Below are 53650 nucleotides of genomic sequence, written 5' to 3' on the forward strand. Positions count from 1 at the left end.
ACATGGCGGTGATCTTCGCGGACACCCGGACCGCGAAGATCACCGCCAGCGCATCACGCCACGCAGTTGATCAATTACCCAACACTTTCTGAGGCTGCCGGCGAGCTGGATGATGAAGTCCCGCACGGTGTGGGCGGGCACCAGGTCCGGCCTGGCTCCGTTCCCGGCTGCGACGCCGGGCTGGGGCGGCAGCGTGGCGAGGTGTCGGTCGAAGCGGACGGCCACCGCCTCGGGGTCGAGCGCGGGGTGCAGGCCCCAGCCGTCCTTGAGGCGGAGCAGCTCCTCGCGGTCGGGGAAGTGCCCGGTCTCGGGGAGTTCGGCGGTGGTCTGGTCGATGGGCGGCATGCGGAGCGTCCCGTCGGTGCGTGGCTGGGGGTGTGCTGCCACGGTCAGGGGGCGGGTGCGCGGGACGTGGTCGGGGCGCGCCGAGCGGGTGGACTTTCACTCCGCCAGATCAGCGGTTCGGGCATCGGCGCCACACGACGATCGGCGACGGGGGCGACCGCAGGGGCCGCCCGCCCCCGGCCGGCGACTGCGGCCGGGGGCGGGCGGTGGTTCACGGGTTGATCGTCAGTGACCGGTGGCGTCCTTCAGGGCGTCCTTGGCTTTCCGGCCGGCCTGGGCGCTGGCGCCCCTGACCTGGTCCGCCTTGCCCTTGGCGATGAGTCGTTCGTTGCCGACCGTCTTGCCGGTGGCCTCTTCGACCTTGCCCTTGGCTGCGGTTGCGGTGTGCTTGGCCTTCTTTCCGGCGCTCATGGGTGCGTCACTCCTTTCCCGGAGTCGGGATCCACTTCGGCGTGTGCCCTGCCTCGGGGTCTCCATGCCCGTGGCCGGCGGATCGACCGGCCTGGGCCGGGGCGGGGCTCCGGAGGGTCACTCGGGGGCGAGCAGGGGGCCGAGCGGGCCGAGGTCGATGTTGAGGTCGTCCGGGGTGAGGCCGAAGTGCTCGCGCAGCTCGTCGATGCGTTGTTCCAGGGCCATCAGGGTCAGGCCGAGCGACTCGATCCGGTCGTCGTCGAGGTCCCCCTGGTCGATGCGGCGAAGGGCTTGGCGTTCCATGAGCTGGTGGACGAGTTCGACCAGGGCCAGGACCAGGCAGGTGAGGTCCCGCGCAACGGTCTCGGGGTCCAGCGGCACGCGGCGGTTGGTGGCCGGCCGGTCGCTCGTATCCGGCTTCCCGGCGCGGCGGTCGGCGGGAGGCGCTGCGCGTGACGGGGGGTCGGGCGAGTTCACGTCGGCTCTCCGCGGTCGTAGGGGCCCTGGGTGGCGGGTTCGACGGCGGCTCGCACGGAGGCGATCATGGCGCGCAGGCTGATGCGGACCAGGTCGATGTCGGCGATGGACAGCGTGATCTCGCCCGCGATGACCACGCCGCCGGCGAGGAGGCGGTCGAGCAGGTCGACCAGCGCGACGTGCCGCTCGGGGGTGGGGGACGAGAAGTCGGGCCGAGCGTCCGACGGTCGGGGGCTGACGGTCATGGCGGCTCGCCCTCGTGGTGGGAGGTCGTGGTGAAGGAGTAGGGCGGCCAGGGGCCGGTCGTCTCCAGGCGCAGGCCGGGAAATCGGGCGGACAGCGCGCTGACGGCCTCGTGGAAGTCGGTCGTGCGGGTCTGCTCGACGAGGTAGGCGCCGTTGAGGACCATCGGCTCGGCGAGGCCGGCTGCCTGGGGCGACTGGAGCGGGTGGCGCATGGCTTCGACTGCCGCTCCTGCGAGCACGGTGTGGACGTGCACGGCGTCGTCCGAGGCCTGCTGGAGGGCCTGCTCCTGTCGGCGACGGTGGGCCTGGCGGCGCAGGAGGTAGGCCGTGCCCGGGCGGAGCGCCGGATCCTGCTGTGGATCGCCGCCTCCGGCGTCGACACCGGCCGGCGGACCGGTGGACGGACCGGTGGGCGCGAGGTAGGCCTTGACCCCCCATTCGACGCGGCCGGCGGTGCGCCGGAGCGAGGCCAGCAGCTCGTCGCGGTGTTCCACGAGCATGTCGGCGGCCCGCTGGTCGTCGCGGTAGAGCGTGGCGAAGCGCAGGGGCAGTACCGGGGCGGCGCGGGCCAGGGTGTCGACCACGTGGTGGTGCGTGCGAACGGCGTGCTCGAGCCACGCGGGATCCTCCAGACGCGTCTTCAGGACCTCCTCGTCGAAGTCCGTGCGGGGTACCGCGCCCACCAGTGCGGTCAGTCCCGGAGCGGCGATGACGTGCGGTGTTTCACCGGCCACGCCCGTCAGACCGGGCGGAGCGGTCTGGCCGGCGCCGGTGATGGCGTAGAGCCAGGTGTTGGTGGGTGGCTGTGTGCTCATGAGAGTTCGGTCCGGGGGGTGCGCCGGGTGCGGGGAGTCTTGCGGGCGGGCGGGGTGTCGGCGTCCCGGCCGTCCACGGCGTCCTGCGCGTCAGTGGTTCTCGTGGCGGCGGAAGCGCTGTGGGCGGCTTCGATCTGGCCGAGGCGCTCGCGCAGGAGCCGGTTCTCGGCGGCGAGGTCGCGCCGGCCGGAGGAGAGGCTCGGGTCGTGCTCCCACCAGTCGATGCCCATCTCGCGGGCCCGGTCGACGGAGGCGATGAGGAGACGGATCTTGATCGTGAGCAGCTCGATGTCGAGGAGGTTGATCCGGATGTCCCCGGCGATGACGATGCCCTTGTCCAGCACCCGCTCGAGCAGGTCGGCCAGGTTCGCGGACTGCGGAGCCGCGGACGTCCTCGGCAGGTGCGACAACGGACCCGAGCCGCCGTAGCCGCTCAACTCGCTCATGACAGCTCCTCGTTCGCCCGTCCTCGGTGGTACCGGCGGTCCCTGCGGTAGGACACGAGTTCGCCTTCCGGGTCCAGCACGACCTGGTAGACGGCCAGGATGTCGGTCGAGTCGGGAACGCGGCGGGCCTCCAGCACCTCCACCCCCACCTGCCAACCGTCCTCGGTGCGGTCGAGCGACGTGACGCCCTCCGCGGTGCGCCCGGTGAGTTCCCGCACGCAGACGGCCGCTCGCGCGGCGGCGCCGCGCGCGTCGAGCCGCTCCGGCTCCGCTCGGCGACGGGCCGCGGGTGGGTTGCCGGTCCGGCGGGCCGGGGGCGTGCTCCGGCGCCGTGAGGGGGCCGGTCCCTCGCCTTCCTCGGGCCGCGGGTCGTCCGCACCGGTTCGACGGGTGGCGGACGTCGTGCGGCGCCGGGGTGGGGTGGGCGCTTCGCTTGCGTCCTGCGGTTCGGGCGGGCGGCGACGTGTGGTGCGCGGCTGCTGGTCCGGCGGAGGACGGCGGCGCGGGGCCGGAGCCTCCTCCTCCGGGTCGGGCGCGGGCGGTGGACGCCGCCGGGGCCGGGCGGGCTCGGAACGTGCGGCGGCGCGGTGCGGCGCGGGGTCTTCGGTGTCCCGGGGCCGAGCGGCGTGGCGGGGGCGCGGCTCGCGTTCAGGCACGGCGCTACACCTCCGGGCCCCCGGTGTCGCCCTTGGTCTGCCACAGGCGCCGTACGAGTTCCTCCTCCTGCACGGCGGCTTCCTCGTCGCTGATCGCGCCACTCGCGCGAGCGGCTTCCACGTCCGCCAGGCGGGCGCGGATGACCGTGGGGTCGGTCAGCTCCCGGCGGGCCTGCTCGTAGAGCTGTTCCGCCACCCAGACGAACCCTCGGACGGGGGCCAGCGGAAGGGTGAACAGCCCTGTGATCAGTCCCATGACCGGGCTCCTTGCTCCGCGGGTGGGGCCCCGGCCATGGCTTCGGTGGCGAAGTCGTAGGGGGCGAGCGGGCCGAGCAGCCGCACGGTGGTGCGGTCCGCCCAGTCGCGGGCGAGGTCTTCCGCGGCAGCCTCGAACGCGTTCCAACCGGTCTTGGCGACGAGGAAGGAGGCGCTGACGGCCTGGTCGCCGACCGCATCGGCGGCCGACGCGGCGCTGACGGCCACGGCGAGCGGCTTCAGGCGGTCCAGGGCGATCGCGGTGTCGGACTCGCGACGGGTGGCGATCTCGCTCGCGATCATCTCGCCGAGGCGCACCCGCTCGTAGTAGGCCGCTTCCTCGGGGAGGGCGGCGATGTCCTCGCGGAGCCGGGCGATGTCCTCCCGCTCGGTGAGTACCTCCCGCAGGACGCGCTCCTGCCGGTAGGTGGCGCGCAGCGTGAACTGGGCGGTGTCGCGCAGGTCCTCCAGCGCGTTCAGGAACGCTTCCTCGTGGGGGGCGAGCAGTTCGTCGGCCACGGCGTCGGCGTCGCGGACCACCGCGCCGAAGCGCATCGGCAGCACGGCGCCGCGGGCGGCCAGGGTGTCCAGGACGCGGGCGTGACCCCGTAGGTCGGCCGCGGTTCCCAGCGGGCCGTCGGTCGCGACGTCGCTGACCAGAGCCGCAATGCCCCGGTGCCGTACCAGCGTGACCGGCGCGGGCGGGTCGCCGATCCCCTCCAGCCCGGAGGGGTCGGTGCCCGCCGGCACGATCCCGTACACGTAGCAGGCCTGTTGGCGGGTGGGGGTGGGACTGTTCATCACTCGTGCTCCCTACGCTGGGTGCGCGAGCGGGGCCGGGGTCGCTCCCGGGGCTCGGGCTCCTCGTCGTCGTCCCCTCTGACCCGGTCGATCACTTCGTTGACCGTGTCCTTGACGCCCTCGAGCGCGCCTTTCGTCTTGCGCCGGGCGCCGCCCTGGCGCATGTCCTGCATCAGTTCGGGCAGGCCTTCGGACTTGTCCTCCTTCAGGTCCAGGCGGTTGACGGCCTCGGCGAAGCGCAGGTACGTGTCGACGCTGGCGACCACGATGCGTGCGTCGATGGTCAGCAGTTCGATGCCGACCAGGGAGACGCGGATGTAGATGTCGATGACCAGGCCCTTGTCGAGGATCAGGTCGACGACGTCGACCAGACCGCTCGACGAGGGCCGGTCCAGGTAGTGGCTGGGACGCGGGGCGACGGTCATGACGGCTCACCTCGCCCGTGCCGGCGCGCGCCTGCGGGATCGTGGGGCGCTCCGTTCGTCGTCGTCCGAGGGGCGGGGCTCCTCGTCGTACTCGTCCTCGGCGGCGTCGTCTTCGTCGTATGCGTACTCGTCGGCGCCGTAGTCGTCCTCGCCGTAGTCCTCCGGTTCCTCTTCCTCGTCGTACTCCTGCGGTCGGCCCCCGGTCTCGTCCTCGTCCTCGAGCTCCCCCTCGTCCTCGTCCTCGTCCTCGTCCTCGTCCTCGTACTCGTCATCCGGCGGCTCGTCCTCCCAGCCCTCGCCCGCGGCGTCCTCGTCCTCGGGCTCGTCCTCGCCCGCGGCGTCCTCGTCCTCGGGCTCGTCCTCGTCGTACTCCTCGGACTCCTCCTCGTCCTGCGGCTCCTCGCCGTCCTCGCCGTCCGGTTCCTCCTCGTCGTCGGCCCCGGGCTCCTGCTCGTCCCGCTCGTCCTCTTCGTCGTACCCGCCCTCGGCGTCTTCGTCCTCGAGGGCTTCCTCGTGGGAGAGCACGACGTCGCCGTCGCGGATCTCCCCTCGCCAGCCCTCGACCGCGTCCGGGTCGAGGATGGTGCGGGTCATCACGTGGCGACGGAAGTGCTTGAGTTCCAGGCGTGTCCGTCGGCCCTGGGCCCGCCACAGGTTGCCCGCGCGCTCGAACAGGCCCTGCGGGTGGTACTCCAGCACCAGGAGGATCTTGGTCAGGTTGGGCGCCAGTTCGTGGAAGGTCACCGTGCCGTCGGCATAGCCCTTGTCGCCCTTGGACCGCCAGACGATCAACTCGTCCGGCACCTGCTCGATGATCGTCGACTCCCACTTCCGGTGGGAGAGGAAGATCCCGGCCTTCCACGCGACCTTCTCGTCGGACTCCTGCTCCACCTTCTCGAGCCGTTTGGTGAAACGGGGGAAGTCCTGGAATTGGGTCCACTGGTTGTAGGCCACCCGCACCGGGACCCCGACCTCGATCTCCTCGACGATGTTGGTGACCTTGAGCTTGCCGCCCTTGCCGCCCCCCTTGCCACCTCCGCCACCGGTGAGCTTGTTGCCGACGATCTGCTTCAACCCCGCGGCGCCCGCCCCCACCAGCATCCGCATCGGAGACGCCCCGCCGTCTTCGCCGTCACCGTGCCCGCCCCATGGGCTGACGCCGTGCTCCGCGTAGTCGGCGAGCTTCCCGGTGACATCGGCAACCTTGTCGCTCGCCGCCGCCACGGCCCGTTCCCCGGCTGCGGCAGCCAGTTCGCGTGCCTGCTGCATCAGCTTGTCGGTGGGCAGGGCTTCCAGTAGTTCACCCAGTCCCAGCGGGCCCTGGTCCTTGTTGGTCTGCTCGGCCATCGTCGTCATCCCCGCTTGCGCGCCGTCGAGGCGCGGGTGGTCGTGGACTTGCGCGCCGCCGGGGCCTTCTTCGTCGACGCCGCTGTGCTCTTGCGAGCGGAGGTCGAGGAGGCCGCAGCCTTGCGGGGCGCGGTCGAAGCCGTCTTCCTCGTGGCCGTCTTCCTGGTGGCCGCCTTCGGCGCAGCCGTCTTCTTCGCGGCCGTCGTCTTCGCGGCCGTCGTCTTGCGTGGGGCGGCGGCCTTCTTCGCCGGGGCCTTGGACTCCGCGGTCTTGCTCGCCGGCCGCCGCGAGGAGGCCGCGCTCTTGCGCGTCGTGCCGCCGCTACCGGCCGTACGGGAACGCGAGGGGGTGGCCTTCTTCGTGGAGGACGCGGACGCCCGCGGCTTGGACGCCTCCGGGGTCGCGCGGCGCGTGGACGATGCCGTCGAGCGGGACGCGCTCTGCCGGGAGCGGGTAGGCGGCCGCTTCTCCTCGCTGTCGCTCTCCTGGTCCTCCTCCTCTTCGGGCGGCTCCTCCTCCGCTTCCTCACTGCGACCGGCGGTCCCCGCCCGCAGGTCCTCGGTCCGCTGCTGCAACTGGTCGGTCAGCGCGCTGACCCGGTTGCTCGCCGCCGCGATGGCGGCTTTCTTCCCTGCCTTGGCCAGTTCCCCACGGACGTCGCCGGCCAGCTGGCGAAGCTGGGGCGACGATTCCAGCACCTGACCGAGGAGCACCCCGGGGTTGGCGCTCAGACGTTTGCCCGCCGCCATGCCCGCGAGGGCCAGCGCCCATCGGGCCTTGTGCAAGCGCCCGAGGAGGTAGCCCGCGCCCACAGCGACGGCAAGCTTGGCGTTGTTCATGGTCGATATCCCTGGAAGAGTCCCTGAACGGCCCCGGCCCTCTCCCGCAGGAGAGCCGCTCCTCGGCCTCGCCGTGTACCCGGGCATTACCCGGACAAACAACGGAGCGTCACGGAATCCAGTCCACTCCCGGCCGGTTCGTCATCGAACTACCTTGGCCCAGACGAACGTTGGGGTCGCGCGGACCGCCCCTCCCATTCCGTCCGGCAACAGAGGGTCATTGCCCTGTCGCTGCTCGTCCCCTCACCGCCGCACCTGCCGAACGACCCGTCAGGCCCGCCGTTCGGACGTCACGTGGGCATGCGCCATGGAGCGCCGGGGTCGCCCGCCTCGCCGAAGCCGTGCTCCTCAGGCCGGGGACGCCGGCTGTGCGGGCACCCGGGCCGCGCCGTCGGCGGCCGGGTCCGGCTCGGGCCACCCGGAGGCGATCCGCTCCAGGCCGTACCACAGGTCGAGCGCCTGCTTGCGCAGCCCCACTGCGGTGCTGTTGCCCGCCTCGAGTGCGCCGAGGTAGGCGTCTATGCCGGTCACCGCGTGGCGCACCTGCCTGCGCAACGGTTCCACCAGGCCCGCGTCCTTACCGTGTTCGCATGGCGCGGCGATCCGCTCGGCCAGTCGGGACGTGAGTCGCTCCAGTCCTTCCCTGCTGATCGGGTCCACGCGCACCATCTCCAGACGCGGGCTGCCGCACGGATTCGCCTCGGCGGCAATACGGACGGTTGTTCCTCCACTGTTCGCCCGTTTGTCGGTCATGTCAACCATTACGCGAATTGCCTGTCATGTTTCAACGGTCCTGAAACGCAGGTCCTATCGTGGAGACATGGACAGCGGCACGACGATCGAGCGAGGGTGGACGTTCCTGACGAACCACGCCCGTGTCCTCGTCCAGATCGCGCGTGACCCCGGCATCCGCGTGCGGGACATCGCCACCCGCTGCCTGCTCACCGAACGCGCCGTCCAGCGCATCATCACCGACCTCGAACAAGCCGGATACCTCAGTCACGAACGCCGGGGCCGTACCAACCACTACAGCGTCATCGCCGGCAAACACCTGCGTCACCCCGCCGACGCGGGCTCCACCGTCGCCGAACTCCTCGCCGCCCTCCTGCGCCGCCCCGCCGACGGACAACACGGCCCGGCGCCCACCGCTCCGGGATCACCCGGGCACTGACCGTCGGCAGTGGACCGTCCGGGGACACGCCTGCGCGAGCCCTGGCCGGTGCGGGTGGACTGGAGACCGGCGTCACCGCCCGGGCGGTGGACCGGTGGGTGCCGACGGCGTCGCTGCTGCACTCCAACGGGGACCCTGCGGCAGATGCGCTGGACCGACACCCGTGGTCAAAACCCTCTCCCCCAGCTGCTCGGCAGCATGTGAACAGCCGCAGGCGGGTGGCGGCGCTCTCAGCCCCCCTGGCCATCGGTGTCAGCGGGACTCTCGGGCCGGTCACCGCGCTTCCCGGATCCGGCCTCCTCCCCGGGCTCCTCCCCTTCCCGGAAGGAGACGTCCACGCGCTGCTCGGGCCGGCGCTCCTCCTGCCGGGCGACGGAGGACAGCACCTCCTGGTCGGCGTCCGTGAGCGGCGGCTGCAGCAGGCTGCGCGGCCACAGCCGGCGGGCGAGCACGACATTGGTCTCGGCCGCGTACACGGTCACCTGTGCGGCCAGATAGAGCCAGAACAGCAGACCGATCACGGTCGCGAAGAAGCCGTAGACCTGGCCCGCGTGGCGCAGCTGGTGGGCGACCAGCAGGGCGCCGAAGGCCTGGAGGGCGGTGAACAGCGGGCCGGCGATCGCGCAGCCTGGCCACAGCGACCGGGTGGGGACCTCACGCGGGGTCAGGATCCGGAAGCTGGCCAGGCACAGGGCGGTGTTCAGCAGGGCCGAGACGAGCAGGCCCCCGATCCGGGCGGGCACCCCGCCCAGGGTGGTGCCGACCAGCGAGGCGGCGGCGGTGCCCAGCACCAGACCGGCGCCCAGGACCGAGAACAGCAGCAGGCTGCGCGCCAGCCGCGGCCAGTAGCCCGGGCGCTTCACCCCGGGGACGTTCCACACCTCGGCCATCGCGTGCTGGAGCACCTGCGCGACGCCGAGCGCCCCGTACAGCATGCCGAGCGCGCCGATGATCAGGGCCAGGCCGCTGCCCTGCAGTGGGTGCACGTTCTGTCGCAGCTGGTCGCCAATGATCGGGAAGTCGGCGAGCGCGGAGTCCACCACCGAGCGCTGGGCGCCGGGGTGGCCGTGCAGGACGAAGCCCAGGACGGTGCTGAGCAGGAGCAGCAGCGGGATCAGGGCGATGAAGCCGTAGTAGGTGATCAGGGCGGACAGCAGCCCGCCGCGGTCGTCCCCGTACTTGCGTACGACGCCGACCACCACGCTGGGAGCCCGGTGGCGCTGCTGGAAGCCGTCCACGCCCCGCAGGGCCCGTTCGATCGGGTTCACACGCCGCGTCTGCCCCGGACGTGCGTGCCGACACCCGCGGGCGGCACAGGCCGGTCATCGGTCGTTCGCGGGCGACGGGCTGACGAGGTGCGCGCCGCCCGGCGGCGCCGGTCCACCTCGGCCCGGCTGCCGTCGGCGGAGTGTGCGGCACGGCGCGATGCGAACGAGGTCACTCGGTCGCCTTCTGAAGGCCCACCCGGACGAAGTGCAGCAGATCGGCGACCGTGAGGGCGGTCAGCCCGGAGCAGACGAGTCTGGTCGGCTCGGGAGCGAGGACCGCGGCGCCGGTCAGGCCGGTGGCGACCCACAGGCCGGTGCAGAACGGGCAGGTGATCAGTTCTCCGATGGTGCGGCGCATACCCGCCCCGCGGACGTCCTCCGCGAGTTCGCCCGGCCCGCTCTGGCCGCGGAACCTGGTGAACGGGATCCTGATCGGGCTGGTGACCGGATCCTTGGCGACCAGCCGGGAGAGCCGGTGCACGGCCCCTGCCGTCAGCAGCACGTCCCACGGGCCGGGTGCGGGCAGCGGGCGCCCGGTGCGCCGGGCGAAGGCGGCGAGCAGACCGACACCGCCGAGGTACGCGGCCGTGGCGGCGAGGTATCCCGCGATCGGCTGCTCACCGTCCGGCTCGTAGGCACGGCGTTCGTCGCGCAGCGCGGACGCCACGCTCTCACCGGTGGAGGGAGCGGTTCCGGTCATGATCGGCTCCGGGGAAGCAGGAGGGCCCCGGTCACCACCGGTACCACCGCCGACCGCCGCTGCGGTCACCCGCGGTGAACACGAAGCCCAGGAGCCACAGCACCAGGACGGCGAGCGCGATCCACCACAGGGCGTGTACGACGAAGCCCACGCCGCCGAGGATGAGGACGAGCAGCAGGACGAGGACGAGGAGAAGCATGGAGACCGGCCTCCTGTGGGGTGACAGGTGTTCGGCAACGGCGGGTGCCCGCTCCGGACCGGTTCATGCGCGACCAGGGCCGCGGACGTGTTCCGGCGAGCGAGCGGGCGTTGCCGCCGGCTGATCGGGCCCTTCGACTGCCGCGGTCGGCAGCGTCAGACCGGTCGCGGTCTCGTGCGGCGGACGGGGTCCGGGCGTTTTTGCGTCGGACGGTCCCGCGTGAGCCCCGGCCGCAGGACCTGGGCGGCCTCGGCCTGGCGGGCGTCGAGGATGTCCGCCTGCCGCTCGGCGCGCTCCACGAGCCGTCGCAGTCGCGCGGCGAGCAGGTCGTCGGAGGTCGCCGCCCGCAGCGCGTGCCAGAGGGCGAGCTTGCCCTGGACCCCCGCACGCATGGCTTCCAGCTCCAGGAGGTCGCTGAGGGGGGAACGGCGGACCAGCCGTCCGTTGAGCTTCAGCCGACCGGCGGTCTCGGCGGCAGTACCCAGCAGCATCCGGTGCCACCGGGGACGCGCGCCGAGGACCCGGATCAAGTCGACCAGTTCGTCGCGGTCCTCGGTGATCTCCCGGGCCAGGCGCCACAGGTCGGGCGCAGCAGGGCCGGCCGGGTGCAGGCGGGCGATCCGGCGCGCGAGGGCGGCGCCCCCGTACGAGCCGGCGAGGTGGTCGTTGAGGTAGAGCGCGAGGAGGCGCTCGCCGTCGCGGTCCGTCATGGGTGTCACCCTTTCCTGGCGCACTCGCCGCGTGCGGATGGGGCCGGTCAAGTGGGCCGCTCCCCCACCGGCTTGCCGGCCCGGACCGTCTTGACGGTGGGCGGCGCGTCGGCGGGGTCTGATTGCTCCTCGGCCCGGCGCTGCTCGGACGAGTCCTCGGCGCGACCCACGTCGTCGTGGTGCGAGTCGTCGTGGTGCGAGTCGCGGCGCGAGTCGTCGCGGTGTGAGTCGTGGTGCGAGTCGTCGTGGTGCAGGGGGACGCCGCCGGCGCCGCCCTGGGGTGTGTCGTCCATGATTCGCTCCTCAGGCGATGGCTCCGGCCGCGCCGCCGTTTTCGCGCGCGCCCATGGTTGCCCCCTCCGAGATGTGCGCGGTGCCTTTCGGGCGTCTGGGACCAATCCGGCTACCCGGTGCCCGGGCCTCGAAACGGCCGCGGGGTCGTACCGGCCCGGTCGTGCTCCGGATGGATCCGGGGAGTTCGGTCGGCACACACGTTCGACGACCAGCCCTTCCATGACCTGCTCCCCCGTCAGGTGGAGGTCCTCAGCGTTCCGTCAGGGCGCGGCGCCCCGGGGCGCGCTGGGGATGCGCGTTCAGTACGGAAGCTGACGGCCCGAGGGCGTCCGCAGATCGAGCGGCGGTTGCGGACGCTGTGGCGTGGGGCGCTTATTCACCGTGATCGCGGTCATCTCCGTCACCTCCTCGAGCCCGGAGGACCCACCGGGCGTCTGCCCGACCACCGGGGCTTCTACCGGATCCAGCGGTGTCGCCGCCTGGCGGCGCGACGGTCCCTCCGGCACTCCTCGGCTTGTGGCCGCCCTCTCATCGGCCGTCGCTGCCGGTGCGCCGTCCGTCCGCGGCGTGCGCGCTTCGCGTGGGGGAACCGCGCCGCAGGATGTACCGGGGCAGCACCAGCCAGCCGACGGCGAACCAGGCGAGGGCCACCGCGGTCAGGACCCATGCGGTGGCCGAGAGGTCGGTGGCCGTACGGAGCAGGAGGAGCAGGGCGGCGGTGATGGTGAGCGCCAGCAGGACCAGGCCGGCGGCGATGAGGCGGGCGGCGACGTGGATGAGTTCGGGTTTCCTGCCGTGGCCGGCCAGGAAGCGGTGGAAGGCGACGGGGGCGATGAGGGTTCCGGTGGCGAGGGCGCCGAGGAAGACGGTGGCGACGTAGAGGTGCTGGTCGAAGGCGGGCAGAGTGCGGTAGCGGGCGGTGAAGACGACGCTGAGCAGGAAACCGAACAGGATCTGGGCGCCGGTCTGGCAGACGCGGACCTCCTGGAGCATCTCGTTCCACAGCCGGTCCGCGCGTTCCTCCGGGGTTTCGTCGCGGCCGGAGGCCGGATGGCCGGGCTGTGGTGGCATGGGCCGGGCTCCCTGTCGGCTCGCAGGCGTGGGGGCACGTGCCGGGCGCGGGGACGGGCTCCGGCGGGTGCCAGGCTTTCAGCGTGGCCCCGTGCGCGGGCTTCTGCCACCGCGGCACCGCCCTCGGAGGCCGGGGGTGTCGCTGCCCGGTCGCAGGGCGTCGCGCAGGAGGCGGAGGGCGGCGAGGACCGTCGCGTGCTGGATGTCCTCGCGTTCGTCGGTGTGCGGTCGGGGTTCGGCCGTGGTGTCGGTGTGCGGGCCGACGACGGCGATGTGGACGGTGCCGACCGGTTGTCCGTCCTGCGGGGCGGGGCCTGCGACGCCGGTGGTGGCGACGGCGTAGGTGGCGCCGGTGATGGCGCGGATCCCTCGGGCCATCTGGGCGGCGACCTCGGGGTGGACGGCTCCCACCTCGGCGAGCAGCGCGGCGTCGACGTGCAGGAGCGTGGTCTTCATGTCGGTGGCGTAGGCGACGACGCCGCCGAGGAAGGTCTGTCCTGCTCCGGGGGCGTCTGCCAGGGCGGTGGCCAGGCGGCCACCGGTGAGCGATTCGGCGACGGCGGCGGTATGACCGGCGGCCGCCAGTGCCCTCGTGATCTGCCGGGCCAGGATCGCGGTCCGGTCCAGCCCGTTGCGGGCGGGCACCGGTCCGTCGGGTCGGCCGGGGCGCGGTGCCCCGGTGCGTGGTGTCGGGTCGGGGTGGTGCGGCATCGCTCGTCCGGCGGTCAGATCTCGACGGCGACGCGCAGGGTGTCCAGGCCGGGGTCGGCGCTGTCCGGGACGAGCATGCCCGCTTCGACGCCGCTGCGCAGGTAGTCGATGACGTCGATGGTGAGACGCTCGCCGGGCAGGGCGGCGGGGATGCCGGGCGGGTAGGGGGTGAGCATCTCCGCGGCGATCCGGCCGACGGCCTTGTCGACGGGCACCTGCTCCGTGGGGCCGAAGAACGCGTCGCGCGGCAGCAGCACCTGCTCCAGGCGGAGCCGGTGCGGGTCGGGGATGTGGATGCGGGGCGCGGGCCTCAGGTCCTCGGCGATCTCGACGAGTTCGGTGAGGCCGTGGAGGAGGGCGTCGGTGGTGGTGGCGTCGTCGGCGTGGGTGAGCTGGGCGCTGATCCTGCGGTGGTCGCAGACGTGAAGCGTGAGCTGGTGGTGGGAGCGCAGCCAGTCACCGGCCCGGTAGCCGCTGGTGCCCAGGGCCCGGATGTCGATGATGACCTGGAGAGGGTCGAGGTCGAAGGCGCGTCCGGGGGCGCAGAAGTCGTCGCGGCCGTGGACGTGCAAGCCGCCCATCGCGTCGATACGGGCGCGGACCTCGTCGGCGAGGTCGAGCGCGCGGTCGTAGAGGGTGCGGCCGTGCTGGACCATCTGGCGGCGCCAGCCGTCCAGGGCGGCGTGGATGAGGACGGAGGGGCTGGTGGTGCCGAGGAGGTCCTCGCGCTGCTTGAGCACGGCCGGATCGATGCGGTGGCCCTGCAGGTGGAAGACGGAGCTCTGTTCGAGGGCGGAGCCCATCTTGTGGACGGAGGTCACGCACACGTCGGCGCCCGCGTCCATCGCCCAGCGCGGCAGCCTCGGGTGGAAGGGCAGGTGCGCGCCCCACGCCTCGTCGACGATCAACGGCGCGCCGCGCTCGTGACACACGTCGGCAATCGCCTGCAGGTCGGCGCACGTCCCGTACGGGGTCGGGGAGGTGACCAGCGCGCCCCTCGCGTCCGGGTGCCGCTCGAGGGCGGCGCGGAAGGCGTCGGCGGACGGCGGGTGGGCCAGGTGCAGGTCCGGATCCCAGCTGGGTTCGACCCAGACGGGGCGGATGCCGGCGAGGATGAGTCCGGCGACGACGGACTTGTGGGCGTCGCGGCCCACCAGCAGTTCCTCGTGCGGGCCCGCGACGGCGAGCATCGCCGCTTTCACCGACAGGGAGCTGCCGCAGGTGGAGAAGAAGGTGTGGTCGGCGCCGACGGCTTCCGCCATCAGGTCCTGGGCCTGCCGGAGGATGCCGCGTGTGTCCAGGCGGTCGTCCAGACCGCCGGTGGCCAGCACGTCCGCAGCGAAGACGTCGGTCCCGAGGGTTTCGAGGACGCGGGGGTCGGTCCCGCGGCCCTGCTTGTGACCGGGCGGGGTGAAGACGGTCAGCGGGTTGGCGTGGAAGGCCGCAAGGGCTTCGAGCACCGGTGCCTGGGACTGGTCCATGGCCGCGCGTGTGCCCGCGGCTCCCGGCAGAAAACGGCGGCGGGGTCAGGGAACGGGCGGAGCGGCCCACACGGTCTTGCCGCCCGGGTCCGGGGACACACCCCACTCGGCGGTGAGTCTGTCGACGACGTGCATGCCGTGGCCGTTCGGCTGCGGCGGCCGCCACGGGCGCACCACCGGCGGGGCGGTGGCGGTGTCGGTCACTGCAACGGTCAGCACGCCTGCTACGCGTCACCGAAACCGACACCGTCTTCGACATCGCCCCGACCGTACCCACCCCGGCGGTTCCCGAGCGGGACCCCCTGTTCTGACTCCACGGACGGGACCCGACGGCGGCGACGCCCCCCGCACAGCCCCACAGCGGCCCCGGCCCGGGGTCCGCCGGAGTGCCCGGCGGCCACCTGCGCCTCCGCGTTCGTGGTGAACGCGACGAGCTCAGCGCTGCGCCGGTCGGAACAACGTGTCGTCGTGGTCCGGGAAGATGACCGGCATCGCGCGGCGGAACGCGGTGACCTCCGCGCTGTCCTCCAGGCCCCGGCAGAGCGTCTGCGGCCAGTACCAGAAGCCACGGGAGGCGATCAGCCGCTCCAGGTACGCGTCGAACGAGTACCCGGTGTCGTGCAACTCCTCGCCGAAGTAGTGGTAGTGGACGGAGCCGAGAGGGGGGACGAACGCCGTACAGGCTTCGGGGACGAACCTGTCGAAGGGTTTGACAGCGCGGAATTCCTGATCCTCCGTCGAGTGCCAGGTGACGCCCTTCCAGTCGCCGAAGACTTGGCGCAACGGCAGCAGGTCGATGAGGCCCTGGTCCGAGAGGTCGTTGTTCAGGAGGTCGGGAACGGTGTGCCGCCACGTCAGGCGGACCGCGCCGACCTCGCGGTAGAAGGCCTCGACACCGTCCGGCAGACGGCCGCCGGCCAGGCGGGTGGCGAGTTCGATGTCGGCCGGTGGGGTCGGTGGCGCGACGGTGGCTTCCAGGAGCTCCACCCGGGGGTTGCGGTCCAGGTCGGCGATCATCGCGGTCAGCCGGGCACGGGGGTCGATCACGTACGTACGTCTCCTTCGGCTCCTTCAGCGGCGCCATCGGGCGTTGCCGGTCCTACTTCCGATTGTTCTCGATCTCCCACGCGTCGCCGCGCAGCTCGTTGCCGGCGGTGTCGTAGACGGTGTACTCGGCGTGGAGCTTGCCGGCGAGTTTGGCGGCGTAGTTGGTGTCGATGTCGGTGTCCACGTTGGGGTCGCCCGTGGAGAAGTCCTTCGCCGCGGGGTGGGTGCTGTAGTCGGCCTCCACGTAGTACTCGACCACGTTGTTCTTGTTCAGCACCTCGTCCTTGACGTCCTTCTCGACCTTGGAGTGGTGCTGCGAGTTCGCGGACCCGGTGATCGGCGTCATGTTCTTCATGACACCGGGGCCACCGACGTTGTGGTTGAGCAGGTGTCCCTGCACCATGTAGTTCTGGAACCAGGTGCCGGTCGCCCCGGTCTTGGGCCACCAGGACGGCTGCTCCTTGGGCACGGAACCCGTTCCGAGCTGCCCGGGCCAGAGTTCGGCATGCATCGTGGTGCCGACGCCGTCTCCGTTCACCCCGCCGTACGTGACGTACGGCTGGCCGGTGAACGCGCGCTGCACCGGCAACTCCCGTTCAGGGGAGGTGGATTGAACGGCAACCCGTTGGACGGCATCGGGCACGGGCCCGCTCAGCGCCCGGACGGCGTTCGCCTCGGCGGCGCGCTCGAAACGGTCGCCCGGGTCGCTGACGGACAGTCCGTCGCCGTGGTCGGTGCCGGCCACCGGGCCCGACCGCTGCTGGATGACATGGGTCAGCTCGTGGGCCAGCGTGTGCCTGTCGGTGCCGCCGCGGCCGAGCACGACGTGCTCGCCGGAGGTGTAGGCGCGGGCGCTGATCTCGGCCGCCGAGCGGGCCGCGGCGGAGTCGTCGTGGACCCGCACACTGCTGAAGTCGGCGCCCAGCCGGGCCTCCATCTCCGCCCGCACGCCGTCGGCCAGCGGCCGGCCCGGCGACCGCAGCACCTGGTGGACCGTCGAACGCTGCACCGGTGGATCCGACTCCTGCTGCTGCCTGAGCAGTTGGACGACGGCCGCATTGCCTATCGTGCGCTGCAGCGCACTGATCGCGCGGGGATCCGAGGCCGCGAACTGCCGCTGCTGCGCGGCCGGTCGGCCGCGGTCACGGCGCTCGGACTCGCCCCTCGGTTTCCGGTCGTGTACGTGCACATCCACCTCCTGGACGGGCGGTTCAAGCCGCGGTCACGGTGTCTCCTTGCCGGTCTATGCCGGGCTCCGGGGCTCGCACAAGGGCCCCGGGGGCAGTACCGGGGGCAACCTCAGGGGAACCTGGCGGTCTGCTCGGACCTCTACGGCGGCGGCAACCGGCCCGCGCCGACATCGGGCCCGGCCGTCAGCGGCTCCCGGGGGTACCGTGTGATCGAGGCTTGCCGCTCACACTGTCGGTACCTCGTTCGAGCGACGCCGGGTCAGGCCGGCTCGGGGGCGGGGCCGATCAGACGGACCGTCCTGAAGGCGCACGTCGCCCGCTGCAGCGGCCTGGAGAAACCGGCCCGGCCGTCCGGCTGCCGCCGAATCAGCCAAGTGTTCCGGGGGGTGTCCGGGCGGTGACCGGCGTGTACCCGGGTCGTTGAAGCAGGTTGGACAGCCGAGTTGTGCGGTGCCCCGGTCGTGGTGGCCCGGGGCGCCGTGGTGTGCGGCGCGGCTTCCGTCTTCCCCGGGCGTGGACGCTTCGGCGTCCTGAGGCCTGGTCCAGATGCGAGCGAGAGGACAACGGCGTGGCCGGACGGTCTGGTCTGTATATCGGTGGGTTCCTGAGCAGGGGCCGCAGCAGCGGCCGGGCCGGGCAGGCAGCCGTGCTGGTGGTCGCGGCGGTGCTGAGCGGTTCGGCGATGCCCGCGCAGGCGCGGGCGCAGGCGCCTGCCCGTGATGCCGCTGTGGCGGCACCGGTGACGAAGGTGTACGCGACACCGGGCAACTACGAGTTCACGGTCCCGAAGGGCGTCACCCAGCTGACGGCCACGGCGGTCGGCGCCGGCGGCAGCGGAGGCGGTGGAGGTTCCGGCGGCAACGGGAACCAGTTCCAGTTCGGTGGCGGTGGCGGTGGAGGCGCCGGCGGCAACGGCGGCGGGGCCGTCGAGTGCGTCTTCCCGGTCAAGCCCGGACAGGTCATCCACCTCGCCGTGGGGAAGGGCTACCCCGGCGGCCGCGGCAGCCACAGCTGGGACCCCGAGAACCGCTACAACGGCGACGCCGGGCAGGGCGGCGAGTACGGCGACGATTCGTGGGTGTGGGACAAGACGACGAACAACTCCATCAGGGCCAGGGGCGGCCTGGGAGCGTGGAGCGGAGGGGGAGGAGAGTCGGCGAAGGGGAGCACGGAAACCATCCGCGATCTGAGCGGTAAGGGCGGCAAGGGCGGCCCGTCCAACGAGAGGGTCGGTGGCGGGACCTGGGACACTCGCGGCCCCAAATGCGCCAACGATGCGCTGGCCAGAGGGGGCAAGTTCGGAGATTCCGGTCGGAACGGGGAGGACGGCCATCACGACCGGGGAGACGGCCGCGGAGGTGACGGCGGACGCGGCGGGGCCGCCGGTGTGACGACGCCCTGGGGCGCGATTGTCCCACTGCCGAGCATGGCGGCCTGCCCCGAGAACGCGCGCGGGAAGGGCGGCGACGGCGGCCGCGGCGGGGACGCGGGGGACTGGAACCGGAACTATGACAACTTCTACCCCAAGCCGGGTGAGGACGGTAAGGCCGGCCAGGGTGGCTGCCTCGTACTGACCTACTGAGAGCACGGGCCCCCTCCGGGCCGGCTGACCAGCCGGCCCGGAGGGGGCAGGCCCGGTACATCGCGCCCTGGAGCACTCTGCGGCACCATATAGGACCGGCTGTCGGAGGGGGTGGCACACTCGCCGGCATGAAGATGATCGAAGCGATCGACGCGGTTCTGACGGCGAACGATCCGGATGGCGGGCCCGGCTACGAGGGCGAGTTCACGCTGGCGGGGCGGCTGTCGAGCCGCGGGGAGATAGCGGTGTGCGGGCTCGACGGCGCCGAGTTCTACACCTTCTCCGTCATCGCCGAGGGGCTGCACGACGTGTATCTGGCGTACGACTGGCATGACGAGCGGGGCGCCACCGTCTCCGCGGTCGCCCTGGTCGCCGGTGGCACCACCCCGCAGGCGCTGGTGGACGCGAGCTGGGACGAGGCGTCGGACGACGTCAACATGCTGAGCGAGGACGCCTCGGCGATCTACTCCAGCACCCCGGACAACCTGGCCATCGGTGGAGCACTTCACCGGACCGCGGGCTTCGCGGACACCGACCGCCCCGAGGCCCACGCCCTGGCCGAGTTCGCGGCCCAGCAGGAGAACGGCTCCCGGACCCCCGTGATCGATGTCGTCGTCGACCCGGCCGGCGGCGCGAACGCCCTGGTCTTCCCCACCTGTGCCTTCACGTCGAACAGCATCCTGGTCGGCCGGGACGAGAACGGCACGGGCGTGGGGATCTTCTGGTCCAACTTCGACGGCTGAGGCCCGACCGGCCGGCCCGCCGGGGGTGCGGATCGGCTTGACCTACGCGTAGCCGCGCAAACCGCCAGTCGTCACGGGTGCGCTTCGTCGTAGCTGATCCACCACCACACGCCCATGTTGAGCAGGTACAAGACCCCGACCAGGCCCACGAGACCCACCACGGCTCCCAGGCAGCCCTTCGCCAACCCCTTGTCGAACACGTCGCCCCCTCCGTCCCACCACCGTAGGCGCGAGGCCTGGACGGAGGCTTGAGTACCCGTACTCAAGCGGGAGGCCGCCGGCCCAGGGCGTCCCGGGTGAGGTGGGGTGCTCTGCGGGCGCGGTTCGTCGGGACGGAACCATGTCCCCCCGCCCGCGCGTGGACCACGCGGGACGAGGGGGCCTTGGATGGCTCGACTGACCGGCTCTGACCGACGGCACCGGCACGCCCCGGCGCCTTGACGGCCCTGCCCGGCTCGGGCGGGGCCGTCATGGTGCGGCTGATGCCGCGTGGGGCGGTTTCCGAGGTCAGGCCTTGGCCTTGAGCCCGGAGACGAGCTGGCCGCTCAGCTTCTTGGCGGTGGCCGCGCCGTTGTCGCTGCCGTCGTTGGCGAGCACGGTCACCACGGAGGTGCCGACCCGGGCCGCGATCAGGGTCTCACCGTTCTGCCAGGCCGAGTCGGTCACCGTGAGGGTGTACGCCTCGTCCCCCAGGCCGGCGAGCGGCTTCTCGGTGACCTTGGTCTTGCTGCTGGTCTGGGCGTCGGTGTAGGACGGGCAGGCCAGGGCGACCTTGCCCAGCGCGCCGATCACGGTCTGGGCGGTGGTGCCCTGGTAGACGTCGATCTCCTGGGCGATCTCCGCGGAGGTGTTCTTGTTGACGTAGTCGTCCTGGGCGAACGACACACCGGTGATCCCGGTGATGCCGGTCCAGGACGTGCCGCCCAGCCGGGTGCAGTCCGGAGTGGGCACATCGGCGGCGGTCGGCTGGGTGTAGGTGTCGCCGGTGTCGCGCGAGCCGGCCGAGTCGACGTCGAAGCCGGACGGGAAGAACGAGGCGGGCGCCAGCAGCGCCTTCAGCTGGGTACCGGTCAGCAGGCCGGCGTTCGGGCCCGCGGCCTTCGTCGCGGCCGGCGAGGTGGCAGCCGACGAGGCGGCGGCCGGGGTGGCGGGGGAAGCCGAGGCGGCGGCAGCCGGGGCAGCGGACTTGGTGGAGGTAGGCCCACAGGCCGTCAGGACGAGCGGCAGAGCGAGGGTGGAGAGCAGCTTGACGGCGGGAGAAGAGAGACGCATTGGGGGCCTGATCCAGGAAGTACACGGGAGCGCGGCGCGACACTGTGGCCGCCCGCTGCGGGGCCTGGCCCATCGCCAGATCCTGAGCCGGGACGATAACCAGCCAAGATTACTGAACAGGCACATTTTGATCACGGAGTGCTCGACATGGGAACTCCCACCGGACGTTCCCACCGGCGGCACAGTCCGACCACGGATGGAACACGTACCAGTGCGTGTCAGAGCAGTCCATCCCCGGTGTGGAGCATGACCCGCGCAGTGTGACGGTCAGTGCGGGAGCGCGTCGTCGGGCAGGACGGGCAGCGGCCAGGTCGCATCGGGCGTCCAGTCTGGCCAGCCTCCGGCGAAGGGGCCCGCGCGGTCCTGCAGCAGACCGAGCGCCCGGGCCCTGCTTCCAGCGGGCCGACAGCCACGAGCCGCTCCGCTGGCGCCGGTGTCGGCGACCACCCGCTGGGGCATCGCGGTCCACACCCGGCCGGCGTGGATGTCGCGGCGCACCACGGTGGTGCCGGGCGCGAAGCGATCGGTGGCGTCCGGGGTCCGGTGCGCGGTCACCGGGTGGCCCAGGCCGGGCATGCGGGCTGGTGCCAGGTCGTGCGCACGACCTGGCCGCCGGGCAGCCTGCGCTCGCTGGCCCAGGTCCGGCAGCATCCGGTCGACGGTCGACGCGGCTCGGACGGTGCAACGCGCCCGGCGGTCCGGCGGGCGGGCAGGGGCGCGACGGTGGTCTTGGCCGTCCGGCGCCGACGGTGCCCGGTGGAGGAAGTCGTCATGCCCGCCGTTGTGCCACCCACTGCCTCCACCCAACCGCGCACCATCCGAACGGGTGACGTACACGGGCCGGGAACACGGCGTCGACCCGGTGTCCACGGAGGTTGGTGGAGGGGGTGACCACAGCCGTGGGCGCATGGCAGGCTGCCGCGCATGGTGATCAGTGATTCCTCGCAGGTCGGCGATGAGGTGTTGGTGGTGTGTCCTGATCTGACGGATGCCGAGCTCAACGAGTTGTTCAGCGCGTCGTGGCCGGCTCACAGGCCGACCTCCTTCGCGCCGATGCTGTCCCGCAGTCTGACGTGGATCGCGGCGCGTCGAGGTGGCCGCCTGGTCGGATTCGTGAACGTCGTCGGCGACGGCGGTGTGCACGCCTTCATCCTGGATACGACCGTGCACCCGGATGAGCGTCGGCAGGGGCTCGGGGTGCGGCTGGTCAGGGCGGCTGCCGACGAGGCGCGGACGCGCGGTGCCGCGTGGCTGCACGTCGACTACGAGCCGCACCTGGAGTCCTTCTACGGTCAGTGCGGGTTCCGTCCGACTGCTGCCGGGCTCATGCGGCTTTGAGTGGCGGCCTGGTGGCACTTGTGCTCCGGCTGGATTTCGAGGCCGACTCGCGTACGGGGGAACGGATGAGCGACGACAGCACCTCTCGGTACCGGCGTGCCCGGCATGTTCCCGGGCGGCGGTGGGGCATGAGCCGGCATCGTGGCCCAGGGGGAACGTCGACATCATCACCGAGATCGTGAACGTCCACCTCATCAGCCCCGAGTGGGAAGACGTCTTCAGCGCCGACTGCCGGCGGGCTGCCGGTGGAAACCGGGTTGCCCGGGCTGCGGCCGGTCGAGGATCATCCTGGGGTCCTGACACCCCCGACCCCGGAGACACATGACCACCGAACTGTCCGAAGCCTGGGAGCTCTACGAGTCCGGCGACTCGCAGGGATCGATGCGGATGCTGCGCTCCGCGGCAGACCGGCTCCCGCCCGCCGAGATCGCACCGCTGGTGGCCGAGTTGGCCAGGGGGGCCGGTTTCGAGGACTTGGCAGAGGCTTCGACAGCGCTGGCGGCCGGGCCCGGGGAGGCCGAGCGGCTCTACGCCTACGGCTACGCCTGCGTCGAGCGCGGCATCGACGCGGTGGCCGTCCCCGCGCTGCGGGAGGCGCTGCGGCTGGTCCAGGCGCCGCCCACCGTCGCGGCGCGCACCGGCCTGTTCCGCCGCAAGCCCAAGCCGCAGGCCGCCCATGGGCTCGGCCTGCGCAAGGTGCTGCTGGAGTTGGTCTCCGCCCTGGAGGGCTGCGAGCGGCACACCGAGGCCCTGGCCGTGCTGCGTGAGCACGACGCCCGGCTCGACGACTGGCCGGACCGGTACCTGACGGTCTACAACGCGCTGATGAGCGGTCGGATATCCCAGGCCCGCGAGGTGTACGGGGCGCTGTCGGCGCCCGAGGGGGTCTGGGTGGGCCCGGCGCAGCGGGTCGGGCGGATGCTGGAGCGGGCCGCGGCCCTGCCGCCGGTCGACGACCGGGACCTGCGCGGCTGGCACTTCGTGCTCACCGGCGGCCTGCTCACCACCCTCTCGCCGCACGGGTTCGACCAGGGCATGACCGGCCGCTGGGCCTACCTGCAGGACGACTTCGGACAGTGCCACTACGGCCTGGAGCGTCTGCGCACCGTGCTGGCCGCCACCGGCCGCAAGCCGGCCTCGGTCGGGCTGCTGGCCGACCGGGGCAGCCGGGCGCTCGGGCTGGCGGCGGCGCAGCTGCTCGGCGTGCCGGCGGCGCCGTACCAGCCGGGTGCGCGGGATGTGCTGGTGGTCGCGTACGACCTGAACGAGTGCGATCCCGCCGTGGTGGGGCAGCTGCACGAGCGGGTGGAGGGCCAGCTGCTCTTCGAGCACGCCACCTGCTGGACCGACCCGCCCGCCGTGACGGCCGACGTCTCCACCCTGCTGGGGCAGATCGTGATCGCCCCTTGGGAGCCCGGCCTGCAGTTCGGCGAGGACGGCGAACCGGAGGAGGCCGGGCCCGACCGGCGCTCGGCCGAGGAACTCGCCGAGGCGATCCTGGCCGCCGCCCCGATCGCCCCGGAGGGCGACGGCGGGACCCCGCCCGACGCGGACGACGCCCTCACGGCCTTCGCCGCCCGCGCGGCCGGCTGGCCCGCCGCGGGCCCGCGCGACCGCGTCCGCTCCGCCGGCCCGGTCCGGAGCTCCCGCTTCGCGTGACGGCCCGTCCGGACCGGCCGTCACGACCGGCCCTCGGGGGATACCGCTAGGCTCTGCGCGGCTCCGGGGTGCCGGGGCCGGACGGCGGGGGCGAGCGGGGGGGGAGTGCGGCGATGCAGGCGTTGCGGGCCGAGGATCCGTCGGTCATCGGGTCCTACCGGCTGCTCGGGCGGCTGGGCGCGGGCGGGATGGGCTGCGTCTACCTGGGGCGGACGGCCGGGGGTCGGACGGTCGCGGTGAAGGTCGTGCGGCCGGAACTGGCGGGGGACGCCGAGTTCCGTGCCCGGTTCCGGCGCGAGGTGGCCGCGGCGCGGCGGGTCGGGGGCTCGTGGACGGCTCCGGTGCTCGATGCGGACACCGAGTCGCCCGAGCCCTGGGTGGCCACGGGATACGTCGCCGGGCCCTCGCTGGCCGAAGCGGTGGCGCAGTTCGGGCCGCTGTCCGAGCACGGGGTGCGGGCGCTGGGGGCCGGGCTCGCGGAGGCGCTGGCGGCCGTCCACCGGCTGGGGTTGATCCACCGCGACCTCAAACCGTCCAACGTGATGCTGTCGCCGGACGGTCCGGTGCTGATCGACTTCGGGATCGCGCGGGCGATGGACAGCCTCGCCACGTCCTCGCTCACCGGCACCGGGGTCGTGGTGGGCTCGCCGGGGTTCATGTCGCCGGAGCAGGTGCAGGACCGGCCGCTCGGTCCGGCCTCGGACGTGTTCCAGCTCGGCGTGGTGCTGGCGTTCGCGGCCACCGGACGGTCGCCGTTCGGCGCGGACAGTGCGGCCGCCCTGCTCTACAAGGTGGCGCACGGCGAGCCGGAACTGGGCGGCCTGCACGGCGAGTTGCGCGCGGTGACGCAGGCCTGCCTGGCCAAGGACCCGGCCGCCCGGCCGACCCCGCGGGAGGTCGCGGACCGGCTCGCTCCGGGCGGGGCCGCCGAGCTGGTCGCAGCCGGCTGGCTCGCCGCGCCGCTGATGGCCCAGATCGGTCGCCGGACGGTGGAACTGCTCAACCTGGACGCGGCACCGGAGCGGACGGAGGACCCGGCGCCGGCCGCGCCGCCCCCGACCGTACCGGCGCCGGACCCGCCGGTGCCGGAGCCGACGATGGCGCTGCGGGCCCCGACGCCTGCACCGACGCCGACGCCCACACCGACGCCGACGCCGGGCAAGCGCACCAACGCGCTGGTCGCCTCGGTCGCGGTCGTGTTGGCCGCGGCGGCGGTCACGGCGGCCGTGGTGCTGTCCCCCGGGACGGGGAGGAGCGCTTCGGGGCAGGACGCGCCGGGGCCCACCGTTGCCGTCCCCGCAGCCACGCCGGGCACCGTCGCACCCACCGGTCCGCCCGTACCCACCGGCCCACCCGTGCCCGCCGAGTGCCGGAGCATGGACGACGGGAAGCTGGAGCAGCTCTTCGGCAAGCAGACGCGTGCGCCCCAGGGGGAGACGAAGCAGTACGAGGCCGGTACCGCGGACGCGTTCTCCTCGCGGTCGTGCACCCTGCACTTCGGCAGCGGCGCCGGGGGTGCCTTCGTCGCATTCACCACCATGACCTTTGGGACTCCCGAGCAGGCCCGGGGGTTCTACGCGGACTGGGCGAGGAGCGACACCGGGACGGTGTCCGAGCCGCCCGTCGCGCTCGGGGAGAAGTCCTTCCAGTCGGTGAAGGACGACAGCGTTCTCTCCGAACGGGACTACCGCCTGGCCGCCCTCAGCACCAACCGGGTCATGACGGCGTACATCACGCACGGCACGGGCTTCCGGGACGATGCCGTGGCCGCGACGGCCGGTGACGTGATGAAGGAGCTGCTCGCCGGTCCGGCGTAGCGGTGCCCGGCGTCGGCGCGGGCCCGGTGCCGGGACCGCCCCGGTGGCCGCTCTACGGCCTGGGATCGGTGCGCAGCAGGCTGTACATCACCCCGTCGCGCCATTCGCCGGCCCGGAAGCTCACGGCGCGCTGCACTCCTTCCCGGGTGAAGCCGACCTTCTCCAGGGCGCGCTGCTCGGCGATGTTGCCGACCTCGGTGTCCGCTTCCACCCGCATCACCGGCGTGTGGGCGAACAGGTAGTCCACCAGCAGGCGTTGGGCCTCGGTTCCGATCCCCCGCCCGCGTGCCTGCGGCGCCAGCTGGATGCCGATGTTCCAGTACGGCATGGTCGGCAGCAGGCCCATCCGGTCGGCGGCGACGAAGCCGCAGAACTCGTCGCCGACGACGACCGCGAAGATCCACCGGTCGTCCCCGAGGAGCCCGTGCTCCTCCCACCGGCGCCGGAACCGCTGCGGATCCCGCCAGCCGTACCACTGGAACTCGCCCACCGCTTCCGGGTCGTTGACCAGACGGCCGAACGCGGGAAGGTCGGCTTCGGCCACCGGGCGCAGGGAGACCGCTTCATCGCTCATCCGGTCACCATAGCCACCGGAGCGCGAGGATTCTGACCCTTCGTCAGTTCCGCCTCGCCGCCTTCGTCGTCGGCGCCCGCGGGCGGGGCGTGTGCGCCGTGCGGCCGGTGCGATGGCCGTGCCCGTTCCCTGCCGGGTCCGCGACAAGATCGCGAACCCGGACTGAGGTGTCAGGAGCGATCGAACAGAGTGACGACGCTCTGCGGTGCTTCCTGGCCGAAGAAGATCTCCAGGTTCCGCGCCGAGCGGCTGGCGGCGTCGCCACCACGCAGGAACAGCCGCTCTTCGTAGGCGGTGAGCGCGACCTCGATGTCGGGTTGCTCAACCAGCTTGCCCGCCAGGTCCGCGCCGTCGTACATGGCGAGGTTCGCACCCTCGCCGGCGAAGGGCGACATCAGGTGCGCGGCGTCGCCGACGAGCGTCACGCCGGGCACCCTGTCCCATGTGAGCCCGACGGGCAGGGCGTAGATGGGTCGGAGCCACGGTTCCACGTCACTCCGTGTCACGAAGGCGGTGAGCAGCGGCGACCAGCCATCGAACTCGTCGGCAAGTTGACGGAGGCCGGCGGACGGGTCGCCGAAGTCGATCGACCTCATCCACTCCTCGGGCTTGTTCAGCGCCACGTATCCGCGCACGTGCCCGTCGGCGTAGCGATGCGCGATGATGCCTTTGCCCGGCGCGACCGCCATCAGCGTGCCGCTGCCGATCGCGGCCACGCTCGCCCGACAGCCCTGGCCGCCCGAGGCGAGGGCGATCTCGATGAAGCAGGTTTCGCTGTAGACGGGCTTGGCGGGGGTGAGCAGCGGACGCACCTTCGACCAGGCACCGTCCGCGCCGATGACGATGTCGGCGCGCGTGGCGGAACCTTGCGCGAAGGTGAGGTCGTAGCCGCCCTCCACACGGTGCCGGATCGAGGCGAGCTTGTGACCCCACCTGATCGTCCCGGGCGCCAGCGAGTGGATGAGCAGGCGCCGCAGTTCGCCACGATCCACCTCTGGACGGGCCGAACCGGGGTCCGCAGGCAGGTCGAACAAGGTCGTGCCGTGGCGGTCCACCACGCGCTTGGCATCCTCGCCCGGGCGGACCAGAGTGAGGAACTCGTCGTACAGACCGGCCGCGCGAAGCGCGACCTGTCCGGTTTCCACCTGGATGTCGAGCAGACCGCCTTGCGCACGGGTCTTCGCCGAAGCCTCACCCTCGTAGATCGTCACGGCGACGCCGTGAGCCTGAAGCACCCGCGCGAGCGTCAGCCCGCCCAGTCCGGCTCCGACAATGGCGATGGTCTTCTGCATGCTGCGCTCCTCTGTTGCGCCGACACGCGCCGGCGATGGTCAGCGCCGAAAGCGGACGGGATGCCCGATCTCGGCAAGGAGACGCTCACCGATCAGAACCATCTGCATCGATGTACGAGCGATGTCCGGCGGGTGGACCGCGGAACATCGTTTTTCGCGACCTCGTGACTATAGCTCGGCGTCCGCCTCGCGGTGACCGGGACCGCACACGCTGCGACCTTGCGCCGGGCCGCGACCGGGAGGCCGCGCGGGGTGTTGGCGGTCGTGCGTGCGGTCAGGGGCGGACGGGTGGCGGGATGCGGGCCACCAGCTCCCGGGCGATCTGCGTCAGGTCCGCGGTGATCTCGTGCGGGGGCCACTGCTGCCCGTCGCGCTCCTGGTACCGGAGCGCCGCGTCGATGAGGGGGTCCAGCTCCTCGCACCGCCCGTAGGCCTCCGCGACCTCGTAGAGGATGAGCGAGGCGCCCTCGAGCGGGTCGAGCCACCCGCCGACGATCTCGGTGGCCCACCAGCGGGCGAGGGCCAGCCGCCCCTCCCAGTAGTCCTCGGGCGGGTGGAAGCCGAAGCCGAGCTCCTCCATCACCTGGTCGAACAGCTCCGCGGCCTGCTCGTGCTCGAGGCGGCTCAACGCGGCGAGGTGCAGCAGTGACGGTGTGTAGACGCCGGCGCTCAGGGCGCGGAGTGCGGCTTCGATCAGGAGTTCCGGGTCGCCGTACCGGCCGTCGACCCACTGGTGGGCGATCTCCCGGAGTTCCCGCACTGCCTCGGTCGTCGCTGCCCCGGTCGCTGCCCCGGTCGCTACCTCGGTCGCCGTTTCGGTCGCCGGTTCGGGGGCTTCGTTCGTCGACATGGGCGCATGCTGCCACGCACCGGAACGGCACGGACACATCGGTACCGGGCCGTCGCCGAGACGGACCGGCCCTGGCCGCGCCTTGAAGCCGAGCGTGTGCGCGTCGGGTGCCATCGGGTGGTTGCCGACAGTCACCGCGGTGTGAGCTGGATCCCTTTGCGGCGGGCGCCGGACCGGGGTCGCCCGTGACGGTTCTCACGCTTCCGTCCGCAGGGGCCGCCGCCCGGCGGGGCGTGTCGCCGCCGGGCGGGCGCGGGCCGCGCGTCAGACGGGCCCGGCCGCTGCGAGCAGGCGCGGCGGGAGGTAGGGCGAGCGGACGTGGACGGCCCAGCCGCGGCTGCGGCGGGCGTGGCAGGCGAGGGCGAGGATGCCGAGGTCGAGCGCGGCGTCGGTGTCGGTGGCGCGGTCGGCGACGGAGTGGTGGTCGCGGTGGGCTTCCAGGGCGTCCAGCAGGGCGAGGTTGAAGCTGGTCTCGTCGCCCTCGACGAGCTGGGAGAAGAGGACGACCGGGGGCGGGAGGAAGCCGTGGTCCCTGGTGCGCTCCACCTCCTTCAGGGCGCGTTCGGTGGCCGGGAGCGGGTCGGCGCCGCGGAGGTGGTCGTGCAGGGCGGTGCGGTACGGGGCGAACGGGGAGCGGTCCTCGGCGGCGATCGTGGGGCCGGCCAGGACGAGCGGCTCGAGGTCCTCCGGGTTGCCGGTGATCAGGGCGTAGGACAGGGCCGTCTCCCAGAAGACCGGGCCGAAGTCACTGTCCCGGCAGGCGGGGAAGCGCAGGGTCCGGCCGTCGATCGTCACCTCGGCCTCGGTGCCCGGTTCGGCGAGGGCGGCCCGGTACACGGCGGCGCCCAGCCGGGAGCCGAGCCGCAGGTTGGCGAGCTGGGCATCGGTGGCGTCGGCGGACCGCGAGGCGCGCGCCGCGAGGAGCCAGGTCTGGTAGCGCAGGGCGCCCGTGAGCTCCCACGCGTCCAGCGACTCACCCTCCTTCGGTGTGATGGCCTCCAGGGTGCGCCGCTCGAACCGCGCCTCGCTGTCCGGGCTGAGTGGCCGGGCCGGGCTCGGACGGTCGAGGTCGACGGGCCCGGCGGCGAGCCGGGCCACGGCGTCGGGGCGCGGGTCGCGGCCGAGGCCGTGGACGCGCGGGCCGGGGGTCTCGAAGCCGGTGACCAGGGCGTGGGGCAGGTAGTCGGTGTCGACCGCCGGGGTCCAGCCGTAGGTGCGGTACGCGAGGGCGGCGAGGGCGATCGGGACCAGCGGCAGGAGGTCGGCGGGGCCGGTGCCGTGCGGGCCGTCCTGGAGGAGTGCGAGCAGCGCGGCGTCGAAGGCCTCGCGGTCCCCGTCGGTGAGGGCGCGCAGGGCGCGCAGGCCGGGCTGCGGTCCGGCGGGGAAGTCGATCTCCTCGAAGAAGTGGGCCGCGAAGCCGTCGACGAGTTCGAGGGTGGGGGTGACCGGCTCGTCGGGCATCAACTGCCGGGCCCAGCAGAAGGCCTCGCCGTGGAGGGAGACCTTGTCGGAGACGATCGCGAGGCAGAACGCGTCGAGCCACTCCCCGGGGGTGACCAGGTGACGGGGGTCGCGCTCGAGGCCCTCCTCGCGGTGGTAGCTCATCCCGAAGTTCGGGTAGTCGAGGAAGACGCGGAAGCCGTCGTGCGGGTAGTAGGCGGCGAAGGACACGGCGCCGACGGCGGCCTCGGTGGCGTCCTTGAGGACGGCCTTGGCCTCGGCGGAGCCCAGGTCGGGCCGGGTGGTGGAGAGGGCACCGAGGTAGTCGAGGAAGGAGTCGGCGATCAGCTGCCACTCGGTGGTGGTCATCAGATCGGCGCGGGAGTAGGAGCGGACCTGCCTCCCGATCCGGTTCACGAAGTCCTCGCGGGCCTTCGCCACCCGCACCCCGTCCACCTGGTGACGTTCGATCCGCACAGTCCTGCCCCCTTGATCATCGGCCTGGCCCCAGCCTAGGCAGTGGGTCGGACATCGTGGTCCGCGGGGGTTTCACGGGACACCGCTCCGGACGATCGGGACGGCGCTCCGGACGACGATCGGGACGGCGCTCCGACGGGGGGCAAGGGCCCGTCGTGGCGGGCGCTGGCGCGCCAGTCGGCGACGCGGACCAGGGTTTCGAGGAAGGCGAGGCGGAACGGGCCGAGGCCGGGGGCGTCGCGCAGGGACAGGGCCCGTTCGGTCCAGGCCGCCGGGAAGGCGGCGGTGCGCAGGGTCCGGGCGGGGAAGTGCTCGCCGGTGGACAGCCGGACGGGCGGGGTGCGGTCCCCGTCCGCGACGCCGAGCAGCAGCGGGGCCTCGTCGCCGCGCGGGCGCACGGTGAGCCGGACGTGGCCGTGGTGGGCGGCGGCGAGGTAGGTCACGAGCGGGTGGTGGCCGCCCTGCCAGAGCAGGAGGGCGCTGACGAGCTCGTGCCGCAGGTGGGGGCGCGGTGAGCGGTAGGGCGGCAGGGGGTCGGCGCCGTTCCTGGACTTGGCGAGCAGGCCGCCGGGCGGGTCGGTGCGGCCGGCCCGCAGTTTCTCCTGGAAGGCGTCGTGGCACTTGCCGAGGTCGTGGAGGCGGGCCGCCTCGACGACGGCCTCCCGCAGGTCGGCGGGGAGCGCGGGCAGCGCGGCGAGCAGCGACTGCGCCTCCTGGGCGGTCTCCTGGAGGTGCTGGTCGAGGCCGACCCAGGCGGTGCAGCCGTAGGCCGGCCGCCCGGGAGCGGCGGCCTCGCACGCTACGGGGGCCGGGCTCTCCGGGGTCCAGCCGCGGTCCGGGAGGTAGCCGCCGGTGCGGGCGTCCAGGAGCAGCCGGACGCCGGGCCGCAGGTCCTGCGTCCGCGCGGGGCGCCAGCGGTGGTCCAGGGTGTCGCGCAGCCAGGCCCGTCCGGCGGGAAGCCGTCGCAGGTCGCCGATCGGCACCGGGCAGAGTTCGGCGCCGGTCGGATCGGGCTCGTCCTCACCGGGCCCGTCTTCACCCGGTCCGTCTTCACCCCGCCCGGCGCACTCCCAGGCGCGCCAGGCGACCAGCGCCGGGAGCGAGTCGCCCTGCGACGGGTCGCAGATCCAATGGTCCACGCCGGCGGTGTCGTCGGCCGGTGAGTCGAAGAGGGCCAGGACGTCCTCGCGCCCCGGCCCGGGCGGTGCGGACGCCCCGGACGTCCCGGGCGGTGCGGGCGGTGCGGACGCCCCGGGTGGTGCGTCGGCGCGGGCCGTCAGCAGCTCACCGGGGGTGACGGCCCGGCCCTCGTGGGCGGTCAGCCAGCGCGCGGTGGCCTCGTCGCCGCCCTCGGGGGGTGTGCACCACAGCAGGTCGCCGCCGTCCGGGTGCTCGCCGTGGCGGTTGCAGCGCCCGGCGCGCTGCACGAGCGAGGCCCAGGGGGCGAGTTCGGTGACCAGTGTGCGGCTGGAGAGGTCGAGCCCGGCTTCCAGGGCGGGGGTGGTGACGAGGACGAGACCGTTCCCGCCCTCGGCGGCGGCCAGGACGCGGTCGAGGTCGGCGGCCCGGAAGTACGGGTGCAGCAGCAGTGCCTCGCACCCCCGGGCGCTCAGGCCGGCGTGCACGGCCCGCGCCCGTTCCGGGGAGTTGAGCACCACGACGGTCCGGGTGCCCGGCACGTGTGCGGCGGTGACGGCCTCGGCGAGGGCGGCGACGTAACGCCCGGGCGGGAGGTCGAGCCGGCCGATGCGCCGCGACGTCCCGGTCGCGTCCGGCGCGCGCACCGTCCTCCCGCCGAGACCGCCCGGCCCCCGAACCGATGACATCCACATCGTCCGGGTTGCCACCGCCGTTCCCAACTCGTCCCGCAGGAGCTGGAGTTGGACGCCGGTGGACAGGCCGGGACCGAGCAGGTGCGCCTCGTCGAACACCCACTGGGCGTCGGTGTGCAGCAGCGCGTACGAGACCGGCGCCATCGTCCGCGCGTCCGCGTAGCCGCGCATCAACGCCCGGCTGAGCACCATGTCGTGGGTGCCGACCAGGATCGCGCTGCGCTCGGGGCGCCGGCGCCAGCCGCCCTCCTGCGCCGCGGCGCCCGCGAGCAGGTGCAGCCCCACCTCGCCTGTGCGGCCCAGGCGCTCCAGCCACTCCCCGATCCGGCCGAAGGCCTGGCCGGCGAGACTGTGCCGGGGCAGCACGAACACCAGCCGGCGCGGCGTGGCCTGCGGCGCGGCGACCAGCCGCCGGTACAGCCACGGCAGCACGGCGGCAACGGTCTTGCCGGCCCCGGTGGGCGCCTCGAGCAGCGTGGGCAGGCCCTCGGCGGCCAGCGCCGACTGGTAGGGGTGGGGGGTGAAGCCGGTGGCGGTGCGCGCGAAGGTCTCGAACTCGGCCGTCATCGGCCCAACCTACGGCCGAGCGGGCCCGGTGGGGTAGCCCGGGGACCGGCGGACGGTCCCTCCCGGCCCCGGGGCCACTGCGGCGGCCGGCCCACCGCGGCGGCCGGTCCTGACCGCTCGACAGCCCGGCCGGGCGGGGCCGCACGGTTCAGGGATTCCGTTCGCCGCTGTCGTCCGGCGGCTCATGACCGCGCGAGCGGTGCCGCCGCAGGTACCAGACCAGCAGGGCGACGGCGATGACCACGGCGATCGCGATGGCGGCGACCCGGCCGACCGTGCCCTCCACCCTGGTGTAGGCGGCCCCGGCGAAGTAGCCGAGAAGGGTGAAGCCGACGCCCCAGGCGACCCCTCCGAGGGCGTTGTAGAACAGGAACCGGCGGTACTGCATGCGGGACATCCCCGCCAGCGAGGGCACCAGCGGGCGGAAGAAGGCGATGAAGCGGCCGACGAAGACGGCGGCCGGCCCGCGCCGGCGGATCAGGTCCTGCGCCGTGGCGACCCGCTTGGCATGGCGCCGCAGCGGGCGGGTGCGAAGGATCGCCGGACCGAGGTGGCGGCCGATCTCGTAGCCGGCGGAGTCGCCGAGGACGGCCGCACAGACCACGACCAGGACCATCCAGCCGAGGGACGCCCTGTCCTGGTGGGCGAGGAAGCCGCCAAGGACGGCGGCGGTCTCCCCGGGGATGAAGAAGCTGAAGAACAGGGCGTCCTCGGCGAAGACCATGCCGCCGACGACCGCGTACACGACCGGGCCGGACAGGCCGCGCAGCCAGTCGGTGATCGAGCCCATCGGCCACCCCTCGCCGGCAATCATGCCCCTTTTCCGCCCCTTTCTGCCCTAATGTAATGCTTCTTCCCATGCCGACCCTCTCGGACGGGGAGGGGACGGCGGACGGCACCCGGGACGCACCGGCGGTCTGCGGATGTCGAGAACGGGTCGCCGGCTCCGTCCTCGGGGCGTCGGCGGCCGCCACCGGCCGCACCAGGAAGAGGGAGAGTTCAGCATGGCGATTCAGCGGATGGACAACGTCGGCATCGTCGTCGAGGACATGGATGCCGCCATCGCGTTCTTCGTGGAACTCGGCATGGAACTGGAGGGCAGGATGGAGGTCGAGGGCCTCTTCGCCGACCAGTGCACCGGCCTCGACGGCGTCCGCTGTGACATCGCGATGGTCCGGACCCCGGACGGTCACAGCCGGCTCGAACTGGCGAAGTACCGCAGCCCCGCGGCGACCGGCGCCGGGCCGCGCAACCGGCCGCACAACGTCCTGGGCACGCACCGCGTCATGTTCGCCGTCGACGACATCGAGGACACCGTGGCCCGTCTGCGCCCTCACGGCGCCGAACTCGTCGGCGAGATCGCCCGGTTCGAGGACAGCTACCTGCTCTGCTACCTCCGCGGCCCGGAGGGCATCATCATCGGGCTGGCCGAGCAACTGCGCTGAGGAGCAGGACGCGGGTGCTGCCGCCCTGCGGTTCGGGGGCGGATCGGCCGGTGGGCCCGGGTGCGGCGCCGGGGTGACCGTTCCGAACGCGGAGTGACCCGTTCCGGACGCGGGGTGACCCGTGGCGACGTACGTTCTGATCCATGGCGACGTACGTTCTGATCCACGGCGCGGCCGCCGATGCCTGGTACTGGGGGCCGCTGGCGGCCGAGCTGCGCGAGCGGGGTCACGAGGTGGTCGCGCCGCAGCTGCCGTGCGACGACGACGCGGCCGGGCTCACCGAGTACGCGGACGCGGTGGTGGCGGCGATCGGCGACCGTGCGGGAAGGCTCGTGGTCGTCGCGCACTCGTTCGGCGGCTTCACCGGTCCCCTGGTGTGCGCACGGGTGCCGACGGACCTGCTGGTCATGCTCCATGCCCAGGTGCCGGCGCCCGGGGAGACGCCGGGCGCGTGGTGGGAGAACACCGGCTACTGGGCGGCCCGCCGGGAATCCGACCGCGCCAGGGGCGTGGCGGAGGGCGCGGAGGAGGACGAACGCGCCCTGTTCCTGCACGACACCCCGGCTGCGCTGGCCGAGGAGCTCCTCACGGAGCACCAGAGGCGGCAGTCCGCGACCCCGCTCGGGACGCCGTGGCCGCTGGACGCCTGGCCGGAGGTGCCGACCAGGTACCTGCTGGCCACCGGCGACCGGTTCTTCCCGGCCGGGTTCCTGCGGCGGCACGTCGAGGAGCGGCTCGGCTTCCGGCCCGACGAGATGCCCGGCGACCACCTTCCGATGCTCGGCCACCCGCAGGAGCTGGCCGAGCGGCTGGAGGCGTACCGGGTGTCGGCGCAGCGATGAGTTTTCCGGTGTCGGGAGGTCCACATCCCGACGGGGACGACCCCGGAACGACCAACGCATCGGGAGCACGGACATGAGCCTCATCCACATCGAGCCGTCTCGGGCACGTCGGATCCCGGTGATCCGATGACCACCGTCCACGCCAACGGGATCGCCTCGGGCATCGAGTCGTTCGGTGCCGAGGACGCGCCGCTCGTCCTGCTCGTGGGCGGGACGACGATGCTCTCCTGGCCCGACGCGCTGTGCGAGCGCCTGGCCGCCGGCGGGCGCCGTGTGGTGCGCTACGACCTGCGCGACAGCGGGGAGTCGACGACGGCGGACCCGCAGGCGCCCGCTTACACCCTGCGCGACCTCGCCGCCGACGCGGCGGCCCTTGCCGACGCGCTCGGCCGGGGGCCCGCGTACCTCGCCGGGATCGGCGTCGGCGGGATGGTCGCCCAGGTCGCCGCGCTCGACTATCCGGGCGCGTTCTCGGCGCTCACCCTGGTCGGCACCCGCCCGGTCGCCCCCGGTCCGCCCGACGACGACCTCCCCGACCACGACCGGGCGGCGATGGGCCGGCTGTTCGCGCGTCCGATGCCCGACTGGACCGACCGCGGGGCGGTCGCGGAGTTCGCCGCCGCCGGCGCGGAGTTCCTCGGCGACGACCCCGTCGCCGCGCGCGCGATCGCCGCGCGCATATGGGACCGCACGCCCGGCACCGCACCCGCGGTCCAGATGGCCAACCAGATGCGCACGGTGTTCTCCAGACTCGACTGCCGCCCCCGCTGGCGCGAGCGCCTGCCCGGGATCGCGCTCCCCACGCTCGTCGTCCACGGCCGCCGCGACCGGTTCTTCCCCGTCGGCAACGGCGAGGCGATCGCGCGTGAGATCCCGGGGGCACGGCTGCTCGTCCTCGAGCAGGCCGCCGGCGCGATCCCCGCCGCGTCGGTCGGCGAGGTCGCCGACGCGATGCTCATGCTCGGGTAGCGGGTGGCGGGCACCACGGGCGGGTCCGGCAGCGTTGTGCACCGGCGCCGTCGTGCACCGGTCCCGTCGTGGTCCGCTCCCCCGGGTGGGGCCGGGCGGGACCAGGACGGGACCGGCGGCTCCGTCAGTACGAGATGCTGGTGGCGCAGCGGTCGGTGTCCAGGTTGCACACGACGACGTGGGAGGTGATGCCGGCGTCCAGGAGGGTGTCGGTCCAGGCCGTGTCGTGGAGGATGTGGGTCCAGTTGCTCGAGCTGTTGCCGTTCGACTGCTGGAGGACCACGCTGCAGGAGTTGCCGGTGGTGGAGGTCGCGTAGCCCCGCACGTGGTCGTGTCCGTCGTAGAACGAGACCACCATGCCCCCGGCACAGCCGGGGACGTTGGCCGGGTAGGTGGTGCTGGCCGACGCCATCCCGGTGCTGAGGCCCAGGCCGGCGGCGGTGACGGCGACGACGGCGGCGAGGCGGACGGCGGTGTGCTTCCTGATCATGACTGTCTCTCCTGGTGTCGGGTGCACCCATGCTGGCCGCGGGACGAGCCGGCCGACCACGATGTTGACCGGACGTTGGCCTGACACTTTCCGGCCGGTCTGCCCCGGGGGCGGTGGGGCCCCGGGGGCGGTGGGGCCTCGGGGGCGGTGGGGCCTCGGGGGCGGTGGGGCCTCGGGCCCGGCCGACTCCCGGCAGGCGTACGGTGATCGGCATGACGGGGCGGGAGCACGACCAGGACGCGGAGGACGAGGGCCGGCGGGCTCCGGATCGCAGCGACACCGGCCCGGCGCGCCCCGGCGCGCTTCCCACGTCGTGTCCGCGGTGCGCGCTGGACCTGGTGCAGGAGATCACCCGGTCCGGGCCCTACGGGAGCACCAGCGAATGGTGGAGGTGCCCCGGCTGCGGGTTCCTGGGGCGCCCTGATCTCGGGGGTCGCCCGATCCTGCACCCCTTCGTCCAGCTGACCGGCGAGGACGGGGACTGCGTTTTCTGCGGCTGGGAGGAGTGCAACCGGGCGAGCGAGACGTTCGTCTGGGACGGCTGGCTGCGCCAGTGGATCGTCTGCGTGGCCTGCGGCCGGGAGAACGTACGCCGGATCAGGCGCGCCCCCGCGTAGCGCCGGCCCGCCGCGCCCCGACGCCTTACACCGACCCGGGTGAAGGTCGAACTCCCCTGCGGCCGACCGGACTTCACCGGTACGGTGGCTCGGACAGGGGCTCAGACGAGGGCGGCGGCCAGCAGGGCCAAGGCGCCGATGATGACGGCGACGCGGACGCAGCCGCCCGAGTGGCCCACGAAAACGACGCCCTGATTGGACACCCCCAGGGGGTATCCGCCCCCAACTGCTGAGGTAGCCGGTAGGAGCAGGCACCGGGGGCGGGGCGTGAGCGGATGCCTCGCCCCCGACGCCGTCGAGGTCCGCATCAGCTCCCGGTGGGCCCGGCCGCCCCTGGTCGCGGGCGCTCCGACCCTCTCTGAGAGGATCCGCGCCATGACGACCGACATCCGCCGCTCCGCGGGCACCAGAACCCTCTCCGACACCCTGCTCTCGATGTTCGGCATCCGGCGGCTGAGCACGGAGAAGGACCTGGCCGATCTTCGGGCCGGCACCACCCTGCAGGTGTTCTGCTCGAGCCCCACGCTGGGCACGGTCAAGATGCTCTCGGTCGGCAAGGGGCGCACCATTCCGCACGCGGCAGCCGGCCACCTCTACCTCGCTGCCGACTCGGTGACCTGGCGCAACCGGCGCACCGGCGAGAACGTCACCCTCCAGGGCCCGTTCCGCCTGTCACCGTCGGCACAGAAGAGCCCGCTCCCGAAGATGGCCCGCCTCGACCTGGCGGCGGGCGACGGACAGCACGTGATCGTGATACCCAAGGCCGACGTCGCCCTGGTCACGCAGGTACTGGAGGCGGCTGGCCGTTAGGACGCCGACGACAAGCCCCGACCGCAGCCGCGGCGAACGGCCGGGGCCGGGCGCGGAGAGTGCGCGGATCGAACGCGCGCGGGTGTGCCCCGACGACGGCTTAGTGGTCGACTTCGGGAGTCCTTCGGGGGTTGATCACGCGGCGAGGCGGAGTGAGGATTCTTCCTGGTGACCGGCGGTGTGCCGGTCGAGCCTGGCCAGCAGATCGCCCAGGTCCAGCACGCGCTGGGCCTTGGCGCGGAAGTCGAGGTCGGTGATGAAGATCCAGGAGCGGTGCTGCCAGGGCTTGAGCGCGTCCTGGTCGAGCCAGCGGCAGACGGTGGAGGCCGACACGAACGTGGCGATGCCCCGGGCTATCGCCTCCCGGGCCAGCTCCGGGCACGACCAGCGTGCCAGCGGCACCCCGGTCTCGGCGGGCAACTGGCAGGCCAGGGCTTTGACATGGGCGACTTGCAGCGGGCTGAAGACGGGCGGTCGGCCGGTGCGCTTGCGGTCGGCCAGGCCTGGTAGGCCCTTCTCGGCGAACCGGCCCCGCCAGGTGCACACGGCGTCCAGGTGCAGGCCCATCTCACGGGCGATGCGCGCGTTGGAGCGTCCGCGCGCCGCGCGCAGGACGACCTGTGCGCGCAGGCGCATCCGATGCTCGGTCTTGTGGCCGTAGGCCATCTTCTTCAGCCGCTCGCGCTCAGCGGCGGTCGGGGCTACCGGACAAGCCGGGACAACGGGCATAAGACGAGGGCCGATCGGCAGAAGTGGATCACGTCAGGCCATAGCGGGTCCGAAGGGCTCAGCCTTCTTCGGGGGCCGTGCGTCGTCGGACATCGGCCATCAGTTTGTGCAGTATCGCGATGAGCGCGGTGCGTTCGTGGTCCGACAGGCAACTGACGAGTGTGGCTTCTCGGCCGAGCACGGTGTCAACGGATCGCTCGATGAGCGCGTGGCCTTCGGCCGTGAGTTCCACCAGGACGGTTCGGCGGCCGGTGCTTGCTGGTGTTCGCTCGACGAGGCCGTCGCGTTCGGCTCGGGCGATGCGTTGTGAGATCGCGCCGGCGGTGACCAGCGCCCGCCGGGCGAGCTCGCGGGTGCTGAGGGTGTAGGGCGGGCCGGAGCGGCGGATGACGGAGAGCAGGTCGAGGGTGGCTGCATCGATCCCCGCCTCTCGCAGGGCCCGGCTGCGGTCGTCGGTGAAGAGCTTGGCCAGCCACCAGATGGGGGTGACGATCTCGATCGATTCGGTTGGGGTACCCGGTCGCTCCCGTCGCCAGGCCGCGGCAATCTCGGTGGCGGAATGGGCGGGTACTGAGTCCCCTGCTGCTGCGGCGGCGTCGTCGGCCACGATGTGATTCCTTGTCAACCTCAGCTATGTTTAGACCTAAACGTATCAGTGGGCAGGAGGATTCATGACCCGCATCGTGGTCATCACCGGAGGAACCAGCGGCATCGGCCGTGCCATCGCCCAAAGGTTCGCCGTCGACCAGGCAGAGGTCTTCATCACCGGACGTCACACTGAAACCGTCGAGCTGACCGCCAAGGAGTTGGGGGTGCACGGTGTCGTCTGTGATGCGACCGACCCAGGGCAGGTCGCATCGCTTGCCGCCCGCCTCGGGGAGCTGGACGTCCTGGTCAACGCCGCCGGTGGCCTGCCCGAGGCGGCATCAGCTGACGGAGCGTCCCTGGAAGCGCTGCTCGCCCACTGGCAGGCCAACCTGGCGCAGAACCTGCTCACCGCGGTGCTGACCACGGCCGCAGTCCAAGACAGGCTCACCAGCGGCAGCTCCGTCATCAGCATCGGATCGATCGGTGCCGAGCGCCGTGGCGGCTCCTATGGCGCGGCCAAGGCCGCTCTGGCCGCATGGAACGCCTCAGTGTCCGCCGAGCTCGCTCCCAACGGTACGACCTGCAACGTCATCTCCGCGGGTTACATCGCAGGCACCAACTTCTTCCGAGGCCAGCTGAGCGACGAACGCCACCGTGCGCTGGTGGAGGAGACGCACAACAAGCAACCGGGCACGGTCGACGACATCGCCCAGACCGCCTACTTCCTCGCTTCCCCGGGCGCCCGGCACATCACCGGACAGACCATCCACGTCAACGGAGGCGCCTTCACCACGCGGTAACGCCGTTCAGCCTCGAACGTCCGACTTGAACTCGCCGCCTTTACACCTGGCAAAACACCACGCACAACACGAGATCCGAAGTCAACCCCCGAAGGACTTCCAGAGCCGACCAGTAAGGCACGGCCCGTTCCCGTGGACAACGGGGCCTGTGATACAGCTAGGCGGGCAGGGGTGGTTGGTGGTCGATCGGAGGGGGAGTCCCGTGGTGGAGCAGCGAGTTGTGATCGTGACCGGGGGTGGCACGGGCATCGGCGCGGCCACCGCGCGCCTGCTGCGGGAGGGCGGCCACGAAGTCGTCGTCTCCGGGCGGCGCAGCGCGCCGCTGGAGGATGTCGCCCGGCAGACCGGTGCGCTGGCCCACCCCGCCGACACGACGGACCCCGACGCCGTGCGCGACCTCGTGGAGAGCACCGTCGCCCGTCACGGGCGCCTCGACGGGCTGGTGGTCAACGCGGGGGTGGGCCGCGGCGGCGGCGTCGGCGAGACCTCGGACGAGGACTGGGACCTGGTGCTGCGCACCAACCTCACCGGCCCGTTCCTGACGATGCGGGCGGCCCTGCCGCACCTGCTGCGGGCCCGCGGCGCCGTCGTCGCCGTCGCCTCCGTGTCGGCGCTGCGCAACGGCACGGGCAACGCCGCCTACGCCGCGTCCAAGGCGGCCCTGCTGCAGCTGTGCAGCTCACTGGCCGTCGACTACGGCCCGCGCGGGCTGCGGGCCAACACGGTGTGCCCCAGCTGGGTGCGCACCGAGATGGCCGACCGCCGGATGGCCCGCTTCGCCGAGGAGGCGCAGCTGGGCGACGGCGTGGGCGGCAGGGACGCGGCCTACGCCGAGGCCACCCGGCTGCTTCCGGCGGGTCGTCCCGCCGACCCGCGCGAGGTCGCCGAGGCCATCGCCTGGCTGCTGTCCCCGGCGGCTTCCTTCGTCAACGGCGCGACCCTCACCGTCGACGGCGGCGCCACCGTCCTGGACCCGGGCACCCTGCCCTTCGCCTACCGGATCGACCCGCGCGGCCCCGTCGCCTGATCTCCGGAGGTCCGGGGGCCGGGGGCCGGGGGCCGGGGGCCGGGGATCAGGGGCGAACCGACCCGGACGACGCCCGGCGGGCAGTGGTCCTCGGCGGCGGCTCGGCCCGGCCCTCCCGGTAGCCCTCGGGCGGGTGGAAGCCGGTATACGCGTCGGGTGCCATCGGGTGGTTGCCGACAGTCACCGCGGTGTGAGCTGGATCCCTTTGCGGCGGGCGCCGGACCGGGGTCGCCCGTGACGGTTCTCACGCGCCCCACCCACCTCCTACCCTTCCTAGTGGACCGCTCCCCCGCCCTCTCACCGGCACCGGCCCGACCGGCCACCACCCCGGCCGCACCCCCGCACCAGCCGCCGAATCCCCGCCGATTTCGCAGGCCGAACCCCCACCCGCCGACCTAAATGTCTGGATTTGGCGAGGTTTGACCGGCCGAGCGACGGGTACCGCCCCGCCCCCCGACCGACATTCCCACCCCGCCCCACTACGACCCCGCGTCGTAGCAGACACCCCTTGGACCCGACCCCGAACCCCGCTAACAATGGCTCAGTCGCCAGCTGCGGCAGCGGCCCCAACCGCCGCCGCAACTCCCGCCAGGCGGTCACCACCCGTGACCACCCCGGTGCCGACCCCCGCCCGCAGGCCCCACCCGGCCGGCCGAGCCGCAGGGACCAGGCACCCCCACGATTGAGGTCGAACTCCCACATGCCCGTGATCACCACCCGCATGCGCAAGTCCGCCGCCCTGCTCACCGGCGCCCTCGGCATCGCCGCCATCGGCGCCGCCGTCGTCCCCACCGCCGCCTCGGCCGCCACCACCACCCCCCAGGCCCTGGCCGCCAGCATCGTCCCCGCCGACCAGCTCGCCTCCTTCGACCAGATCATCTCCCACGAGAGCGGCTGGAACGTCACCGCGACCAACCCCACCTCCGGCGCCTACGGCCTCGCCCAGGCCCTGCCCGGCAACAAGATGGCCTCCGCCGGCGCCGACTGGAAGACCAACCCCGCCACCCAGATCAAGTGGGCCTACGACTACATGAACAGCCGCTACGGCAGCCCCAACCAGGCCTGGGCCTACTGGCAGATCCACCACAACTACTGACCGACAACGGCCACACGCCGACCCACCGGTCACACCCGAGGGGCCCGAAGCGCACACCCCGCGCACCGAGCCCCTCAGCCATGCCCGCAGGGACGAGGGACTCAGTCGTAGGTGATGCGGGCCGCTCGCATCGCCCGGACGCCAGTCGATCCGGCCGCCCTGGAAGAAGGAGGCCCGACCGTCGGGCCGGTAGCCGAGCGTCGTGGCCGTGAGCCGGCCGGGATCCGCGCCGCGCGGGGCGCGGCGCCTGTTCGGCGAGCCCGACCGCCCCCGCCGCCGACACGGACAGCCCTACCCGGCGCTGTGGTCGGTACCGTCCCCGTCCGGGCCGGGGGTGGCCCGTCCCAGGCCCCGGCGGATCGCGATCTCCACGGGTGAGTACGCGCCGTCGGCCCGCTCCAGTTCGTACGGCGCGGCCGGCATCAGTGGCGGCTGGGCCATGAAGCGCGGCCGCTCCCCGTGGTGCGGCTGCGCCGCGTGCACCAGGAACGGATGGCACAGGAAGACGTCGCCCGGGGACCCGGTGGCGAGGGCGAGCGGCCGGTGGTCGGACGCCGCCACCAGATCGGGCGCGAGGGTCAGCCCGCTCGCCCCGGCCTCCCCGTACTTCTCCAGCACCTTCGGCACGTCGAGGTGTGAGCCGACCCGGATCCGGGTCGGGGCGTCCCCCTCACCGACCTCGCTGAACAGGAACAGCATCAGCAGCGCCCGGTCCCGGGAGCGCAGATTCGTGAAGTACCAGCTCTCGCCGTCCGGCAGATAGCTCCCCTCGATGTGCCAGCCCGCGTCGTCCGGCTCCTCCTCGTGCGGGAAGCGCAGCGGGAACGTGCCCAGCGAGTAGCGCGGCTCCCAGCGTCCCGCTCCGACGAGCAGGTCGTACGCACGGTGCAGGGACGGGGAGTTGGGGGCGGCGGCGAACGGTCCCTGCGCCATGCCGGCAACCCGGTGCACGGGCTGCGTCCACGTCGACGGGTCGTCCGGGTCGCAGCCCGTCTCCCGCCACAGCAGCCGCGCGCAGTCCGCGGCCACGCGCGGCGCGACGGCGCCCTCCAACTTCACGAAACCGTCTCGGAGGAAACGGGATACCAGGGTCGTGTCATCCATGCCCCCATCGTGCGGGGGTACCGGTCCCGACCACCCGACCTTTCCCGTACCGCCTTTGTCGGGTGGTCGCCGAGCCCGGCGCCGCGTACGAGGCGCCCGCAGCGGGCGCGGGCGTCAGGCCTTGGCTCGGGCGATCGCCTGGACGGCGATCTCGCGCATCCGGTCGAAGGCCTGCCCGCCCTCCGGGCGGACGACGGGGATTGAAAGCGGACCCTAGGCGGGCGCGCTGTCGTCCCCGTCCCGGACCGCGGTGCCGAACCGCCACGCCTCGATGTCCCGGTAGCGGATCGGCCCGGGGCCGCGGCCGATGTTGCTGCCGACCAGGTGGAGGCGCTCGGCCGACCACAGCCGGCCCACGAACCCGGCGAGCCCCTCCGCGGCCTGCGGCACGCTGGTGGGATCGTCGCGGCGGGACCGCGCAAGCGTCAGATGGGGCCGCAGCGGACGGTCGTTGAACTCGATCCCACAGGACCTGACCAGCTCCCGGACGTCGGAGGCGAGCAGGTGCAGCCCCTCCAGGTCCCCGGCGATGCCGCTCCACAGCAGCCGCCCGTCGAAGTGGCCGCCGCCGCGCAGGCCCAGGCGCAGGGCGGGGTGCGACCGCGCCCGGTCGGCCAGCACCGAGCGCAGCAACGGCACTGCCGTAGTGGGCAGTTCACCGAGGAAGGCCAGGGTGATGTGCCAGTCCTCGATCCGGTTCCAGCGCAGCCGCGGGTACGCGTCGTAGGCGGGCTGCAGGGCCCGGGCCAACTCCTCCTTGGCATCGTCGGGCGGAGCCAGCGCCACGAAGACGCGCAGGGTCGAGGGCTCGGGGGGAACGTTCACCGGAGATTTCTAGCACCCGGCACCGCGCCGATGCCCCCCCCCGGGCACGCTCCCGGCACCGGGAGCGGTGCGCCGGGTCGGCACCGGGTCGGCGCGAAAATTGCTGGAATTGGCGGCCTCGCAGCCGCCCGGAACGGTGCCGCGGACTCCCGAGCGTCGATCACGTTGCGGCCCAGGTGGCTGCGGCTTGGCAAGCTCGGGACTCCCGGGGTGACCACCGTACGGCTCTTGGGGACCTGCTTCCGGCGCTGGTATCGGCTGCCTCGGTCGCCGCATCGCACCCTGACTGCCCGGATCGTCGGCGCGCTGAGGTGCTGTATGCCTCGGCTCTGAATCTTGTTCAGATGTTCGCCGCCTACCAGGGGGATGGAAACCTGGTCTGGCGCGTGGCGGAGCGTTCCTTGGCGACCGCCCGAGCGTCCGGTGATGACGTCGCCGTTGCGCAGGCTTGTTGGTTCCTGGTGGAGGCGTTCCGGAAGTCCGGGCAGTGGGACAGCGCCCAGACGCTCACTGAGGAGGCTCTGCGGCTGCTGGGACCGGTCAGGGGCGATTCCCCGTCGCTTGCTGCGGCATGGGCAGACATGGCGTTCCACGCGGCCATTACGCACGCTCGCGCGGGAGAGTCGGGCGAGGCTTGGGGCTGGTTCGATCGAGCCGAGGAGGTCGCCAGGACCCTGCCGGCTGACTTCTGGCACTCGCCGACCTCCGCGTCCGCACGGGTAGTTCCGGTGCACGCCGTGGCGGTCGCTGTTGAGCTGCGACAGGTCGGTACCGCCTTGCGGTGGGCTGACCGGCTGGCACCGGCGGAACTTCCCGCACGGCCGAGGCGGGCACGGCACTTGATCGAGGTCGCACGGGCATACGCTCTGCGAGGCGAACCGGATTGGGTGGCGTCGCTGCTCACCGACGCAGTGGAGGCAGCGTCCGACACCGCCCGGTGGAACCATGAAACTCATGACTTGGTTAGGGGCTTGCTGGACGGCCCGCCATCTGTTCGAAGTGCCGCCCGTGACCTTGCAACCGCTACCGGGCTTGCCGCCTGACTGATAGTTAGGGGCACAAACCGTGCCTCTCGGCCGCGTTGAGTGTCCGTACTGTCCATGGGACGTGACGGGCATTCAGCGTTTTGGAGGCCGAATGAGCAGCTTGCCGACCAGGGAACTCCCCTCGGTGCTGACGCACACGGACTGCCAGGAGACGAACCGGATCGTTACTCGGTTCGGGGGCTGGAAATTGCGCCCGGATGACCCTCGGATCGTTCCGGCGCGCTACGTCCTGTCGTGCGTTTTCCGAGGACGAGGACGGCGCCCTGTGCGGCGAGACGTCCCGGCCGAGTGCGGACGTAGGGGCCGTGGCGGAGTGGGCGCGCACGCACACCTGGCTCGACCAGGACCACCGGTCGTACAGCCTGGACGCTACCTCGGTCCCGATGGTGCTGGTGCCCGAGGAGGAACCGGCGTGAGCCGCAAGACCCTTGCTGCCTGCGCCCTGGCCGTGGCGGTTGCTCTCGGACCCGCCGCTCTGGTGCTCGCCCTGGCCAAGCTCGACCCGTACACCGCACGTCGCTGGGTGTGGTGGTTCTTCGCTCTCGCGGTCGCCATGCTCGGCATCGTGTACGGCGGTGACTGGGAAACGTGGTGGCGCCGAAGACGTGCCCGAGCCCGCGTGCGGATCGCTCGGCGCCACGGTACGGCGCTGTGCCGATCGGCGCGGCAAGGGCGGGTCGGAAGGTGAGCGGGGAAGCCCACATACCGCCCGATGGCCCTCGCTGGGCCTCGGGCTGGTGCTACCCCTGCGGGGCAACGCACGACGTTGCACCGGTACCGGCGGTAGGGCTCCGGTCGATCCTGACCGTTTGCCCGAAGCACTACGACCGGTACTCGGAGCGGTTCCGACGTACGGTCCAGTTCCGGACCTGGTACGGCGCGCGTTCCCGCCCGCGTGTCCGTCCGGCGCCGCAGTCTGCCGGAGTGTTCCCCCGGCACTTCGGGACGCCCGCCGGTCCCACCCGGCGGAAGGATGCGCAGGACAGCGCGCGTCGGTGGTCCTGGTTCAGCTCCCCGGCGCGAACCAGGGCCACCCCTTAGACCCCCGGCGGGTACCTGCTTGCCGCCGGAGGAAGCACAACCCCCGCCCCGGTGACGCGACTTGGACGGACGCGGACGACTGGGGCGGGGCACAGGCGAATCACGGTATGCCGTGTCCGTCTGCCCCCACATGTTCCAAGCCAAAGTGGACAAGGCGTTCGACGTTCGGGTGACCGCCGTGGGCGGCCGACTGTTCGGGGTCCGGATCGACAGCCCCGATCTCGACTGGCGTTACCGTCAAGACCTGATGACGTGCACACCGATCGAGGTACCTGCGTCGGTCGTATGTGCGGTCGCGGCCTATCTCGCCGAACTCCGTTTGGATTACGGCGCGTTCGACTTCGCCGTGACCACCGCAGGGGACTGGTACTTCCTTGAGTGCAACCCAAACGGCCAATGGGCGTGGCAGCCGGCGCAGACCACCGCCGCCATCGCCCAAGCTCTAACCGACCAACTGGAGAAAGGCCCCGACACGTGAGCACATCGGCTCAGCTTCGCAGCGCCCTGGCGGACAGACTCGCCGAGGACGGCACCCTCACCGAACCACCTCGGTTCCCCGCGAGCTGTTCACGGGGTCCTACTTCCTGCCGGTGGCGGGCAGCATCCCCACCAGCTACCGGCCCGTCCGCGAGGGCGATCCCGGGTGGCTGGAGGGCGTGTACTCCGACGAGACGCTGATCACCCAACTGGACGGCCGGACCAGGCCCGACGACGTGACCGAGGACGCCGTGACCGGCTCCCCGTCGTCGTCATCCACCCTGCCGTCCCTCGTGCTGCGGATGTGGCAGCAACTCGGCGCGGAGCCAGGTCACCGGGTGCTGGAGATCGGCACCGGAACCGGGTACTCGACCGCCCTCGGTGCGCACCGCCTCGGGGACGCCAACCTGACCAGCATCGAGTACGACCCGGTGGTCGGCGGCGCTGCCGCTACTGCACTCAAGGCGGCCGGGTTCGCTCCCCGGCTGATCATCGGTGACGGGCTGCGCGGCGACCCGCAGGGCGGGCAGTACGACCGGCTCATCGCCACCTGTTCGGTCCGGTACATCCCGCTGCCCTGGCTGCACCAGGTGAAGCCCGGCGGGAAGGTTCTGGCCACCCTCTCCGGGTGGAGCTACGCCAACGCTCTGGCGCTGCTCGACGTGACCGGCCCTGGAGAGGCCACGAGCCGGTTCCTCCCCGGGTACACCAGTTTCATGATCGCCCGGCCGCACGACCGGCCGCCCCGCCCGACGCTGGCCCTGTTGCCCGGGGATGAGCGTCCGAGCCAGATCGACCCCGCGAAGCTCGACGACTGGACCGGCGGTTGGATGGCGCAACTCGCGGTCCCCTCGGCCGAACGCCTGGGGGCGGGGGCGGATCAGATCCTCTGGGACGTGTCCACCGGTTCGCAGGCCCGGACCGCTCCCAACCCTGACGGCGGGTGGACCGTTGTCCAGCGCGGTTCCGTTCGCCTGTGGGACCGGGTGGAACGGGCCGTGGAGCGCTGGCAGGCCGCCAACGAACCTCACCAGGAGAAGTTCGGGATCACGGTCTCGGCCGCCGGTCAGCGGGTGTGGCTCGGCACCGAGGACGGCCCCGGGTGGGACCTGCCGATCTGACGCACGTGGGCCTGGCGGTCAACATCACGCACCGCCCTGGCGGGTGGTCAGACAGCAAGACGCCCCGTTCGGCCAAGCGCCGGGCGGGGCTCTGTCGTTGGTGCTGACCTGCGGCTATGCTGCACAGAACTGGTAGTCACGTGTGTTGGGGTCCTGCATCGTGATGCACGACTCGTTGACGCCATCGGCGCGCTGCGTCAGCACGTGTTTCGCGCCGAGCGCCATCAGCCGTGCGCATTCGGCCTCGAGTGTGGCCAGGCGCCTGGGGAAAGCCATCGGGCCTTCCCGGCGGATGACGTCGGTCAGGGTGGGGCCGTCGACCTTCTCCATGGCGAGGAAGAGCACGTCCTCGTGGACGCCGCGCTCGTAGAGCGTGATGACGTTCGGGTGGTTGATCCGGGCCGTGGCCACCGCTTCACGCGCGAAGCGGGCCGGCAGGTCCGCTCCCAAGTCCTGCCGGTCAACAGCAGTTTGAGGGCGACGGTGCGGCGGAGGTCCCGGTCGTGGGCGCCCCACACCTCGCCCATTCCACCGCGTCCGAGCCGGTTGACGAGCTCGTACCGTCCCGCGATCACGTCACCAGGTCTCATCGCCACCCCGCTGTCCGACGCCGCCGTGCCGGAACACCATACGGGCGGGGCGCCGTGACGGTTCCGGCTCGGCGGGACCGTGGCGGCCGGGCGGCAGGGGTGGCGCCCGGTCAGTGGCCCTATGCCGGGTGGTAGCGCTGGAGGTTCCTGCGGACCCGTTCCAGGTAGGGCTGGACGGCTGCGAGCCTGGACTGGTCCCGTTCCCGCACCACCCAGGTGGCGGTGCGGTAGGCGGCGGCGAGGTTGAGTGCCGGGTCGCCGGGGACGCCCTGGAGGTCGGGGGTGATGGCGCAGAGCATGCGGCCCACGGCGGGGATCGACTCCTCGGGGGTGAACGGCGGTACGGGGACGGCGTCCTGGCGTCCGGGCGGCAGGTAGTAGCGGAGCACCCGGGGGGTCCAGCGGGCGATTCCGTACTCGTCGTTGGCCGGGTCGCTCAGGTTGGGGTCGAAGCCGCTCTCGGCCTCGAGCATCGCCGCGACCAGGGCCGGGGTGACGTCCGGCTCGGGGCACGTGGTGCCGGCCTCGATGATCAGGTCCCGGTACTGCGGGGGGATGCCGACGTCGGGGCGCAGCCACCGTGCGGCGTCCGGTCGCGGGGCACGGACGGCGGGGTCAGCGCGGACGGCGGGGTCGGCGGGGTCGGCGGAATCGGCGGGGACGCAGGTGCTGAGGAGGAGGGCGGTCACCAGCGCGATCAGGGCGGCGAGGGCGCGGCGCGGCGCGGTCTGCCGCAACCGGCGGGCGGGGCGTGGCTGCGGTGTTTCGGGTGCCGGTGTGTCGGGTGCCGGTGCGTCAGCCGCCGATGTGTCGGGCGCCACCGTGTCGGGTGCCGGTGCGTCAGCCGCCGATGTGTCGGGCGCCGGCGGGCTCGGCGCCACGGCGGCGACCGCGCCCTGGGGGCGGGTGATCTGCCGGTGCGTGTGCACGCGGCGGCGTTCCCATTCCACCGGGTCGCCTCCGCACGCGGTCACGAAGGCGGCCAGCACTCCCTCGCTGGGCAGCCGGCGGCCGGCGGCGGCTTCGGCGAGCGTGGAGGCGGAGTAGTTGATGCGGGTGGCGAGTCGGCGGTAGGGCGGGCTACCGGCCTGGCGTCGCAACTCGCGCAGGTCCAGGGCGAAGAGCGCCAGGGGGCCCTCGCCGGCATCGAGCGGCTGTTCCTGCCGTCCCACCTGCTGATCCTCTCGGTCGGTCGAACGCTAGGCACGCCCCAGGGCCCCGTCCGGACTTGTCCGGTGTTTGTCCGGCTTTTGTCCGAGCAGGTCGTCAGGTGGTGACGGCTCGCTCCGGACCGGATTCGATGGGGCGGCGCACCCCTTTTTCGTTCGGGTCATGACAACACCCAATCGCTTCGTGGACGCCGCGACTCGGCTTTCCACCGGATCCGTCGTGTGCGGTGGATCACAGCCGGCCGGCAAGGGGTGCCCCCAGTGCCCGGCCACCGCGCCCACCCCTGGAGGACCACCCGATGCCCCGCCCGAACCACCCGGCCCACCCGCTCCACCCGCTCGACCCACTCGACCCACTCGACCCACTCCGACACAACGACCCCGGCGACCCCGGCGACTCCTGATGGGCGCCCTGCCGGCGGTGGCCGGGCCGGACGCGCGGCCGAGGCTCTTCACCACGTCGTGGTGGTGGCGGTGGGCGCTCGGCACCTGCTTCGCGCGGATCACCGAGCCGATGGCGACGCTGGCGCTGATCAGCCTGGGGACGTTTGTCAGCGGGTACTCCTACGGCGCGTTCCTGGTGAGCGTGTACACCTTGACCGGGGCGCTGACGGCCACCGCCTCCGGGAGGGTGCTCGACCGTGCCGGCCGCCCGCGGCGCGTCGTCATGATCATGACGGTGTCGTCGTTCCTCCTGCACGTCGCCCTGGCGCTCCTCGGGACGTTCCGGTTCTCCTCCCTCGTGGTGACCGTCACCACGGCGCTGTGCGCCGCGCTGCCGGGCGGTCTGCCCGGCCTGTCGCGTTCGGTGCTCGTCGAGTACGCCGACGTGCGCCTGACGGCGCTGGCGTTCTCCTGGGACTCGATCATGACGGAGGTGGGCTGGATCCTCGGGCCGGTGGTTATCGCGGGCCTGAGCACCTTTCACCTCCCGTGGGTCGAGGTCGTCGCCATGGCCGTCACCTTCCTGGGCGTCTACCTGTTCCTCGGCCCGCTGGTCCGCGCGCGGCCGGCGACCGCCCGGCCCGGCGGCGATGGATCCGGGTCCGGGTCCCTGTGGTCCCACCGACTGGCGTGGCCCAGCCTGGCCGACTCGGTCGCGGTCGGCATGGCGGTGACCGGGATCGTGTCGGCGCTGCCCGTCCTGCTGGCGAGGGCCGGGGCGTCGGCCTCGTGGTCCGGAATCCTGGTCAGCCTGCTGGCCGCCACCGGGATCGCCGGGACGCTGTGCTACGGCAGGGCGGCGGGCGGGATCACGCTGCACATCACCGTCCAGTCGTTCCTCACGCTGGTGGCCGTGATGGCGTCCGTCGTCGGCCTGGCGCTGTCCGGGAGTACGACCGCGGTGGCCGTGTGGACCGGCGTGTCGGGGTTCTTCATCACGCCGTTCAACACCCAGCGGTCGATCAGCCTCGAGGCGAGCATCCCGCCCGCACTGCGCACCCAGGGGTTCTCGGCGCAGTTCGCGCTGTTCGGGCTGGGATCGGCGATCAGCGCCGGCGTACTCGCCCTGATCAGCGACATCACCTCGGCACTGCTCCTCGTCGCGGCGATCGGCCTGTCCGTCTCGGCGGTCGCCGACGCCGCGGTGCGCAAGCGGATCGCCGCGAGCCGGGACCACTGAACACGAGCAGGACCACGAACAGGAACCCCGAGAGACAGCACGAGAGACAGCACGCGAACTCAGCACGCGAACTCAGCACGCGAAACGACGAGGTGGGGAAGACATGCTCAGATACGGCACGCAGGGCGTGAACGACAGCGGCCACCTGGAAATCGGCGGATGCGACGCGCTGGACCTGGCGCAGCGGTACGGGACTCCCCTCTACGTGATCGACGAGCCGGCTGTCCGCGACCGGTGCCGCGGCTATCTCGAAGCGTTCCGCTCGCACTGGCCGTTCGTCGACGTCGCCTACGCGTCGAAGGCCTTCCTGGTGGGCGAGATGGTCCGGCTCGCCGTGGCGGAAGGCCTCAGCCTCGACGTCGTGTCGGCGGGCGAACTGCGCCTCGCGCTCTGGGCCGGCGCGGACGCTTCGCAGATCACCTTCCACGGCAACTACAAGACGCGGGAGGACATCGAGCTGGCGGTGCGCAGCCGGGTGCGCTCCCTGGTGGTCGACTGCCTGGACGAGATCGACGCCATCGACCGGCAGGCCCGGCACGACGGCCTCGTCCAGGCCGTGGACATCCGTCTCAACCTGGGGATCGACATCAACACCGATCCCAAGTACACGACCGGCAGCGCGGAGTCGAAGTTCGGGCTGCCGGTGCGGACGGGCGACGCGGCCGCCGCGGTGGCGCGGATCCTGCGGTGCGGGGGCCTGCGGCTGCGCGGCCTGCACTTCCACCTCGGCGCGCAGGTGCTGGACACCGAGTACCACCAGCGGGCGCTGCACGACCTGGGCGCCTTCGTCCGGAAGGTCACCGCCGGCCTGCCCTGGAAGCCGGAAGCCGTCACGGTGGGGGGCGGGATGGGGGTGAACTACGACGGCGTCTCGACGCCGCCCACGCCCGCGCAGTGGGCCCGGGACCTCGTCCCCGTGTTCGCCCGGGAGGTGGCGCCCCACTGCGCCCCGGAGGTGGTGTTCGGCGTCGAGCCGGGCAGGTCGGTGATCGCCGAGGCCGGGACGACGCTGTACACCGTCGGTCCGACCAAGCGCAGCGGCGCGCGCCGGCTGGTGGCCGTCGACGGCGGGCTGTCGGACAATCCGCGGCCGATCATGTACCAGTCGGTGCACCACGTGGTCCTCGCCTCGAATCCCGAACTGGCGGGCGGTGTACGGCTGCACGGGTCGACGGTCTTCGGGCGGCACTGCGAGACGGACAAGCTGATCGACGACGTGCTGCTGCCCGAACTGGCGCCCGGCGAGGTGCTGGCCGTCCAGTGCACCGGGGCGTACACGCACTCGATGTTCAACCAGCACAACAGGTTCGACAAGCCGCCCGTCGTCTTCGTCGGCGACGGACTCTCCAGGCTCGTCGTGCGCCGGGAACGGTTCGCGGACACGATCCTGACGGAGATCCGGGGCGGCGCGGAAGGCACCGCGGGCACGGAAGGCGCCGCAGGCGCGGAGGGCGACTCGTCCGATCGGCATGGGGGGCAGTAGTGCTTTTCGTCGTCGCGGTACCGGTTTCACCCGCCACAGCCGAGTCCTTGGTCGACGGCACCGTCGTCTGCCGCGCGGACCTGCACACGGCGGACGACGGCACGCTCGCGGCCGCCGTCGGCGCGCTGCGCCCGAACGTGCTCGTCGTGGAGCGCCCGATCGGCCGGGAGGTCCTGCGCTGCTGGCGCGAGGCGATGCCCGAGGAGCCGATCGCCGTCGTCCGGGTCTCGGCGGCCCGGGGTACGCTCGGGCGCCTTCCGACGATGCGTCGGCGACCGGTCTCGGAGGTGCTCCCCTTCGACATACCGGTGTTCACGGTCCCGCGCCGGGCGGGTACCGGGGGCAGCGGCGGCGACGGGGACGCGGCCGCGTACGAGGCGCTCGCCGTCGCCGAGCGGTTCGCGCAGGAGCGGGAGCCGTCCGCGCAGCTGCCGCCGGTCCCGGTGCCCGCCCGCGGGCGGCGCGGCTCGGTCCTGATGATCGGTGCCGGCGTCGTGAACCTGATGACCGCGCACGCGCTGCACACCGACGGCTACGAGGTCACGGTCGTCGACGCGGCTCCGGACCCGCGCGCCCGCCGGCCCTGGCGGGAGTACGGCACGTCGCGCGGCGGCGGCAACGCCCGCATGTTCACGTACACCGAGATGGACGACTACCACGCGAAGTCCGCCGAGGAGCTCGCCTGCATGACGGTGTTCGACCGTCCGCCGGCCCGGTGCGGCTGGGACGTGCGCCGGTACGACACCGAGGAGGACCGGCAGTGGGTGCAGGACTTCCAGCGCGTGCGGCCCTGGCTGGCTCGGGCCTACGACGGCGACATCCTCGGGCTGAACCGGCGCAGCGGGCAGCTGTGGCAGGCCTGGCTGCGGACCCGGCCCCGGCTGTTCGAGGACGTGGAGCTGCGGCACGGCATCCTGCGTCTGTACCAGGACCCCGCGCACCTGGCGGCCGCCCGGCGGCGGCAGGACGCGGTCGGGGCCACCGTCGCCGCCTACGGCGCCCGAGAGGTCCGCGAGCGGTTCCCGGCCCTGGCCCACGCGGCCCCGCAGGCCTTCGCCGGCGGCATCGCCGTGCAGGGCTTCACCGTCAACGTCCACGACGTCATGGCCCGGCTGCTGGAGGACCTGGAGGCCGGCGGGGTGCGCACGCACTTCGGCCTGCGGGTCGAGGAGGTCATGCGGGACGGGGACGGCGCGGTCACCGGGGTGCTGACCACCGACGGCCCGCTGCTCTGCGACCACTACGTGGTGTCGCCCGGTGTCGGGGACGACTCGTTGCGCCGTCAGATCCCCTCCCTGCGGCAGGTGCACGGGGTGCTCGGCTGCTGGGCCACGGTCCCCGACCCGGGCCCCCTGCTCGAGCACTCGCTGAAGGTGGCGCGGCGCGGGCACGTCGCGGAGGACGCGAACG

General features: G+C 72.7%; 60 protein-coding genes and 1 pseudogene (1 of these 61 cut by a window edge). 21 read left to right on the forward strand and 40 right to left on the reverse strand.

Annotated elements, in window-relative coordinates; all coding sequences use genetic code 11:
* Positions 1–39 precede the first annotated feature (39 nt).
* The 13 genes from ACZ3TI_RS36170 to ACZ3TI_RS36230 all read right to left on the reverse strand — a co-directional run bounded on the left by ACZ3TI_RS36170 (position 40) and on the right by ACZ3TI_RS36230 (position 7815).
* Positions 40–345: a hypothetical protein gene (locus ACZ3TI_RS36170; protein WP_465733970.1), complete on the reverse strand. Its 306-nt coding sequence runs from the start codon at positions 343–345 to the stop codon at positions 40–42.
* A gap of 225 nt (positions 346–570) precedes the next feature.
* Positions 571–756, reverse strand: coding sequence for a CsbD family protein (locus ACZ3TI_RS36175; RefSeq protein WP_465733972.1), 186 nt, complete (start codon positions 754–756; stop codon positions 571–573).
* A gap of 117 nt (positions 757–873) precedes the next feature.
* Complete coding sequence (locus ACZ3TI_RS36180) at positions 874–1137, reverse strand: gas vesicle protein K (protein WP_465733974.1); 264 nt, start codon at positions 1135–1137, stop codon at positions 874–876.
* Positions 1138–1229: 92 nt separating this feature from the next.
* The gene (locus ACZ3TI_RS36185; protein ID WP_465733976.1) at positions 1230–1478 is read right to left on the reverse strand and encodes a gas vesicle protein; all 249 of its coding nucleotides are present in this window, start codon (positions 1476–1478) and stop codon (positions 1230–1232) included.
* Positions 1475–2293, reverse strand: coding sequence for a GvpL/GvpF family gas vesicle protein (locus ACZ3TI_RS36190; RefSeq protein WP_465733978.1), 819 nt, complete (start codon positions 2291–2293; stop codon positions 1475–1477). Before ACZ3TI_RS36190 ends, ACZ3TI_RS36185 begins: the two co-directional genes overlap by 4 nt.
* The gene (locus ACZ3TI_RS36195; protein ID WP_465733980.1) at positions 2290–2739 is read right to left on the reverse strand and encodes a gas vesicle protein; all 450 of its coding nucleotides are present in this window, start codon (positions 2737–2739) and stop codon (positions 2290–2292) included. Before ACZ3TI_RS36195 ends, ACZ3TI_RS36190 begins: the two co-directional genes overlap by 4 nt.
* Complete coding sequence (gene gvpO, locus ACZ3TI_RS36200; RefSeq protein ID WP_465733982.1) at positions 2736–3497, reverse strand: gas vesicle protein GvpO; 762 nt, start codon at positions 3495–3497, stop codon at positions 2736–2738. Before gvpO ends, ACZ3TI_RS36195 begins: the two co-directional genes overlap by 4 nt.
* The gene (locus ACZ3TI_RS36205) at positions 3400–3651 is read right to left on the reverse strand and encodes a gas vesicle protein GvpG (RefSeq protein ID WP_465733984.1); all 252 of its coding nucleotides are present in this window, start codon (positions 3649–3651) and stop codon (positions 3400–3402) included. The genes gvpO and ACZ3TI_RS36205 overlap by 98 nt, the downstream gene beginning before the upstream one ends.
* On the reverse strand, positions 3642–4451 hold the full coding sequence (locus ACZ3TI_RS36210) for a GvpL/GvpF family gas vesicle protein (RefSeq protein WP_465733986.1): 810 nt from the start codon (positions 4449–4451) through the stop codon (positions 3642–3644). The genes ACZ3TI_RS36205 and ACZ3TI_RS36210 overlap by 10 nt, the downstream gene beginning before the upstream one ends.
* Positions 4451–4876, reverse strand: a complete 426-nt coding sequence (gvpJ, locus tag ACZ3TI_RS36215) for a gas vesicle protein GvpJ (protein WP_465733988.1) — start codon at positions 4874–4876, stop codon at positions 4451–4453. Before gvpJ ends, ACZ3TI_RS36210 begins: the two co-directional genes overlap by 1 nt.
* Before the next feature lie 6 nt (positions 4877–4882).
* Positions 4883–6223: an SRPBCC family protein gene (locus ACZ3TI_RS36220; RefSeq protein WP_465733990.1), complete on the reverse strand. Its 1341-nt coding sequence runs from the start codon at positions 6221–6223 to the stop codon at positions 4883–4885.
* 5 nt (positions 6224–6228) lie between these two features.
* A complete protein-coding gene (locus ACZ3TI_RS36225) occupies positions 6229–7062 on the reverse strand; it encodes a hypothetical protein (RefSeq protein ID WP_465733992.1) in 834 nt (277 codons plus the stop codon).
* Positions 7063–7410: 348 nt separating this feature from the next.
* Positions 7411–7815, reverse strand: coding sequence for a hypothetical protein (locus ACZ3TI_RS36230; RefSeq protein ID WP_465733994.1), 405 nt, complete (start codon positions 7813–7815; stop codon positions 7411–7413).
* Between the two features lie 67 nt (positions 7816–7882).
* Between ACZ3TI_RS36230 and ACZ3TI_RS36235 the strand changes: the two genes are divergently transcribed.
* Complete coding sequence (locus ACZ3TI_RS36235; protein ID WP_465733996.1) at positions 7883–8233, forward strand: helix-turn-helix transcriptional regulator; 351 nt, start codon at positions 7883–7885, stop codon at positions 8231–8233.
* A gap of 230 nt (positions 8234–8463) precedes the next feature.
* Here ACZ3TI_RS36235 and ACZ3TI_RS36240 read toward each other — a convergent pair whose 3' ends face one another.
* The 11 genes from ACZ3TI_RS36240 to ACZ3TI_RS36290 form a co-directional block, all read right to left on the reverse strand.
* Positions 8464–9501, reverse strand: coding sequence for a YihY/virulence factor BrkB family protein (locus ACZ3TI_RS36240; RefSeq protein WP_465733998.1), 1038 nt, complete (start codon positions 9499–9501; stop codon positions 8464–8466).
* A 169-nt stretch (positions 9502–9670) separates the two neighbouring features.
* Entirely contained in the window at positions 9671–10201 is a 531-nt protein-coding gene (locus tag ACZ3TI_RS36245; RefSeq protein ID WP_465734000.1) for a DUF1360 domain-containing protein, read from the reverse strand.
* A 31-nt stretch (positions 10202–10232) separates the two neighbouring features.
* Entirely contained in the window at positions 10233–10400 is a 168-nt protein-coding gene (locus ACZ3TI_RS36250; RefSeq protein WP_465734002.1) for a hydrophobic protein, read from the reverse strand.
* A gap of 155 nt (positions 10401–10555) precedes the next feature.
* Positions 10556–11110, reverse strand: a complete 555-nt coding sequence (locus tag ACZ3TI_RS36255; protein ID WP_465734004.1) for a hypothetical protein — start codon at positions 11108–11110, stop codon at positions 10556–10558.
* A 47-nt stretch (positions 11111–11157) separates the two neighbouring features.
* A complete protein-coding gene (locus tag ACZ3TI_RS36260; RefSeq protein WP_465734006.1) occupies positions 11158–11403 on the reverse strand; it encodes a hypothetical protein in 246 nt (81 codons plus the stop codon).
* A gap of 529 nt (positions 11404–11932) precedes the next feature.
* Complete coding sequence (locus ACZ3TI_RS36265; RefSeq protein WP_465734008.1) at positions 11933–12475, reverse strand: DUF6328 family protein; 543 nt, start codon at positions 12473–12475, stop codon at positions 11933–11935.
* 78 nt (positions 12476–12553) lie between these two features.
* Entirely contained in the window at positions 12554–13186 is a 633-nt protein-coding gene (locus ACZ3TI_RS36270; protein ID WP_465734009.1) for a CinA family protein, read from the reverse strand.
* Between the two features lie 14 nt (positions 13187–13200).
* A complete protein-coding gene (locus ACZ3TI_RS36275) occupies positions 13201–14667 on the reverse strand; it encodes an aminotransferase class I/II-fold pyridoxal phosphate-dependent enzyme (protein ID WP_465734010.1) in 1467 nt (488 codons plus the stop codon).
* A 45-nt stretch (positions 14668–14712) separates the two neighbouring features.
* Entirely contained in the window at positions 14713–14886 is a 174-nt protein-coding gene (locus ACZ3TI_RS36280) for an ATP-binding protein (RefSeq protein WP_465734012.1), read from the reverse strand.
* A gap of 216 nt (positions 14887–15102) precedes the next feature.
* Positions 15103–15714, reverse strand: a complete 612-nt coding sequence (locus tag ACZ3TI_RS36285; RefSeq protein WP_465734014.1) for a hypothetical protein — start codon at positions 15712–15714, stop codon at positions 15103–15105.
* A 52-nt stretch (positions 15715–15766) separates the two neighbouring features.
* Entirely contained in the window at positions 15767–16903 is a 1137-nt protein-coding gene (locus ACZ3TI_RS36290; protein WP_465734016.1) for an eCIS core domain-containing protein, read from the reverse strand.
* A gap of 740 nt (positions 16904–17643) precedes the next feature.
* Here ACZ3TI_RS36290 and ACZ3TI_RS36295 point away from each other — a divergent pair.
* The gene (locus ACZ3TI_RS36295) at positions 17644–18486 is read left to right on the forward strand and encodes a hypothetical protein (protein ID WP_465734018.1); all 843 of its coding nucleotides are present in this window, start codon (positions 17644–17646) and stop codon (positions 18484–18486) included.
* A gap of 128 nt (positions 18487–18614) precedes the next feature.
* Entirely contained in the window at positions 18615–19229 is a 615-nt protein-coding gene (locus ACZ3TI_RS36300) for a hypothetical protein (RefSeq protein WP_465734019.1), read from the forward strand.
* Between the two features lie 71 nt (positions 19230–19300).
* On the opposite strand, the gene ACZ3TI_RS36305 is transcribed toward ACZ3TI_RS36300, so the two are convergent.
* The 3 genes from ACZ3TI_RS36305 to ACZ3TI_RS36315 all read right to left on the reverse strand — a co-directional run bounded on the left by ACZ3TI_RS36305 (position 19301) and on the right by ACZ3TI_RS36315 (position 21077).
* On the reverse strand, positions 19301–19429 hold the full coding sequence (locus tag ACZ3TI_RS36305) for a hypothetical protein (protein ID WP_465734021.1): 129 nt from the start codon (positions 19427–19429) through the stop codon (positions 19301–19303).
* A 307-nt stretch (positions 19430–19736) separates the two neighbouring features.
* On the reverse strand, positions 19737–20501 hold the full coding sequence (locus tag ACZ3TI_RS36310) for a hypothetical protein (protein ID WP_465734023.1): 765 nt from the start codon (positions 20499–20501) through the stop codon (positions 19737–19739).
* A gap of 267 nt (positions 20502–20768) precedes the next feature.
* Positions 20769–21077 (reverse strand): hypothetical protein, encoded by a 309-nt coding sequence (locus tag ACZ3TI_RS36315; RefSeq protein WP_465734025.1) that lies wholly within the window; start codon positions 21075–21077, stop codon positions 20769–20771.
* A 348-nt stretch (positions 21078–21425) separates the two neighbouring features.
* Here ACZ3TI_RS36315 and ACZ3TI_RS36320 point away from each other — a divergent pair, with 348 nt between their 5' ends.
* From ACZ3TI_RS36320 to ACZ3TI_RS36330, 3 genes are all read left to right on the forward strand, one after another.
* Positions 21426–21839, forward strand: coding sequence for a GNAT family N-acetyltransferase (locus ACZ3TI_RS36320; protein ID WP_465734027.1), 414 nt, complete (start codon positions 21426–21428; stop codon positions 21837–21839).
* 321 nt (positions 21840–22160) lie between these two features.
* Entirely contained in the window at positions 22161–23498 is a 1338-nt protein-coding gene (locus tag ACZ3TI_RS36325; RefSeq protein ID WP_465734029.1) for a hypothetical protein, read from the forward strand.
* A 113-nt stretch (positions 23499–23611) separates the two neighbouring features.
* Positions 23612–25315, forward strand: coding sequence for a serine/threonine-protein kinase (locus ACZ3TI_RS36330; RefSeq protein ID WP_465734031.1), 1704 nt, complete (start codon positions 23612–23614; stop codon positions 25313–25315).
* A gap of 52 nt (positions 25316–25367) precedes the next feature.
* Here ACZ3TI_RS36330 and ACZ3TI_RS36335 read toward each other — a convergent pair whose 3' ends face one another.
* The 6 genes from ACZ3TI_RS36335 to ACZ3TI_RS36360 all read right to left on the reverse strand — a co-directional run bounded on the left by ACZ3TI_RS36335 (position 25368) and on the right by ACZ3TI_RS36360 (position 33137).
* A complete protein-coding gene (locus ACZ3TI_RS36335) occupies positions 25368–25889 on the reverse strand; it encodes a GNAT family N-acetyltransferase (RefSeq protein WP_465734033.1) in 522 nt (173 codons plus the stop codon).
* Between the two features lie 170 nt (positions 25890–26059).
* Complete coding sequence (locus ACZ3TI_RS36340) at positions 26060–27181, reverse strand: FAD-dependent oxidoreductase (protein ID WP_465734035.1); 1122 nt, start codon at positions 27179–27181, stop codon at positions 26060–26062.
* A 274-nt stretch (positions 27182–27455) separates the two neighbouring features.
* A complete protein-coding gene (locus ACZ3TI_RS36345; protein ID WP_465734037.1) occupies positions 27456–28031 on the reverse strand; it encodes a hypothetical protein in 576 nt (191 codons plus the stop codon).
* Between the two features lie 264 nt (positions 28032–28295).
* A complete protein-coding gene (locus ACZ3TI_RS36350) occupies positions 28296–29948 on the reverse strand; it encodes an immunity 49 family protein (protein WP_465734039.1) in 1653 nt (550 codons plus the stop codon).
* A 35-nt stretch (positions 29949–29983) separates the two neighbouring features.
* Positions 29984–32347, reverse strand: coding sequence for a type I-G CRISPR-associated helicase/endonuclease Cas3g (gene cas3g / locus ACZ3TI_RS36355; RefSeq protein WP_465734041.1), 2364 nt, complete (start codon positions 32345–32347; stop codon positions 29984–29986).
* A gap of 148 nt (positions 32348–32495) precedes the next feature.
* Positions 32496–33137, reverse strand: coding sequence for a DedA family protein (locus ACZ3TI_RS36360; protein WP_465734043.1), 642 nt, complete (start codon positions 33135–33137; stop codon positions 32496–32498).
* Positions 33138–33351: 214 nt separating this feature from the next.
* On the opposite strand from ACZ3TI_RS36360, the gene ACZ3TI_RS36365 reads away from it, so the two are divergent.
* The 3 genes from ACZ3TI_RS36365 to ACZ3TI_RS36375 all read left to right on the forward strand — a co-directional run bounded on the left by ACZ3TI_RS36365 (position 33352) and on the right by ACZ3TI_RS36375 (position 35603).
* The gene (locus tag ACZ3TI_RS36365; RefSeq protein WP_465734045.1) at positions 33352–33792 is read left to right on the forward strand and encodes a VOC family protein; all 441 of its coding nucleotides are present in this window, start codon (positions 33352–33354) and stop codon (positions 33790–33792) included.
* A 143-nt stretch (positions 33793–33935) separates the two neighbouring features.
* Positions 33936–34634: an alpha/beta fold hydrolase gene (locus ACZ3TI_RS36370; protein ID WP_465734047.1), complete on the forward strand. Its 699-nt coding sequence runs from the start codon at positions 33936–33938 to the stop codon at positions 34632–34634.
* Positions 34635–34760: 126 nt separating this feature from the next.
* Complete coding sequence (locus ACZ3TI_RS36375) at positions 34761–35603, forward strand: alpha/beta fold hydrolase (protein ID WP_465734049.1); 843 nt, start codon at positions 34761–34763, stop codon at positions 35601–35603.
* Between the two features lie 124 nt (positions 35604–35727).
* Here ACZ3TI_RS36375 and ACZ3TI_RS36380 read toward each other — a convergent pair whose 3' ends face one another.
* Positions 35728–36093 (reverse strand): hypothetical protein, encoded by a 366-nt coding sequence (locus ACZ3TI_RS36380; RefSeq protein ID WP_465734051.1) that lies wholly within the window; start codon positions 36091–36093, stop codon positions 35728–35730.
* Positions 36094–36305: 212 nt separating this feature from the next.
* On the opposite strand from ACZ3TI_RS36380, the gene ACZ3TI_RS36385 reads away from it, so the two are divergent.
* Positions 36306–36710 (forward strand): hypothetical protein, encoded by a 405-nt coding sequence (locus ACZ3TI_RS36385; protein ID WP_465734053.1) that lies wholly within the window; start codon positions 36306–36308, stop codon positions 36708–36710.
* A 375-nt stretch (positions 36711–37085) separates the two neighbouring features.
* Complete coding sequence (locus ACZ3TI_RS36390; RefSeq protein ID WP_465734055.1) at positions 37086–37520, forward strand: hypothetical protein; 435 nt, start codon at positions 37086–37088, stop codon at positions 37518–37520.
* Between the two features lie 135 nt (positions 37521–37655).
* Here the strand turns inward: ACZ3TI_RS36390 and ACZ3TI_RS36395 are convergent, their stop codons facing one another.
* Positions 37656–38249, reverse strand: coding sequence for a helix-turn-helix domain-containing protein (locus tag ACZ3TI_RS36395; RefSeq protein ID WP_465734057.1), 594 nt, complete (start codon positions 38247–38249; stop codon positions 37656–37658).
* A gap of 58 nt (positions 38250–38307) precedes the next feature.
* Positions 38308–38856 (reverse strand): MarR family winged helix-turn-helix transcriptional regulator, encoded by a 549-nt coding sequence (locus ACZ3TI_RS36400; protein WP_465734059.1) that lies wholly within the window; start codon positions 38854–38856, stop codon positions 38308–38310.
* Between the two features lie 64 nt (positions 38857–38920).
* Between ACZ3TI_RS36400 and ACZ3TI_RS36405 the strand changes: the two genes are divergently transcribed.
* From ACZ3TI_RS36405 to ACZ3TI_RS36415, 3 genes are all read left to right on the forward strand, one after another.
* Positions 38921–39637: an SDR family NAD(P)-dependent oxidoreductase gene (locus ACZ3TI_RS36405; protein ID WP_465734061.1), complete on the forward strand. Its 717-nt coding sequence runs from the start codon at positions 38921–38923 to the stop codon at positions 39635–39637.
* 202 nt (positions 39638–39839) lie between these two features.
* Complete coding sequence (locus ACZ3TI_RS36410) at positions 39840–40664, forward strand: SDR family NAD(P)-dependent oxidoreductase (RefSeq protein ID WP_465734063.1); 825 nt, start codon at positions 39840–39842, stop codon at positions 40662–40664.
* A gap of 700 nt (positions 40665–41364) precedes the next feature.
* Positions 41365–41760 (forward strand): aggregation-promoting factor C-terminal-like domain-containing protein, encoded by a 396-nt coding sequence (locus tag ACZ3TI_RS36415; protein WP_465734065.1) that lies wholly within the window; start codon positions 41365–41367, stop codon positions 41758–41760.
* 291 nt (positions 41761–42051) lie between these two features.
* Here ACZ3TI_RS36415 and ACZ3TI_RS36420 read toward each other — a convergent pair whose 3' ends face one another.
* Together ACZ3TI_RS36420 and thpR are read right to left on the reverse strand one after the other, a co-directional pair.
* Positions 42052–42864, reverse strand: coding sequence for a phytanoyl-CoA dioxygenase family protein (locus tag ACZ3TI_RS36420; protein WP_465734067.1), 813 nt, complete (start codon positions 42862–42864; stop codon positions 42052–42054).
* A 213-nt stretch (positions 42865–43077) separates the two neighbouring features.
* A complete protein-coding gene (gene thpR, locus ACZ3TI_RS36425) occupies positions 43078–43689 on the reverse strand; it encodes an RNA 2',3'-cyclic phosphodiesterase (protein WP_465734069.1) in 612 nt (203 codons plus the stop codon).
* A gap of 1243 nt (positions 43690–44932) precedes the next feature.
* On the opposite strand from thpR, the gene ACZ3TI_RS36430 reads away from it, so the two are divergent.
* From ACZ3TI_RS36430 to tgmC, 4 genes and pseudogenes are all read left to right on the forward strand, one after another.
* Entirely contained in the window at positions 44933–45151 is a 219-nt protein-coding gene (locus ACZ3TI_RS36430) for a DUF7848 domain-containing protein (RefSeq protein WP_465734071.1), read from the forward strand.
* The gene (locus tag ACZ3TI_RS36435; protein ID WP_465734073.1) at positions 45148–45423 is read left to right on the forward strand and encodes a hypothetical protein; all 276 of its coding nucleotides are present in this window, start codon (positions 45148–45150) and stop codon (positions 45421–45423) included. Before ACZ3TI_RS36430 ends, ACZ3TI_RS36435 begins: the two co-directional genes overlap by 4 nt.
* 498 nt (positions 45424–45921) lie before the next feature.
* Positions 45922–46254 (forward strand): hypothetical protein, encoded by a 333-nt coding sequence (locus ACZ3TI_RS36440; RefSeq protein WP_465734075.1) that lies wholly within the window; start codon positions 45922–45924, stop codon positions 46252–46254.
* Positions 46251–47374, forward strand: a pseudogene (tgmC, locus tag ACZ3TI_RS36445) (ATP-grasp peptide maturase system methyltransferase). Before ACZ3TI_RS36440 ends, tgmC begins: the two are co-directional and overlap by 4 nt.
* Positions 47375–47488: 114 nt before the next feature.
* On the opposite strand, the gene ACZ3TI_RS36450 reads toward tgmC, so the two are convergent.
* Together ACZ3TI_RS36450 and ACZ3TI_RS36455 are read right to left on the reverse strand one after the other, a co-directional pair.
* Positions 47489–47824 (reverse strand): hypothetical protein, encoded by a 336-nt coding sequence (locus ACZ3TI_RS36450; RefSeq protein ID WP_465734077.1) that lies wholly within the window; start codon positions 47822–47824, stop codon positions 47489–47491.
* 259 nt (positions 47825–48083) lie between these two features.
* Positions 48084–49136 (reverse strand): helix-turn-helix domain-containing protein, encoded by a 1053-nt coding sequence (locus tag ACZ3TI_RS36455; protein ID WP_465734079.1) that lies wholly within the window; start codon positions 49134–49136, stop codon positions 48084–48086.
* Positions 49137–49536: 400 nt separating this feature from the next.
* Here ACZ3TI_RS36455 and ACZ3TI_RS36460 point away from each other — a divergent pair, with 400 nt between their 5' ends.
* The 3 genes from ACZ3TI_RS36460 to ACZ3TI_RS36470 form a co-directional block, all read left to right on the forward strand.
* Complete coding sequence (locus tag ACZ3TI_RS36460) at positions 49537–50757, forward strand: MFS transporter (protein ID WP_465734081.1); 1221 nt, start codon at positions 49537–49539, stop codon at positions 50755–50757.
* A gap of 103 nt (positions 50758–50860) precedes the next feature.
* A complete protein-coding gene (gene lysA, locus ACZ3TI_RS36465; RefSeq protein WP_465734083.1) occupies positions 50861–52240 on the forward strand; it encodes a diaminopimelate decarboxylase in 1380 nt (459 codons plus the stop codon).
* A gap of 47 nt (positions 52241–52287) precedes the next feature.
* Positions 52288–53650 carry the 5' portion of an NAD(P)/FAD-dependent oxidoreductase gene (locus ACZ3TI_RS36470; protein WP_465734085.1) on the forward strand. The gene runs 437 nt beyond the window's last position, so 1363 of the gene's 1800 nt are visible here — the first part of the coding sequence; its start codon is at positions 52288–52290; its stop codon lies off the right edge, out of view.

This window comes from Kitasatospora sp. NPDC023120 (genome assembly GCF_055560835.1).

Excerpts from the sequence above, each read along its gene's own strand:
- ACZ3TI_RS36245 (WP_465734000.1), bottom strand. The coding sequence starts at position 10,201 with ATGACCGGAACCGCTCCCTCCACCGGTGAGAGCGTGGCGTCCGCGCTG.
- ACZ3TI_RS36330 (WP_465734031.1), top strand. The coding sequence starts at position 23,612 with ATGCAGGCGTTGCGGGCCGAGGATCCGTCGGTCATCGGGTCCTACCGG.
- ACZ3TI_RS36190 (WP_465733978.1), bottom strand. The coding sequence starts at position 2,293 with ATGAGCACACAGCCACCCACCAACACCTGGCTCTACGCCATCACCGGC.
- ACZ3TI_RS36255 (WP_465734004.1), bottom strand. The coding sequence starts at position 11,110 with ATGACGGACCGCGACGGCGAGCGCCTCCTCGCGCTCTACCTCAACGAC.
- ACZ3TI_RS36320 (WP_465734027.1), top strand. The coding sequence starts at position 21,426 with ATGGTGATCAGTGATTCCTCGCAGGTCGGCGATGAGGTGTTGGTGGTG.
- ACZ3TI_RS36390 (WP_465734055.1), top strand. The coding sequence starts at position 37,086 with ATGACGACCGACATCCGCCGCTCCGCGGGCACCAGAACCCTCTCCGAC.
- ACZ3TI_RS36220 (WP_465733990.1), bottom strand. The coding sequence starts at position 6,223 with ATGGCCGAGCAGACCAACAAGGACCAGGGCCCGCTGGGACTGGGTGAA.
- ACZ3TI_RS36335 (WP_465734033.1), bottom strand. The coding sequence starts at position 25,889 with ATGAGCGATGAAGCGGTCTCCCTGCGCCCGGTGGCCGAAGCCGACCTT.
- ACZ3TI_RS36270 (WP_465734009.1), bottom strand. The coding sequence starts at position 13,186 with ATGCCGCACCACCCCGACCCGACACCACGCACCGGGGCACCGCGCCCC.
- ACZ3TI_RS36375 (WP_465734049.1), top strand. The coding sequence starts at position 34,761 with ATGACCACCGTCCACGCCAACGGGATCGCCTCGGGCATCGAGTCGTTC.
- lysA (WP_465734083.1), top strand. The coding sequence starts at position 50,861 with ATGCTCAGATACGGCACGCAGGGCGTGAACGACAGCGGCCACCTGGAA.
- ACZ3TI_RS36225 (WP_465733992.1), bottom strand. The coding sequence starts at position 7,062 with ATGAACAACGCCAAGCTTGCCGTCGCTGTGGGCGCGGGCTACCTCCTC.
- ACZ3TI_RS36415 (WP_465734065.1), top strand. The coding sequence starts at position 41,365 with ATGCCCGTGATCACCACCCGCATGCGCAAGTCCGCCGCCCTGCTCACC.
- ACZ3TI_RS36170 (WP_465733970.1), bottom strand. The coding sequence starts at position 345 with ATGCCGCCCATCGACCAGACCACCGCCGAACTCCCCGAGACCGGGCAC.
- ACZ3TI_RS36230 (WP_465733994.1), bottom strand. The coding sequence starts at position 7,815 with ATGACCGACAAACGGGCGAACAGTGGAGGAACAACCGTCCGTATTGCC.
- ACZ3TI_RS36365 (WP_465734045.1), top strand. The coding sequence starts at position 33,352 with ATGGCGATTCAGCGGATGGACAACGTCGGCATCGTCGTCGAGGACATG.
- ACZ3TI_RS36260 (WP_465734006.1), bottom strand. The coding sequence starts at position 11,403 with ATGGACGACACACCCCAGGGCGGCGCCGGCGGCGTCCCCCTGCACCAC.
- ACZ3TI_RS36395 (WP_465734057.1), bottom strand. The coding sequence starts at position 38,249 with ATGCCCGTTGTCCCGGCTTGTCCGGTAGCCCCGACCGCCGCTGAGCGC.
- ACZ3TI_RS36185 (WP_465733976.1), bottom strand. The coding sequence starts at position 1,478 with ATGACCGTCAGCCCCCGACCGTCGGACGCTCGGCCCGACTTCTCGTCC.
- ACZ3TI_RS36345 (WP_465734037.1), bottom strand. The coding sequence starts at position 28,031 with ATGTCGACGAACGAAGCCCCCGAACCGGCGACCGAAACGGCGACCGAG.
- ACZ3TI_RS36175 (WP_465733972.1), bottom strand. The coding sequence starts at position 756 with ATGAGCGCCGGAAAGAAGGCCAAGCACACCGCAACCGCAGCCAAGGGC.
- ACZ3TI_RS36360 (WP_465734043.1), bottom strand. The coding sequence starts at position 33,137 with ATGGGCTCGATCACCGACTGGCTGCGCGGCCTGTCCGGCCCGGTCGTG.
- ACZ3TI_RS36195 (WP_465733980.1), bottom strand. The coding sequence starts at position 2,739 with ATGAGCGAGTTGAGCGGCTACGGCGGCTCGGGTCCGTTGTCGCACCTG.
- gvpJ (WP_465733988.1), bottom strand. The coding sequence starts at position 4,876 with ATGACCGTCGCCCCGCGTCCCAGCCACTACCTGGACCGGCCCTCGTCG.
- ACZ3TI_RS36405 (WP_465734061.1), top strand. The coding sequence starts at position 38,921 with ATGACCCGCATCGTGGTCATCACCGGAGGAACCAGCGGCATCGGCCGT.
- ACZ3TI_RS36300 (WP_465734019.1), top strand. The coding sequence starts at position 18,615 with ATGAAGATGATCGAAGCGATCGACGCGGTTCTGACGGCGAACGATCCG.
- ACZ3TI_RS36275 (WP_465734010.1), bottom strand. The coding sequence starts at position 14,667 with ATGGACCAGTCCCAGGCACCGGTGCTCGAAGCCCTTGCGGCCTTCCAC.
- ACZ3TI_RS36370 (WP_465734047.1), top strand. The coding sequence starts at position 33,936 with ATGGCGACGTACGTTCTGATCCACGGCGCGGCCGCCGATGCCTGGTAC.
- ACZ3TI_RS36205 (WP_465733984.1), bottom strand. The coding sequence starts at position 3,651 with ATGGGACTGATCACAGGGCTGTTCACCCTTCCGCTGGCCCCCGTCCGA.
- ACZ3TI_RS36325 (WP_465734029.1), top strand. The coding sequence starts at position 22,161 with ATGACCACCGAACTGTCCGAAGCCTGGGAGCTCTACGAGTCCGGCGAC.
- ACZ3TI_RS36250 (WP_465734002.1), bottom strand. The coding sequence starts at position 10,400 with ATGCTTCTCCTCGTCCTCGTCCTGCTGCTCGTCCTCATCCTCGGCGGC.
- ACZ3TI_RS36210 (WP_465733986.1), bottom strand. The coding sequence starts at position 4,451 with ATGAACAGTCCCACCCCCACCCGCCAACAGGCCTGCTACGTGTACGGG.
- cas3g (WP_465734041.1), bottom strand. The coding sequence starts at position 32,347 with ATGACGGCCGAGTTCGAGACCTTCGCGCGCACCGCCACCGGCTTCACC.
- ACZ3TI_RS36380 (WP_465734051.1), bottom strand. The coding sequence starts at position 36,093 with ATGATCAGGAAGCACACCGCCGTCCGCCTCGCCGCCGTCGTCGCCGTC.
- ACZ3TI_RS36340 (WP_465734035.1), bottom strand. The coding sequence starts at position 27,181 with ATGCAGAAGACCATCGCCATTGTCGGAGCCGGACTGGGCGGGCTGACG.
- ACZ3TI_RS36235 (WP_465733996.1), top strand. The coding sequence starts at position 7,883 with ATGGACAGCGGCACGACGATCGAGCGAGGGTGGACGTTCCTGACGAAC.
- ACZ3TI_RS36385 (WP_465734053.1), top strand. The coding sequence starts at position 36,306 with ATGACGGGGCGGGAGCACGACCAGGACGCGGAGGACGAGGGCCGGCGG.
- ACZ3TI_RS36315 (WP_465734025.1), bottom strand. The coding sequence starts at position 21,077 with ATGCCCGGCCTGGGCCACCCGGTGACCGCGCACCGGACCCCGGACGCC.
- ACZ3TI_RS36460 (WP_465734081.1), top strand. The coding sequence starts at position 49,537 with ATGGGCGCCCTGCCGGCGGTGGCCGGGCCGGACGCGCGGCCGAGGCTC.
- ACZ3TI_RS36310 (WP_465734023.1), bottom strand. The coding sequence starts at position 20,501 with ATGCGTCTCTCTTCTCCCGCCGTCAAGCTGCTCTCCACCCTCGCTCTG.
- ACZ3TI_RS36420 (WP_465734067.1), bottom strand. The coding sequence starts at position 42,864 with ATGGATGACACGACCCTGGTATCCCGTTTCCTCCGAGACGGTTTCGTG.
- ACZ3TI_RS36265 (WP_465734008.1), bottom strand. The coding sequence starts at position 12,475 with ATGCCACCACAGCCCGGCCATCCGGCCTCCGGCCGCGACGAAACCCCG.
- ACZ3TI_RS36430 (WP_465734071.1), top strand. The coding sequence starts at position 44,933 with ATGACCCTCGGATCGTTCCGGCGCGCTACGTCCTGTCGTGCGTTTTCC.